Source organism: Gorillibacterium massiliense (assembly GCF_000455485.1).
Taxonomy (GTDB): Bacteria; Bacillota; Bacilli; order Paenibacillales; family NBRC-103111; genus Gorillibacterium; species Gorillibacterium massiliense.
In genome coordinates this window covers 1-57,671 of sequence record NZ_CBQR020000009.1, presented here as the reverse complement: position 1 = coordinate 57,671, position 57,671 = coordinate 1, and the positions used below count along the sequence as shown (strand labels likewise).

The following is a 57,671-nucleotide window of genomic DNA, read 5'->3' as shown; positions in this document are numbered from 1 at the left end:
GGTATCGATGGACGACCCAAGGGATTCCAATTTGAAGCGAGCAACCGATTCGTCCAGCTCATAAGGCATATTTACAACCTTGTTGCCGATGGCTTGGTTTTGCTCGTTCACATATTTAAGCGCCAGTGCTTGAAGAGCAAAGGTCATATCCATGATCTCCGCCGGGTGGCCGTCACCGGCAGCTAAATTGACCAAACGTCCTTCTGCCAGCAAGTAAAGGCTGCGGCCGTCCTTCATCTTGAACTCCTCGATGTTCCGGCGCACCGTGCGTTTGGAGACCGATTGAGCTTCCAACTCCGGCTTGTTGACTTCGACATCAAAGTGCCCAGCATTGGCTAGGATTGCTCCGTTCTTCATCACTTCGTAATGTTCGCCGCGGATCACGTTCCGATTACCGGTTACTGTCACGAAGAAATCGCCGTGCTTGGCCGCTTCAGACATAGGCATAACGGAAAAACCGTCCATGTAAGCTTCAATGGCTTTGATAGCGTCCACTTCCGTTACGATCACCTGGGCTCCCAAGCCTTTCGCTCGCAAGGCAACCCCTCTGCCGCACCAGCCGTAGCCCACGACGACAACGGTTTTGCCTGCAACCACCAAATTGGTGGTGCGATTAATGCCATCCCAAACGGATTGGCCGGTGCCGTAGCGGTTATCGAACAGATACTTGCAATAAGCATCATTAACCGCTACCATCGGAAAACGCAGCACGCCTTCCTTATCCAACGCCTTTAAGCGAAGTACGCCTGTCGTCGTTTCCTCGGCACCTCCACGTACGTTGACCGCGAGATCAGGACGCTCCGAGTGGAGGATCGTCACCAAATCGCCTCCGTCGTCGATGATCAGGTCCGGTTTCGTTTCAAGGGCGCGGATCAGCAGCGCCTTATACTCTTCCGGAGAAGGATTGTATTTGGCAAATACGGTGATCCCATCTTCTACAAGAGCGGCGCAGACGTCATCCTGCGTAGACAGTGGGTTGCTGCCGGTAATGGTCACCTCAGCTCCTCCGGCTTGTACAACCTTCGCCAGATAAGCGGTTTTCGCCTCCAAATGAAGGGAAATCACGACCTTCAAGCCTTGAAAAGGAAGCTCACGAGCAAATTGTTCCTTGATGCGGTTCAGCACCGGCATATGAGCGTCTGCCCATTCAATTTTCAGATGTCCTTCCGGGGCTAAAGCTGGATCGGCAATAATGCTGCGTTCTTTTGCGGTCATGGTTTTCTCCTCCTATAAGTATACGACTCGGTGCGTACCCCAGGCTTCCGGCTTATGATCCGTCAGCTCCAGAAGCCAATCCTTGCCGTATTTATTCAAAAAGGCAACAACGTTATAAACCCTTTCCTGGGGCTTATTCTGCGGATGCAGCGACAGCTTGATACGATCCAACTGCCGAATAGACGCCTCGTACTGGGAGCGGTGAGCATCCGTCGCCCGGGCTTCGAGAAATTCCATCTGTTCCAGAATCTTCAGCAGATTCACATCGCCCAGCTTGCGCATCCCCGGATTGATCTCGGACACTGCATCGATGATCGGATTGTACAATTGGCGGAATTTTTCCTTTGCCTCATCGAAACGAGCTTCTAAACCGATCTCGTCTTGCTCCTTCAGCCAATCTTCCTTACGTGCTTCAAAGCTTTCAAAGACCGCATCGAAGTCCAAATCGTATTTTTGCATATGTTTACGAACGGTGCCCTCCACCAATGTATGCCTGTTCCGCGGCAAAAGAATTGGCATCTCCATGGAAAAGGCGGCAAACCCGCGGCAAAGCAGCCCCCAATAGGAGATCTCTCCAGGCCCTAGTACAGTAGCCAGCACAGGGAACAAGAAGTCTTGCATCAACGGTCGGGTCATCACATTGTTGCTGAAGGACTGCGGAGAGCGGTCCAAAAGCAGCTTCAGTTCCTCACCAGTCATCCGGTGGCCACCCTTGCGGTCGGCATAACCGTTTTCGGTACGGTACAGAAGATAGCGTTCGCCCGTTTCCTCATCAAAAAGAAATAAATTTACGCAGTCCTCATGGATTTCCGCTTGGGGCTCGAAGCCAAGAGCCTCAACCTCAGCCCGATTTTCTTCCAAAGACAAGGAAAAAGCATGTTGCCCATCCAGTAATTTATCAAACATGGGAGCCTCAACAAGGCGCAGCTCCGGGTCATCGGAATCAAGCAGCACAAGTCCCCGTTCTCCAAACAGCCATCCCATCATCCGTGCAAAAAAGTCCGTCAACGTAGCGGAATGATTTGCGAATTCCCGAAGGCGACCGACAAGCTCGGGTTTGAATTCCGTATCCATTAGAGAAGCTTCCAGAGCTTCTAAAACGGGTTCCCAATCGGCAATCTGCGACCGGCTGACAGAGGTACGCGCACCGCCGGGAGCATCGAGCTTGATTCTATCAATCTCCAGCTTGGACGACAGCGTCTGCACATGATTGACCTCGTCGAAATCATGATCCTCACCGGCAATCCAAAATACCGGGACAACCGGCCTGCCGAGCTGATCCTCCGCCTCTTTTGCCGCCTGCAGGATCGTGATCGCTTTATACATGATCATAAGCTCGCCGCTAAATAATCCGGCTTGCTGGCCTCCCACACAACGAGAGTGTGGGAGTCCGCCAATTGTTCGGCTCGAAGCAAGGCTTGGGGAGCATTGCCGATTCTGCGGTTATAATTCAACAGCACCTGCGAGAGCATTTTTCGGTCGGCGCGAAAATGATCATGATCCAAGCGTTCGGCTCTTCGCTCAAAACTCGTCTTCTCCCAAGGATTGTATGCGTACAAATGGCTGACTCTGTCGAAGTGGTTTATGTAATCTTCTGCAAGAGATCGGCCATGAAGAATGCTCAATGGCTCAATTTTCAAAGGTAGTCCTCCAATCAGCAACCAACAAAAGTTCGGTAACTTTCAAAAAATGTCCTCTTCGATTGTACATGGCCTTGTTCATTTAGTCAAAGAAAGACAACCAATGCCGGATACCCCATGAAACAAATCAAAGTGCAGCATCGTCAGAAAAATAAGAGAAAATTTTCATAGGATAAAGGGGGCTTCTCCATGTCAAAAAACAGGCGGTCTCGTGTCATCCAAATCGCACTGGCAGCTTCTCTGCTTTCGGCTGTTCTGGCCGGCTGCGCAAGCAATTCGCTTGATAAAAGCAGCAATGAGACTGCTGCCGGCGCTCCGGCGGCCAAAGGTGCCAAATCCGAGTTCACGTTTGACGCCAACAGCAACAGCACTTCACAGACGATGGCAGTTGAAAAAGGCACAGACGGCACTGGCGCATCCGCTAGTACATCCGGTGCTCTGGCAACCGCAGACAATGCGATGAATCAAAAACTGATCTACAAAGCGAACTATTCTATGCAAGTCAAAAACTTCACCGATACCGAACAGGAAATCCGCAAACAAGTAGCAGCAGCCGGCGGCTATATTTTGAATTTCAACCAAAGCGATAACGGCACCCGCAAGTCCGGACACTTAACCGCGAAAGTACCTGCCAAGGGTTTATCTTCCCTCCTGGACGCGCTGGATAAGCTTCCCGTAATCGATATGGAGCATTCCGTAAACGGAACCGATGTCACAGAAGAATATGTCGATCTTGATTCAAGATTGAAGGCAAAGGAAGTCATGGAAGAACGTCTGCTTACTTTCCTCAGCAGTGCTACCAAAGCCGACGATCTGGTTGCCTTTTCCAACTCCCTCGGCAACGTTCAGGAAGAAATTGAACAAATCAAAGGCCGCATGCGCTATCTCAACGAAAATGTAGCGATGTCCACCATCGATATCGACATCTCCGAAAAGGGCGAGCCGCTTATTTCTGTTAAAAAAGAGGGTCTATGGGGCAGCATGACCTCTGCCTTTACCTCCTCCCTCCATGCTTTGAAAATCACCATTCAAGCGATTCTCATTTTCCTGATGAGCATCTTGCCTTTCCTCATCGTCATCGGAGTGCTTGTCTTTCTTGTACTCTTCGTGCAAAAACGCTTGCCAGCCCGCTTCAAGAAAAAACCGGATCCTGCTAGACCGCCCGTTACCCTTACAGAGTCCGCCATTGACGTTACACCACATGAAGAGAAAGCCAGAAGTTCTGAAGACGATTGATTGTTGGAAGTAAGTTGAACGATTCCTTTAACGATTGTTCCGGATTTCGTCCGCTAAAGGGCGGATATAATCAAGAAATCCACATAGAAAAGGGGCTGTCCAATAGGACGGCCCCTTTTACGATTCAAACGATTAGTATAAGTGGCAAGCCACAAAGTGACCTGGTTCCACTTCTTGCATGTCCGGCATTTTCTGAGAGCAGACTTCCATTGCGTGCGGGCAACGGGTGCGGAACGGACAGCCGCTGGGAGGATTCACCGGGCTGGGCACTTCGCCCTGCAGGACGATGCGTTCGCGTTTTCCGGCTTCCTTTGGATCCGGAACCGGAATAGCGGAAAGCAGGGATTGGGAATAGGGATGAAGCGGCTTGGCATACAGCATATGCGAAGTCGTAACCTCCATCATTTTACCCAAGTACATAACGCCGATACGATCGGAGATGTGCTTCACCATCGCCAAGTCGTGAGCGATAAACAGATACGTCAGGCCGCGCTCTTTTTGCAGCTTGGCAAAAAGGTTAACAACTTGCGCTTGAACCGATACGTCCAATGCGGAGATCGGTTCGTCCGCAACGATGAATTGCGGTTCGATAGCCAAGGCACGGGCAATGCCGATCCGTTGACGCTGACCACCGGAAAATTCGTGAGGAAACCGGCTGGCGTGCTCTTTGTTCAAGCCTACGGCATCGAGCAGCTCGTACACCCGCTCGCGGCGTGCTTTCCCTGAGGCGAGGTTGTGAATATCGAGACCTTCGGCGATAATATTTTCAACGGTCATCCGGGGATTAAGAGACGCGTAAGGATCTTGGAATACCATTTGCATTTTGCGAGTATATTCCTTCGCTTCCTTGCCTTTCAAGCGGTTGACATTTTTGCCGTCAAACAGAATATCACCGTCTGTCGAGTTGTACAGACCGATGATGGTTCTACCTGCCGTCGATTTTCCGCAGCCGGATTCGCCGACGAGACCAAAAGTTTCCCCTTTGTGGATGGCGAAATTGATGCCGTCAACAGCTTTCAGGACGCTGCCGCCGCCCAGATGAAAGTGTTTCTTTAAGTTGCGGACTTCAAGCAAAGTATCAGACATTCTTTACACCTCCTGCGGAAACCGGATTCTCGACCTTAGGAGCGTCCGGGTGAAGCAGCCAGCATGCGGCGCTTTGGGTGGACGAAATGGTGAAATGATCCGGATCTTTTTCCAAGCAAACTTCCATGGCATAAGGACAACGGGCGGCAAACGGACAGCCTACTGGCGGCGCGAATAAATCGGGCGGTGTACCGGGAATCGGTACCAGCTCGTCGCCGTGCTCCGTATCCATCCGCGGAACGGAACGCAAGAGTCCCCAAGTATACGGATGCTGCGGATTGTAGAAGATGTCCTCTACATTCCCTTGCTCCACTACTTCGCCGGCATACATGACGATTACCCGCTGCGCCATTTCGGCGACGACGCCAAGGTCGTGGGTGATCAGGATGATCGCCGCGTTGGTTTTCTCTTGAAGGTTCTTCATCAATTCCATGATCTGTGCCTGGATCGTCACGTCCAGAGCCGTCGTCGGTTCGTCGGCAATCAGCAGCTTCGGTGAACATGCAAGAGCGATGGCGATCATAATCCGCTGCCGCATCCCGCCGGACAATTCATGGGGATATTGGGCGAGCCGGCTCTCCGGGTTGTTGATGCCGACCATTTTCAGCATTTCCAACGCTCGGGTGCGGGCTGCTTTCTTGCTCATATTCTGGTGCTTAATCAAGCCTTCGGCGATTTGATTGCCGATGGTCATCGTAGGATTCAAAGAGGTCATCGGGTCCTGGAAAATCATGCCCATTTCCGAACCGCGAATTTTCTCCATTTGTTTTTCCGATATTTTCGTAATATCCGTCGTGCCGTTGAAGAGAATTTCTCCGTTCTTGATGATTCCGGGAGGAGTGGGAATAAGCCGCATAAGCGTTTGGGCCGTTACGGATTTACCGCAGCCCGATTCGCCTACGATAGCCAGTGCCTCACCCTTGTTCACCGTGAAATTGACTCCGCGAACCGACTTGACTTCTCCGGCATAGGTATGAAATGAAACTTCGAGATCTTTAACTTCTAGCAGGACATCTTTATTAGACAAGATGGCTCCCCTCCTTTACTTGCGCATTTTCGGATCGAGGGCATCCCGCAAGCCGTCACCGAGCAGATTGAATACCAGCATCGTAAGCGCGATAAGAGCTGCGGGGAAGAAAAGCTGATAGGCATGATGGGAAATCAGGCTTCCCAAAGCATCGTTGGCGAGAGTTCCCCAACTTGCCTTTGGAACGGGAATCCCGAGTCCAAGGAAGCTTAGGAACGCCTCAGAAAAAATAGCTGCCGGTATGGTAAACGTGATATTAACGATAATGACGCTGAGCGTATTGGGAACAAGGTGCTTGAACAGCAGACGAGTGCTGCTGGCTCCCAACGTTTTTGCGGCAAGAACGAACTCCTGCTCTTTAAGCTGCATGATCTGGCCGCGGACAAGCCGCGCCATCCCCAACCAACCGAAAACACCCAGGGCCACGATAATGGTAAAGAGGCCGGGTTTCATAACGACCAGCAGCATGATGACTACGAGCAGATAAGGAATACCGTACATGATTTCAACAAATCGCATCATGATGGAATCCGTTTTACCACCCTTGAATCCGGCGATTCCGCCGTAAATGACGCCGACAACCAAGTCGATGGCGGCGGCGCAGAAAGCGATCAAGAGCGAATAGCGGGCGCCGTACCAAACCCGGACGAACAAATCACGGCCCAGACTGTCCGTCCCGAACCAGTGAACGGAATCAGGCGACTTGTTGATATCCATGAAGCTCTGATCGGAGTAAGAAAAGGGGCGAATCATCGGACCGATAACCGCCATGATGATCAAAAAGGCGACGATGCAAAGGGAGGTAATAGCCAGCTTATTCATTTTCAGCCGTCTCCAAGCATCCTGCCAGTAGCTCATACTCGGTCTGACGATTTGCTCAGCGCTAGCGCCTTTGTCAATCGGCTGAAAACGGTTATCCTGCACGTTTGTAGACAATTACTTCTCCCCCTTTCCAGCAAGCTTGATGCGTGGATCTACCATTGTATAGATGACGTCTGTAATAAACAGGATGATGACCAGGAAGGCGCCATAGACGACAACTGAACCCAGAATAAGCGGGTAATCCCGGTTGCTAATACTTTCCACCAGCAGTTTGCCAGCTCCTGGGATGGAAAAAATCTTTTCAATAATAAAGGTACCTGTCAAGAGCGTTGCCGCGATAGGTCCCAATATGGTAATGACCGGCAGGATCGCATTCCGCACGGTATGACGATAGATCGTTTTAAAACGGGTAAGGCCTTTGGCTTTAGCTGTTTTGATATAGTCCTGATTAAGGACGTCGAGCATATTAGAACGCATCATCCGAGTTATTTGCGCCATGGGCGAAAAACTCAATGCGAGTGTTGGCAGAACCGTATATTTCCAGGACACCCATCTGGCTATGGGGAACCATCCCAGCTTAATGGCAAAGAATTGAATAAGCAAAGTAGCGAGAACAAAGCTTGGCACCGCTGTTCCCAATACGGCAAGAACAGAAGAAGCGTTATCCGGCCACTTGTTGTGATACAAAGCAGCGATAACACCGAGAATAAGTCCGCCGATTAAAGCAACGATCAGCGCTTGAAGACCTAATTGAAGAGATACGGGAAGACTGGTGGACAGCATCGAATTGATGGTGCGGTCCTTAGTCATAGAAGGACCTAAATCCCCATGAAACAAATCGCCCAAATAACGGAAATATTGCATAATAATTGACTCGTCCAAATGGTAATGACGGTTGAGGTTTTGAATAATGGATTCGGGTAACTTTTTCTCTCGGGTAAATGGACCACCCGGAACCATGTGCATTAGCGCAAAAGTGAGGGTGATCATAACCCAAAGCGTGATGAGCGCATTTAACCCCCGGCGTGCAATATAGCGAAGCATACGCTTGCCCCTTTCAATTGTAAATCCATGACAGTTGTCCTCATTCAGTAAAGGAGGGTATGCCAGCCGTATACTGGCATACCCTGTTTACTGGATCAGTAAAATTGTGCAGTTTTTTTTACTTCAGAGTAACGTGACGGAAAATCGCGTTGCGGTTAGCAGGTACGAATACACCTTGAACTTCAGGTTTTTGAGCGTCAGCCGTGGTGTAGAAGTAGATCGGCATGATCGGCATTTCGTCCATCAGAATCTTTTCAGCGTCGTGGAAATCTTTTTCGCGCTTGGTTTGGTCGGCTTCAACGCGAGCTGCGTCAACCAACTTGTCGTATTCTTTATTGGACCAACCGGTGTTGTTGTTGCCGCCGCCGGTTACGAACATGTCGATGTAGGTCATCGGATCGAGGTAGTCGCCGATCCAACCGGTACGCATGATTTGGTAATCCAGCTTGCTTTGACGATCCAGCCATACCTTGCCTTCAACGTTCTCAAGGGTTACGTCGATGCCCAGGTTTTTCTTCCACATTTCTTGGATAGCTTCAGCAATTTTCTTGTGGCCTTCACTGGTGTTATAGGTCAAAGTTACTTTCGGCCAAGCGGACATGCCTTCTTCTTTCAGACCGTCGGCAAGCAGTTTCTTAGCTTCATCGATATCTTCTTTGAAGTAGGCAACTGTCGGTGCGTTCAGACGGTAGTCATGTCCGTCTTCACCCATCAGAATACCAGGGCCGGTAAGGGCATAAGCAGGCGTTTGGTTAGCTTTGGTGATGTTGTCGATAATGGCTTGACGATTGATGGACATCGCTAGGGCTTTACGGATCTTCGCGTTGTCAAACGGTTTGGCCGTTACGTTGAAGCGGTAGAAGTAAGTGGCCAGTTGCGGATAGATCTTCAGCTCGCCATTTGCTTTGGCAACGTCGATGCCGTCAGGTACAACGGAGTGGAAGTAGTTCATTTCACCGTTGGTGTACATTTGCCAAGCGGTGTTGTCGTCGGTAATGTTGAACCAGGTGATCTTCGTGGTGGAGATGCTTGCGGCATCATAGTAGGTGTCGCTCTTCTCGGCTACGGCTTCGGTGTCCTTGCCCCATTTGGTGAGTTTGAACGGACCGTTGCTGACGTAGGTGGAAGCGTCCTTAGCCCAATCTTTGTTCGCTTCGGCTACCTTTTGGTCAACCGGATAGTAGGTGTAGAAGGAAGTCAGTTGCGGGAAGTAAGGCGTCGGAGCAACAAGCTTAACTTCCAGTGTCTTATCGTCGAGGGCTTTAACGCCAACCTTGTCGGCAAGTGCCTTCAGGTCGTCTTTAGCCGGATCTGCTGTGTAATATGCTTGACCGCCTTCAATGTAGTCGCCAACGATGTAGGCATATTCAGAAGCGGTGTTCGGATCAAGCGCGTGCTTCCAAGCGTATACGAAGTCGCCTGCAACGACAGGATCGCCGTTGGACCATTTCAGGTTGTCCTTCAAGGTGAAGGTATAGGTCAGTTTGTCATCGCTCAGTTTGTAGCTAGCGGCTTGGCCTTCTTTCAAGCCATTGGTGTCTTGATAGTACAAGCCTTCAAAAACGTGGTCCAGAACCCAGCTGGAAGAGCTATCCTTCGCAAGCTGAGGATCAAGAGATGCAATTTCACCGTTGATATAGGTGGTGATTTCGCCCGGTTTGCCGTCTGCAACCGGAGCAGTGGATCCTGCTGCAGCAGAAGTAGATGGTGCAGGACTGCTGGATGCTTCTGATTTGTCCTTGGTGGTCGAGCAACCGGCAAATACACTGCCTGCCAGTGCTACGATTGTCAAGGGTGCAAGAATACGCTTGATCTTCATTGTTGGCCTCCCCCAAAATAGTGTTCATTTATTTTTGGAAGATCCGGTAAGTGTATATGTTTACCCACTCGGACACTTCTCAAAAACCAAAAAAAATAAGAACCTCTTATGCCGTAAAACTTGTAAATCATTATACAACCAATGGTTAAAAAAAGTAAACGTCTATGTCAGATTGTTTTTTTAAAATTACTAATTAATTTTATTTATCTGTCTAATACATGCCAGCTTTACCATGTCAAAGCGCTGATGGCCGCGCATTTTGCGGCTCCAGCCCTCTTATGATCCGATAAACCGTTGTTGTGACAGGAGTGTGAATTCCACTATTTCCCGCCAATCGAATCAATTCTCCGCTGATCCACTCGATCTCTGTTTTATGGTTTCGTTCAATATCCTGTAGCATAGAAGACTTGTTGTTCGCTGTATTGGCGCATACTTCCAAGATGGTATCCCAATGATGATCCGGTAATACGGCTCCTTCTGAGGCGGCAACCTGTTTACCTTCCTCATACAACCCCTTCATAAGTAACATTCGCTCTGGTTGCTCCGGAAGTTTTCCGTTCGGTATCCGGAAGATCCCCGTCAAAGGATTGATAACGGCGTTGATCAATAGTTTTTCCCAAATCGCATTCTTCATATCCGCATGCAGTTCCACCGTGAACCCTGCTTGTTGCAAATCTTCTTTTAACCTTTGCAAGACGCCGTTTTCCTCATCGACATCCAAGTCTTTTCCATCTGAAAGAGCCTTTCCTACTTTCGTCAATCCCCTGCCGGTGTGCAATACCTGCCGGGGGGAAATGCGTTTTGCTCCTTCTGTCGTCACCGCTGCAAATAACCGCTTCCTGCCGGTTCTTTCCGCAATTCGCTCCAGATGCCCGATCCCATTTTGGAAACAGAGAATGTTCGAGCCTGACTTTGCGTACAAAGCCAACCGTTCTATTATATCCGCTGAAAGATCGGCTTGTTTCAAGGCAACAAACACCCAATCCGGAAAAAAATCGCCAATGTTCCGTACCCAATCTTCTCCACCGAAGAAACGAGATTCAATTGGAAAAATGTGAGCGCCCCCATCCGTATCCTCCAGCAAGAGGCCGTCATCCGCCAGCATCACGCTCTGATAACTTGTCCGTGTAATGAGCACCGGATTCTGTCCGGAATACCTAAGGGCACCGGCAAGCAGCAAACCAAGGGACCCGCCGCCCATAATATGGATGTTCATGTCTACCTCCACGCCTGTTTTGCAATCTAGTTCAAGACTACACCACAGATAGGGCTTGCGCCAATAGTTCCATACGAATGTGCTTACATATGAAAAAGGCGTGTGCTCCCGCACATCGCCTATTCGTTCATTCCTTCTATTCAATCCGTTCCAGATTGCCATTGGCATCCATTTTGAAACGGGATTTGCTATCTTCCTCATCTTCCACTAAAAACGCAAGTTTGCGAGCTCTGTCCATAATTTGCAGCAATGCTTTGTAATCATCGTTCACGACCCGGTAATCGGTCTCCACTTCATTCACTTGCTTGCCTAGCTTCTCATTTTCACCACGGATGCGGGACAATTCGTCCCGGGCCTCTTGCAATTCCCGCTCCAATGTTTTCGCTTGGCGGGTTAAGTCTTGAAAAGCGTTCTTCCATTGTCTGAGAAAACGGATGACCGTATCGACGGATATCGTTTCTTCGCTTATTCCTTCATTGCGAGTGGCCATACCTTCTATATCCAAAACGGAGACGGAGGATAATTGAGGAATGGAGGAAGCGCTTTTTTTCAGTTGGTTGCGTTTTTGCCTTTGGGATTTTGCAATTTGGATGGCGGTTTCATATTTTTTGCGGACAAAACTGTTCCAACGAAAACCGCAAGCCGCCGAAGTGCGGCCGATTTTTTCGCCCACTTCCTCAAAAGCGGTCAATTGGGTGCTTCCTTCCCGGATATGACGAAGCGTAACCTCCGCCAAAATGAGATCGTCTTCTTCGGTCCAGGCATCCTGTCTCACTGCCGACATTCAAATACCTCCTACATGTAAAAGAATAGCTCCGTTTTGGAGCGAACTACATTCCATAGATAAACGGCTGACGCTGGTCCTCTTAAGAAGACGAGCGGCGCTTACCATTGCTGTACGGAACAAGAGCGGGATTATTGCCGGCTCTTATCCTCTCTGATCCTGTGAACGATTCCCACCATGGGCGACTTCTTGCCGTTGCTTTATTTTTATGCCCGTAGTAGAGTTCATAGAATCTATTTGTATTATCCGGTATAACCATTTTTACAAAAACTCATACCTAACCTGCTTGTTTTAAAATAGAAACCCGGTATTTTCCAGATTCCTGCGATTTCCTGTGATATATTTAACAAATTCTCATGAGATTTATTTACATGGATGCATTCAAAGGCTATAATTATTCTAATAATATCCATAATGGATAGTGTAGACCGCACCGGACCCGTGTCGGAAAGGAGGTTGTCTCTAGTGGCGCGCATGTATCGCGTTCTCGGCTTTTTCGCATTCGTCATCGCACTGATGGCAACGGCAGGGCATATGCTTCCCATGGCGTTCATCTTTTATTTCCAAGCGGCGGTATTTATCATTCTTGGTTATTTAAACCTCACCGAGCGAACGTATATCCTCATGTTTTGGGGATACATGATTCTTTCATTTACAGGATTTACATATTGGTCATTCTTCGTTTTGAAGGTATGACCCCAAATGCAAAAAAGGCGAATTCCCTTCATACGGGAGTTCGCCTTATTCATTATTGTTTGTCATTTCGTTAAGGTATGGTCAGTTCCAAAACTTTGAACAACTCGCTCATCGTATCTCCCAATAGTAATTGTCGGATTGCCCGGTTTCGTTTGGCCGCAGGACTGAAAGGGTCTGTCCCGCCATGCTCGGAAAGCAATTCCAGCACCCCTGCCTGCAGCAGAAAATCTCTCTGGGTTTTCAGTGACCAAGCTGCTGCTCCGCCCTCTTGCCCCGCACGTATGCAAGCGGAAAAATCTACATGAGCCGTAATATCCTGCTCGCCGGGATATACGAAGGGATTGTCGTGAGCCAGGTGATTGCGGTAGCACATCAGCGTCCCCTTCATCCGGTGGGCGGAGTGGATTTCCTGGGAAACATCGCCGTAATCGACGGCAACTAAAACGCTGTCCGTGAGGCTGTGGCACGTCTTTTTCAGCCAAGACATGCCTGCCACGTTCACCTCAATCTCCTGATTCTCCCTTAGCTCAATCTCTCCGGCTGACAAATACTCGAGTATATCCGGATTGCTGAAGGGCATTAAGGTTTCGATAAACCCTCCCGATTCATTGCTCCATTCCACTCCGATTTCATAGAGCAACCCTTTTTGCTTTTTCACGCGATAAACGGGAAACGCATCCAACAGTTCATTGGAAAACAAATATACATGGCGGTGAGGTGTCTGACTCATCCATTCTTCTTCCGTCATAAACTCAAGGCGTTCCCGGTGATCCTGCAATGCCGCTTCCAATTCCCGGCGGTGATAGCCGCTTTTCTCTACAATGATATAGCGCATCGATAGATAGAGTTCATGCTGTTTTTCCGCAAGGGTATCCAGGATGGATTTGGCCATCTGGCCGGTTCCCGCTCCCCATTCGGAAAACACCGGCACTTCCCAATTCGCAGCGCGATCGGCAAAATGCTTGGCCACCATCTCGCCCATGATCCCGCCTATGGATGCGCTTGTATAAAAGTCGCCTGATTTCCCGACTTTGGGGCGATCCTGCATGTAATAGCCGTATTCGGGATGATAGAGACAGCTTTCCATATAGTGGTGGAAGGAAATCCTTCCATCAGAAGCCGCGATGTCATCGCAAATCGCCGCGATCAGCGGATTTTTTACTGTATCCTCCAACATTCTGTCAACTCCCGCCATTTTGATTCTATGTTATAATAGCATACGTTATAAACCTTCATTCACTTTCTAAATGCAAAAATATCTATAAGGAGATTAATATGATTCTATCCAAAAGCGGCAAAGCTGCCCTCGCCTGTATGGCGGCTGCTCTGGTCTTCAGCGGTTGCGCCAAGACCCCCCATCATGAAAAGGAGGACGTGACAGCTGCACTGGCCAAGCTTGGAGAAGTCAAGCAATATACCTTTTCCGGAAATGCCGCAATCGACTGGGGAACGGCTCCTGCAGCAAAAGACAGCAGTGAAACGTCCGCCTTGCTAGCCTCGCTCATGGCTCTGTTCAGCAACAGCAATTGGACATGGAACGGCGCTGTCACTACCGAACCTATGCGCTTGGAAGCGGAATATAAAGCTGCACCTGGCGGGGGGCAGCAAACTCTTGATTTTCCCATGATCGTTAACCAGAATGTGCTGTACTTAAGCATACCCTACCTGAACAAATCAGGAGAATATTATTCCTTCGATATGAGCAAATGGACAAGCTCCGATGGAGCAAAAGCACCGCTCTCCCTTGACGGGTTGAAAAACACCGATGCCGCAGTAGCTCAGATCATGTCCCTATTACTCACGGATGCAAAGTCCGGCTGGTTCGCAAAAGCGAAGAACCCAATCGATCTGGCGGATGGAAAGAAAGGCCAGTCCATCACCATGTCCATTACGGATAAAAACCGGGGGGAAGTTTCGGATCAACTGAACAAGGAGCTTCCTGCGATTGCTGACTCGCTGCAGAAAAACGGCATTATGACGGCTGCCCAAGCCGAGAAGCTGAAGAGCGGCGGCAGTCAGATCGCTCTGTCCGGCCCTGGCGAGCTAAGCTTTATAATCGACGATGCCGGCTATCTCCGGCAAATGGGCTTGATACTGGATATGACCACGAAATCTGCCTCCGAAGCTGCAGCAGAAGCTCACCATATCGAGTACAAGCAGGAATATGACGCCATCAACCAACCGCCAACTTTCACGAAAGAGATTCCGACAAACGCAAAGTCTTTTGATGAGGTTTTGAAGCAGCTTCCGCAAAAATAAGAACGACGTATCTACGCCCCTCCGGCATAGCTGGAGGGGTTGTTTTTTGCCCGGCATGTACTATCCCCGAATCCGGACAGGTATATATAGCAAGAGAAGAAACACCGCAGGATAAGAGGGGGACATGTTATGACCAGCATCCGCCGGGTCCTTCTTGCCGCCGCAGCAATCTGCACCCTATTCACCTTACTGATGATTCCGGCTCAAGCTTCAACCGAAGAAGACAATGCAAAAAAAATGCTGCTCCAGGCCGGACTCACTCTCGCCCAGATTGAAGAAGAGATCACCAGGCTCCAGGATCAGCGACAGGCAGTGGAAATGCAGATCGCACGCTCCGAAAAGGAAGAAGCTGCGCAAAGCGAACAGGTGAAGAAACGAAGGGATCGGGCCGGAACCGTTCTCCGGGCGTACTACATGGGACAGCGCAAGTCCATGTGGCTCATGCTGCTAGAGGCAAAGTCCTTCTCTGATCTGTTCGATTTGTACCGGAATATGCGGATTATTTACGAAACCGACCAGCAGGCGCTAACCACCTACCAAGACGAATATAACCGATTGAAAAACGTGCGGAAGTCACTGGAACAAGAAAATAAGGATTTGACCGATCTCCTCGCGACCTATGAATCGGAGCGGACTCGAATGGGTAGCCTTCAACAGCAAATCGACGCCAAGTTAAGTCAACAACCGGGATCCAAAGAAGAATGGCAGAACCAAATCAAGATGATGCAGAACTTGTGGAAACAAACCGGCCAGCCCTTATTCGAAAAATACTTTAACGCCATGGCTGGCGCCATGCAAGAGCTCCCTAACACCCTACTCCAAGGCGGAAACAGCAAGTCATATTTTCACGGCACGGAATTCCGCATTCGCGATAGCGAACTGACCGACTACTTCCACTCTCAATCCGCCGATTTAGCCGGAATCACCATAAGCTTTACGAATGGAACCTTGACCGCTGACGGAAAAGAAAACAATCTCGAGGCGGTTGTGAAAGGGCATTATCAGATCGAACAGAAACCAAACCGACTGCAATTTCATATCGACCAGCTGGAGTTCAATGGCTATCCCTTGGATCAAACGACGGTAAGTGCTTTGGAAAGCGATTATGATCTGAGCTTTTCCCCTGGCGACATCAATCCGATGCTGCAAGCAACCTCCATTACCACTGAGGATGGATGGCTCCGGATCAAATTTACCATCAACCCTTAGCGGTCGGATGAGCTGTCCGATTCCGCAAGCTTCATGGCATAGGCCTTCAAATCGATGGTCCCGGAAGAGAGGCGCATCCCTTCCTCGCGCACCATATCTTCTCGCTTGGCGGCATCAAAGGATAATGGCGGCGTTACGCCTTCCTGCACAAGCCAGGCATAGGAATCATATTGTTCCTCCTGCCGCAGCTGCGGGGATGAATAGCTAGCCAGAAGCGAGGGAAGCTTGCCTGTCAGTTTCCAAGCCTGGGACTGGGCATCGGCAGACGTGACGGATTCGATCCAATTCATAGCGGCGGCGCTATTCGCCGAACGGGAGGATACGGCAAAACTGCGGCCCATAAGCCATGAGCCTGGGGTTTTGCCATTCCCGGAAATCGGCAGGGCGCCTAATTTGATAGCGCTCGAGCCATGCTTGCGGTACTGGGATAGCGTCGTCACGATTGCAGCCATTTTCCCCTTTTCCAGCAGATCCCACGGACTAAACTCGGCTGAGGGTTGGGGATAATTTTTGGCGAATACTGCCCCTTTCCATTCCGTCTCTTGGGGAAGCAGAAAATTTTGCAGCGGCTGCAGAATGCTTTCGTTGGCCGCTTCCTTTAGCGGGTTGCCTTCTTCCGGGATGCTGCCGGAGAAGATCGAGTAGATCGAAAGAAAAGCCATATAATCGTCAGGATCAAAATAAATACCGTACATACCTTGGTCCGGCTTCATCCACTCTTTGTTCCAGGCAAGCATTTCATCCCGATTCGCAGGGGAGTGCTCCCATTTGCCGCTTTTGGCAAGCTGCTCGTTCCATATAATGACATAGGGGTCCACATCCTTCGGTACTCCCCATGTATATCCGTTCCATTTATTTTGATTGATGGCAGAGGTGAGATATCCCGTTTGCTTTTCACCGGAGAAGAATTCGTCCAAAGGATTTAAATACCCCAAGGCAGCAAACTCAGCAATCCAGCTGTTGTCCAAAAGCATAATGTCAGGCGCTTCCCCTAGTGTGCTGAGCCGTTTCAGGGTAGAGTACTGAGTGTCTTGCGGCAGATTCTCCAGGGAGATGTCAATATTTTGCTCATCCACGTACCGGTCCGTCCGTCTCTTTAAATCGGCGAACTCATCTTCCGCAAGAGATACTGACACGCGTAACGAATTGACGCTATAATCCGGCTCGACTTTCCCCGGCTTTGCCGCTTCAGGAGCGGCGCCAGCCGGCTTCGACGGAGTCCGATCCTGCACATTAATCAATTGCAGGATAAGCAGCATAGACAAACACAGGACAGTAAACAGCATCAGAAGGCTTTTCCGCTTATTCAAGAAAAATACTCTCCTTTTTACCCAGCATCACCCTATTATCCTATCATATTATGAAACCCCTTACCTTAAAAATTCCACCGGAAGTCCCAAAGATAAATGATCTTGCCAACACCACCCCCTCAAGTGAAGCCACCCCTGATGAAGCGTAAGCAAGTACTATGCGGGGACCTATGCTAAAACGAGCGACGTTTAATAGTAAACTTATAAATTCTGATGTATAAAAAATGCCGCCTCCCCACCCTATGGTGAAGAAGCGGCATCTCTTTGTTTTCCAAAGTTACAGAAGATCCGCAGCGAGTTGAGCCAAATGGGAGCGTTCGCCCTTTTCCAAAGTGATATGGCCGCTCACCGCTTGGTCCTTAAAACGTTCCACCACGTAGGTTAGCCCATTGCTGGAAGCATCGAGATAAGGATGGTCGATTTGTTCCGGATCGCCCATCAGGACGATTTTGCTTCCTTCTCCTACCCGGGAAACGATGGTTTTCACCTCGTGGCGGGAAAGGTTCTGCGCTTCATCGATGATGATGAATTGGCCCGGAATGGAACGGCCGCGAATATACGTAAGAGCCTCCACTTGGATGCTGCCCAGCCCTGCAAGGATCCGGTCGATGTCGCCGGATTTTTTCGTATCGAACAGAAATTCCAGATTATCATAGATCGGTTGCATCCAAGGCCGCAGCTTTTCTTCCTTTTCACCCGGAAGGTAGCCGATATCCTTGCCCATGGGAACTACGGGACGGGCGATCAACAGCTTTTTATATTTATGTTCATCCTCCGTTTTTAGCAGCCCTGCAGCCAGAGCCAGCAGCGTTTTCCCCGTTCCGGCCTTGCCTGTCAGGGTCACCAGGGGGATATCGTCATTCAAAAGCAGTTCCAGTGCCATGCGCTGCTGGGCGTTGCGGGCGCCGATGCCCCAGACCGGTTCGTTGCTTAAAAACAGCGGCTCCAGCTTTTTTCCCGTTTTATCCACTTTCAACAAGGCTGATTTCGCCGTTCCCATCTCATCTTTCAAAATGACGAATTCGTTGGGAAGCAGCCGCGTTCTCAAATTGAGGCTGTCTATGGAAAGTTTACGGAAGGAGTAAAATTCATCAATCACCCCGGGGTGAGTTAGAATCGTCCGGCACCCGCTATACATTTCAGGAAAGGTAACAAGATGGTCCGACAAGTAGTCTTGAGCAGTGATGCCCAGCACGTCGGCCTTAACCCGTACCAAGGTGTCCTTGCTTACGAGGATGACGGGTCTTGGCAGCGGGTTGTTCTGTTCCTCTTGATGATAATTAAGGGCAACCGCCAGGATCAGGTTGTCATTGTTCATCTCGCTGAACAAATCCTGCAGCTTATTAAAGCTGCGGTGGTTCAGCTCCACTTTGAGCGACCCGCCGTTTCCGAGGGGAACGCCGTCATGCAGCTTCCCTTCGTCGCGGAAACCGTCCAAGATCCTTGATACATGTCTGGCGTTTCGCCCGATTTCGTCAGCGAGCCTCTTTTTGGAGTCGATCTCTTGAAGAACGATGGCGGGAATAATCACCTCGTTGTCTTCAAAGGAAAACAGCGCATTCGGATCATGCAGCAGCACGTTGGTGTCCAAAACGTAGATTTTTTTCAAGATAATCCACTCCTGTCGCATCGGCGTTTTTTCCTTCTATTGTGCAATCATCCCCCGTACATAGGAAGACGAATACTGGAAATACTATGCTGAAATGCCTCAATCAATCCAAGTGGAAGGATGATCATGATGAGCTACAAAAAACGGATTCTGACTGCTTTCTTTGCAGCCCTTGCCCTGTTTACCCTTGTCGGCTGCGCAGCTCGGGCACCGAAAGCCGCTCCGAACACGTCGGCAAACAATATGTCGGTTAGGCAAGCGGCGAATAACGGCCAAGCAACGCCTCATTTAAGCATGAAGCAGCATTCTGAGCATCTGGTGGACATCGCCCTCAGCGTTCCACAGGTGAAAGGCGCTTCCTGTCTGCGGCTGGGCAACCTCGCCCTGGTAGGCATCGATGTGCCGGGTAATTTGGACCGTTCCCGGGTGGATACCATCAAGTATACCGTTGCCGAAGCGCTGAAGAAGGATCCTCAAGGAGCGGGGGCTATCGTCACCGCCGACGTCGATCTGGCCCAGCGGATCCGCGAGATCAGCGACCAGGTCAAGGCCGGCCATCCACTCGCAGGTTTCGCCAACGAGCTTGGAGATATCCTTGGCAGGCTGATTCCCCAACTGCCGCAATCTCCAAACTCCTAGGGGGAGAGCCGATCCGGCCTGAAAGACGACAAAAGCCTAGCTCCGCATAGGAGCTAGGCTTTATTCATGGCCTCAAACACTTGTCCATCCAGTTTATCGGCTGCACGTCTATCGTAGGTCTTCTCATACTCCGGTTCAACGGTAATTCTGGAGCCGTAAAACATGGCATTGCGTACCGACTCAATCTCGATGTCAAGACAGCTGAGTTTGATCGGCACATCATCGAGCTCTTCCGAAACTACTCTTACAGACCCGTAAATGACATTAACACCGCCTCCGCCGAAGAAGGTCGCGGTCACTTTCGGATTTGCCTTGATGTTGCTGATAATGCTGGAGCGATGGTCCACCGCAAAACGCAGCCGCGAGGGCTCTGCCGCATAAATCCAGGAAATGGCGCTTGCATGGGGCGCACCGGACTCGGCGTCCACCGTCCCAAGCAGAACGAACTTCTCCTGTTGGAGCAAGGAAAACTGCTGCTCTGATAAAACGGCCAATGTTTCCGCCATAGGCTGAAGCCTCCTCTAGACGATAGCTCTTACATCTCCAGTATACCACAGGAAGAAGCCATCAAACCATACGGAAGAGCCTATGGCAAGCAGCACTTTATCCGGTCAGCTGTTGAAGCGGGGCTCGGATTCGATATCGTGGAGCAGCTTTTCGGCGTAAGTACGGTCAAACCGTTTTCTCTGTTCTTCACCGTTTAATTCGTAAAAAATGGCGATCAAATCCTCGCTGACCTCCGTCCGGATCGATGTTATGCCGTGATCCTCGCGCAGGATTTGATCGAAAAATGTGGCAGTATCCTGTGCGGACGGGTCATCGGGTCTTCCATCAGCAACGATTTTGATTTGCAGCCAATTGAAAAGCGCGCTTTCCAAATCCATTCCTTACCCCTCCTTGTTTTTCCGTTCAGTTGCCCACATACGTACCCGGACGATGAACATCAACAAGATGGCAACCGCTAGGCAGTAGACGATCGGCAGCTCCAGATCGATCTGAAAGAAGAGGAGGATAACGCCTCCGACTGCGATCAGCAAATAAACGAGAAGATCCTTCAGGAGGGGCAGCTTCCGGGTCCGAAAAACTTTATTGTACACATACACAAGCATGATATAGATGAAAAGAAACGTGATCCACGGGTGATCGGCAAACCAGTGATTCATGGGCTCCCCTCCGCTCCATTTCGCACTTTCCGAATCCAGATCCTTGCTTTAAGTCATTAGCTTGTTAGCTTTATTGCTGTTCCGCCATTTTGCGGTTCTTGTCAGCCCGAGCCCGTTCGTTCTTGTCGAGAATCTTTTTCCGCAAGCGGATTGATTTCGGGGTGATCTCACAGTATTCGTCATCGTCCAAATATTCCAAAGCCTGTTCCATGGAATACATCCGCGGCGTTTTCAGATTGACGGTTACTTCCTTGGTAGCGGAACGAACGTTGGTCACTTGCTTTTCTTTGCAGACGTTGACGATGATATCATTATCCCGGGTATGCTCCCCGACGATCATGCCTTCATAAATTTCTGTCCCCGGAGTAAGGAACAGAATGCCGCGGTCTTCTACGGATAGCATGCCGTAGGTGGTGGAAGAGCCGGTTTCGCTGGCAACCAGTACGCCTTGATGGCGGCCGCCGATATTGCTTCCTTGATACGGACCATAGCTGTCAAAGGCGTGGTTCATGACGCCGTAGCCTTTCGTTTGGGTCAGGAAGTGGGTGCGATAGCCGATGAGTCCCCGAGCTGGAATGAGGAATTCCAGCCGAATTTGTCCCGTGCCGTTATTGATCATGTTGATCATCTCGGCTTTGCGGGTGCCCAAGCTTTCCATAACCGCTCCCATGCTTTCCTCCGGAACATCGATAACGAGGCGTTCGATAGGCTCCATCTTTTGTCCGTCAACTTCCTTGATGATAACTTGCGGCTTTGATACCTGCAGCTCGTAACCTTCCCGGCGCATATTTTCAATCAGAATCCCCAGGTGAAGCTCGCCCCGTCCGGATACGATAAAAGCATCCGGGCTGTCGGTTTCATCTACCCGCAAGCTAACGTCGGTTTCCAGCTCGTTAAACAACCGCTCCCGTATCTTCCGGGAGGTGATCCATTTCCCTTCGCGGCCGGCAAAAGGACTGTTATTGACAACGAAGGTCATTTGCATCGTCGGCTCGTCGATTTTCAGAACCGGCAGCGCTTCGGGATTGGCCGGATCGGCCAAGGTTTCACCGATGTTGATGTCTTTGATGCCGGAAAAAGCGACAATATTGCCTGCGCCTGCTTCATCGATCTCTACCCGTTTCAGGCCTTGGAAGCCCAGCAGCTTATCGATGCGCGCTTGCTTGACGCCGCCTTCCCGGGTCATGACGGCTACGGTTTGGCCTTGGCGAATCACGCCGCGGTTCACCCGGCCGATACCGATGCGACCTTGATATTCGTTGTAATCCATCAGGGTGACGAGAAGCTGCAGCGGTGCTTCAGGGTCTTCCGTCGGAGAAGGAACCTGCTCGACAATCGCTTCGTAGACCGCCTCCATGTTAGCTTCCTGCTTGTGCGGATCGGTGCTGGAGGTACCTTGAATAGCAGACGTATATACGGCATGGAAATCAAGTTGTTCGTCTGTCGCTTCCAACTCAATGAACAAATCCAGCACTTCGTCCAGCACTTCCTCCGGACGGGCATTAGGACGGTCGATTTTATTGACAACTACGACAGGCTTCAGGTTCTGCTCCAGCGCTTTGCGGAGAACGAACTTCGTTTGCGGCATAACGCCTTCAAAAGCATCAACGACGAGCAATACGCCGTCAACCATCTTCATGATCCGTTCTACTTCGCCGCCGAAGTCGGCGTGCCCCGGGGTATCGACAATGTTGATCAAATAATCCTTATAGTGAATCGCTGTGTTCTTGGCCAATATGGTGATGCCGCGTTCCCGTTCTATATCGTTGGAATCCATAGCGCGCTCCTGCACCGCTTCGTTTTCCCGAAAAGTGCCGGATTGCTGCAAAAGCTTATCCACCAAGGTGGTTTTGCCGTGGTCGACGTGTGCGATAATCGCGATGTTGCGGATGTTTTCTCTCCTAAGCATGGTATGATCCTCTCTATTCTAATCTAGGTTTGCCCACAAAAGAAGCGCCGGAAATCCCGACGCTTGACATACCCAATATCTTAACAAATAAACGGCAAAAAGAAAAGAAAAAAAGAATGGTTTCGGGTCTCGAGTCGGTTATGTTCTTCTTTTCCACAGCAGGAAGAATACTCCCACAATCAAAATCAATAGGGCCAAAATATAAATGTTCGTCCTAAAGAGCGCTAAAACAAACAACAAGACGGAAACGATGCCCAATATGAAGGCAGAAGAATAGACGCTTCGCGGGGCAGAACCTTTCCCGTACGTGGCCCATTCGTACAAGCCGACGGCGATCCCGAACAGGAAGCCTGGCCAAAGGACACGCAGCGAACCCCAACCAAAAATATTGCAGTAAAGAAACAATAGGCCGTACACCACCAGCACCCCGCCAGGCACAAGGACAACATCAGGCAGGGTTCTCCGAGTATACAAGAAATGCAAAATCAAACCCACTGCGAGAATTAACACCGGCCAAAACAATTTCGCCAGAAAAGCGAATACCCCTAATTTGCCCAATATAAGGATCAAGGCAACGACGACAAGTACGATTCCGATGGAAACGTTATTTCTCTTCATATTATTCCTCCAACAGGAGCAATTCATTCTAAATCGTCCAAACAGGATGGTAACAACCCTATAATATCTGATGAATGAAAAAAAATCCACCTCCCGGCAGATTTTTAACGTTCCTCGTTCCTTCAATTTACAAATGCCCCTACATCGTGCTTTGTCTGGACCGCAATTTCCATCTCCTGCCAAGGAAACCGGCAAGAACGACGAAGATGGCATAGAGAGCCGGCAGTGCTGTATGCAGCAAATCGGCATTGATCATCGGCGCGATCTGCGTATCGCCAAGAAGCATTTCTCCCGCCGTAAACCCAAGAATTCCGGCTCCCAAATAGACGAGAACGGGAAAACGGTGAAGCAGGCCCATAGCCAACGTGCTGCCCCATACAATGATCGGAATGCTTAACATGATTCCGCAGATAATGACCGGCAGGTTATTACCCGCGGCAGCTGCCACCGCTAGCACATTGTCAAGACTCATGACGAAATCGGCTAGTATAATCGTCCGAATCGCTTTGCCGACAGATGCGGCTTCTCCAACTTTTTTCTCCTCCCCGTCATCAAGCAGCAGTTTTATCGCTATGTATAAGAGAAGAAACGACCCGATCGCTTTGATATATGGAAGAGAGAGCAGTGCCAATGCAGCGATGGTCAGAATAAGCCGCAATCCCACCGCTCCGAAGGCTCCCCACCACATCGCCTGCTTGCGCTGGGCGACAGGGAGGTTTTTACTGGCCAAAGCAATGACGACGGCGTTGTCGCCGCTTAAGACGAAATTGATCAGGATGATTTGCGCGAACAGCAGCAGCCAAGGCCAAAATTCCATGTGCTCAGCCTCCTGTTTCCTGTGATCAAAGCCGAAAAAAACGGGTAAGCATTAGGATATAGCAGATTAGCGACTCTCGAATCTATTCCATTAAGCAAAAAAGGAGCGTGCAGTTCATGACACGTTTAACAGAGGAGCAGATTTCCGTCTCCCTGGGACGAATCCCGGGCTGGAAACAAGAGGATGGCAAGCTATGCAAAACCTTCTCCCTGCCCGGCTTTCGCGATGCTGTGCAGTGGGTCGTCAGGATCGCCGATCTGGCCGAACGGGAGAACCATCACCCCGAACTTCTTATCCGCTACCGCAAAGTCACCATTACCCTCACCACCCACGATAAAGGCGGGATCACGGGCAAAGATTTTTTGCTTGCCGAACAAATCGAGAAGCTTCCCATCCCCAAAGCGCATTAATCAAAAATACTCGTCGAATTCATCTCCGGCATCTCGCTCTATGACAAGACGTTCGGTTCCGGCCACGGCTTCCGCTTCTTTTTCCGCCAGCCAGCCCATCCCACGCTCCGAGCGTTCCACGAAACTCAAATTGGGATTGGTACTGGGCGATTTAGGCACGAACAAGGTACAGCAATCCTCGTAGGGCAGGATGGAGATCGGATACGTACCGATTTTTTTCGAGATGGCGGTAATTTCCATCTTATCCATAGCAATCAGCGGTCTAAGCATCGGGACGGTGATTCCGTGGCCGATCACACTCAGGCTGGACAAGGTTTGGCTCGCCACCTGCCCTAAGCTTTCGCCGGTAACAATGGCGCCTGCACCGCGGATTCCCGCCAGTTTTTCGGTAATACGGAACATCGATCTGCGCATCAGGGTAATCATCAGTTGTTCCTTGGCTTCCTGTTTCAGTCCGGTTTGGATTTCCGTAAATGGAACCAGGTGCAAAACGATGCGGTCGGCGAACATGGCGAGCTGGCGAGTTAGATCCTCCACCTTCTGCCGGGCTTTTTCGCTGGTATACGGATAGCTGTGAAAGTGCACAGCCTCGATCTCCAGTCCTTTGCGCATGGACAACCAGCCTGCTACCGGACTGTCGATGCCGCCTGAAAGCATAAGCACCGCCTTGCCGTTGCTGCCAAGAGGATATCCTCCGGTTCCGGTAATGGATTGGGTAAAAAGGTATGCTTCATTTTGGCGGATATCCACCCGGAGTTCCGCATCCGGCTTATGAACGTCCACCTTCAGCTTGCCGTCCTCATGACTGAGGATATAGCCGCCAACCAGATAGCCCAACTCCTGAGAGTTATGGGGAAATGACTTGTCGGCTCGCTTCGCCGACACTTTGAAGGTAGCAGGGTAAGGGGTAAGCGAACGGATTAGTGCAAGCCCCTTCTCCCGGATCTCCTCAAGATCAGGTGCAACCGCAACCGCCGGACTGTACGAAAAGAGACCGAAAATGCGGTCCAAGCCTTCCGCTATCCTATCATATGGCTCATCATTCAAAACAATGTATACTCGTCCGTATTCTTCGTGAAGTTTTGTTTTTGGAAAAGGCTTGAGCATAAGTGCAATTTGATCTTTGATTTTATTCTCAAACCGATAACGGTTGCGGCCTTTAAGGGTCAGCTCGCCTAACCGCACAATTACGACATCCGGTTTCATAAAAGTCTCTCCTCTAAAAGGTAAGTCATCTGTATGGAGTCCTGGAGTCCAGGATAGCACGCTACATACGAAGGCGCTGAACGGCCTTTTTCAATTCATCAACAAAATGGTCCATATCCTGCGGCGTTTGTTCCGGAGAAAAGCTGACTCGGATACCGCTTACCGCCCTCTCCTCGCTCATGCCCATGGAAAGAAGGACGCGGCTTGGCACGATGGACCCGGAAGAGCATGCGGAGCGGGCGGATACATAAATATCCGCTTCTTCAAGGGCATGTACAAGTACCTCCGAGCGAACGTCGTCCAGCGTAAAGTGAACGATATGCGGTGCCATGAGTGTGGGATCGTCCGCTCCGCTAACGATCAGGCCTGGAATGTCAGCGAGCCCGGCCGCAAGCCGTTTCCTTAACCCGTGCAGCTTATGGAAAGCCGTCGCTTGCTCCTCCACGACGAGTCGGGCGGCCTTTGCCATGCCCACAAGAAGGGGGACGTTCTCTGTCCCGGAACGAAGGCCGAATTCCTGACCTCCTCCAGCGAGAAGCGTTGCAAGCCGCACCCCTTCCCGGCGGTAAAGAAATGCCGTTCCTTTGGGGCCACGGAATTTATGGGCGGATGCGCTCATCAAATCAGCGCCAATCTCCTGGGGCGTAAACGCAAGCTTGCCATAGGACTGGATCGCGTCCACATGGAACAAAGTCCTCGGCCGCTCCAAAAGAAACGCGCCGATCTCTTTTACTGGTTGAATGCGGCCCATTTCATTATTCACATGCATGATGCTGACCAAGATCGTATCTTCTCTTAGGGCAGTCTTTAGGTCGTCCAGCGATACCGCTCCTGTGGAATCGGCAGGAAGATAAGTGACTTCGAAGCCTTCTTGTTCCAACTGCTTGAAGGATTCGTAAACGGAAGCATGCTCGATTTGGGTCGTGATCAAATGCCGACCGCGGCTCCGATTGGCATATGCCGCTCCCTTCACCGCAAGGTTATTGCTCTCTGTCCCGCTGGAGGTGAAAAGGATCTCGGCCGGAAGACAATCCAATCCTTCGGCCACAATTTGCCGGGCTTTCGCAACCAGCTTGTCTGCTTCCACTCCAAAACGGTGTATCGATGATGGGTTTCCGTAATGCTTCGCCATCACGTCCGTAATCGATTTTATTACTTCTTCCCTAACGGGAGTCGTTGCGCAAACATCCAAATAAAGCATAGACCATATCTCCTTTCATGCAGACACAAAAAGAAAAAAGATCAGAATCTGATCTTTTTATTATTTCCTTCCGTCTGAAATTATCATCTTCAAATCAGTCGGCTATTAACTATTATACTTGATATTTCGTTCTCTTTTCCATCACTTTCATGACGTAGTTCTGGGTCTCTGAAGGCAATGACGTGAACCGTATTTTCAAATCCCTGTCATTATGGATGCCAAGCTGTTCTAGTCTGCCAGAACCGGCGTTGTAAGCCGCTAATGCTGTCGCTTCGTTACCGTCGTATTTTTGCAGCAAGTTCGCCAAATAGCGGGTTCCGCCGTTGATGTTCTGTTCCGGATCAAAGGAATCCGTTACCGAAAGCCCTCTGGCCGTTCCGTCCATCAGCTGCATGAGTCCCTTCGCTCCCGCGGAGGATTCTGCATGGGGATTAAAGGAAGACTCCTGGTCGATGACCGCTTTGACCAGCGTCGGGTCGACGCCGTATTTCCCCGCCGCATTGTTGATCAGAATATCATAAGTCGAGGAACCGGTAAGCGCCTGAGGTAAATACCGGCTCAGTCCGAGCATTGCGTTCCCGGTTGTTCCCGTCCCCAAGCTGCTTTGTGTCCCGCCCAATAAGGACAAGAGATTCGATCCGCTCGACGAGCCTCCAGATTGATTGAGATCGCCGTAGGAGTCGTCCGCTACATTGCCCACATTATATCCCGTCGGCATCAACAGCGAGGACAAAGCAAGCATCGAGTTACTATTCGAAAAACTTGAGGATAACCCCGAAACATCCGTACCGCCAGCCAGCAGCGTTTGCAGAATGTTGGAAAACATATCGCTACCACTACTATTAGAATCATCGCCAAGCGGATTTCCGCCGGATATTATCGAGGATGTATTTGCCGTAAATTGCATCTGAAGAAGCTGGCTCAATAATCGAGGATCGATGCTGCTCATGAATGAATCAGGCCTCTTTTCTTCTGGATCAACTATTTTCCATTGTACAAGTTTATCCAGTTGCCAGCCATGATTCTTTTGAACTAGAAAACGAGCCCGGGGATCATCAATCTACACCCGGACCCGTTTTGGTTACATCGTAAGAGGGGCAAATACCCAGTACGCCACCAAAGCGATAACGCCGATCACCATCGCCCAACCGCCGAGGCTGCGGCTGCCGCGGACGAAGGCGTACAAACCGATGAGGACGGCAGCGGAGCCGAATACTCCCGGATAGGCAAAGAGCGAAATCACAGCAAGAGCAAGGGCTACCCAGCCTGTAATTTTTATGCCGGATACTGCCTGCGGCGTATAGGCTCCGCTCACTCGTCCCAATTCCGTCGAGAATTCAGAGTCGTCGTCGAAATCCTCATCCCACTTTGGCCGGTCACGATGCCGATCGCTGGCCGGTTCGGAGGATTTTTCCTTCAATCGCTTCTGGTCATCATCCTCAAACATCTGTCTGCCTCCTTCCCAGCAGCATCAGCCCGTCTTCTTTTTAAAGGTATGGCAGCATGTTTCTTTAGTGGAAGATGCGCGATCCTGATGCTCGCTGTCAAAGCTTTCACCGGCAAATTCCGCACTATAATCCGTTTTCGCGTGGGCATCGATGTCAATCATAATGGCATCGGCGTTGCATTTGTTCCCATCTCCCCAATATGAGCAGTTTGCGACACTGCATTTAACCATTGGACTCATCGTTTATCACCTCCTCACTGCCTTAAGGTTTCCTGAGGAAGGCCGATGGATGCGCGGAAATGCGCGGAAAGGTGATCTCCTTTTTTAACAAATATGAAAAAAAGCCCGTTTCACTGCCGAATGGCTGTAAAAGGGCTTCTTCGAACTATTGCCGACTTTCAAACAACGTTTTTGTCTTAAATCTTTTCACCTTGCAGGCGCTTTTGCGTGATGTAATCCGTCTCGTAATACGCCAAATCTTCCCGCAGTTCTTCGAATATTTTAGACAGCTCGATGGTCAGATTACGCACTTCCCGGTCCGGCTTTTTCCGGAATCGAATGGCATCCTGGCCCGTATACGCATACCGTCCGTCTTCTGAGTAACATTCGTTTTTCGGGTAGAAGAAATTATTGATGCAGTTATGGTAAACATCGTAAAGAACACGCTCGGCGTAATCGTTATTGAACGTCGGCCGACGCAAGCTTACACCCAACCGTTCATAAGCGACTTCACTGAAAACGAGAAGGTGCCGGGTATCCTGCAGGTAAGCCCTGTAAAACTCTTCCATAGCCGCTTCTTCACCGGTATTTAGCTGGCTAAGCGAATGGGTATTGAGAAAGAGCTCCATTTTTGCGATCGCTTCCTTCAGCTTCACCCTGGTAGATTCGCACTGGTTTTTTACGTTGAACATGGCCATTGGTCGGGACCTCCTAAGGTACGGTGCTTCAATCAAGATTATAAAAATATCCTATCATATCTTCCGCATAAAAGGTATTCCGAATTCAGCCGCAACATGTCCTGAACCAACTCCCGAATTAACGGAAACAGGAAAGAGAACGCTGCATAATCAGGAAAAATAACCGCACCCTATTGGTTATATCGGACCAACAGGAGGTCGTCCCGCATGAAAGCATCGAGAAGAATTCAAACATGGATGATCGTCGTCTTCGGCCTAATTTTCGCTGTCACACTAACATCCTGCATGAAACAGAAATCAGAACTTCCGAAAATACAATCCCAGCCATCCGCTTCAGCCGCTCCGCTCTCGCCGTTAAAAGAGCTGGAGATGAAAAAACAAACCATGAATGCGGATATCCAAAAAACCAATGAGCTCTGCCGCTCCCAATGCACCGTTGATTTTCGCACGGAAGCGAGCCGCTTGTCCGTTTTGCCGGATTCGCGGATTCTCGGTCAACTGAATGCCTACCGCCTGAAGCACCCCCATGCGGAAACGATGGTATGGAGCCGCAGTGCCACGAGCGCGAAGGATATTCGCTCAGGGCGGCTGGATTCCGATTTGCAGCAAAAACTGGTCTCCCAACTCGTTCAGGCCAAGAAAAAAGCGTTCGCCAATCAGGAATACCGTTCTCCGTCCATCAACCATAACGGAAAAACGTACTTTGTGCTTGGGGTTCCCCTGCCCAAAAATCAAGGCGCGCTTCTAGGGGTCATTCATCAAGATGTTCTGAAAAATGTGGAATCCCGGGAGACCCGCGACCTGCGGATTGTCCCCTACCCCAATCCCAACCGCAAAGGGATGAAAACCGCTGATGCCGGAGACTTGAAAGAACTTCACCCCGATACCGGCGAAGAAAATGAAGGCCTCAGCCACTACCATAAGAATCAAGTGGTCGTCAAATTCAAAACGCCGCCATCGTCACAGCAGCTCACGCAAATCCGCAGCGACATCAGTGCTACAGCCGTACAAAAACTCGGCTATACCTATGTTTTTACAACGGACAAAATGGATCCGAAGGCGCTGATTAAATACTTCGCTAAACATAACGTCGAGTATGCGGAGCCTCATTACTTTTACATGACCAACGAGGCCCCAATGACTCCCAACGATCAATTATATAGCCGGTATCAGTGGAATTTGCCAAAAATCAACACAGAAAACGGCTGGACGCAATCGAAAGGTTCCTCCGACGTCATCGTCGCTGTCGTTGACACCGGAGTCGATTTAAACCATCCGGATTTGCAGGGAAGGCTTGTCAAGGGCTATAACGTATTTGACCAATCCTCATCGGCTAAGGACGATGTCGGCCACGGCACCCATGTCGCCGGGGTTATCGCAGCAACAGTAAACAACAGTTTGGGCATCGCCGGCATGACCTGGAACAATCCGATCATGCCCGTAAAAGTATTGGATTCCTCAGGTAGCGGAAATACGTACAATGTCGCTCAGGGAATCATTTGGGCTGCCGATCATGGCGCCAAAGTGATCAATCTCAGTCTAGGGAATTACGCCTCCTCCAGTTTCCTGCAGGACGCTATTCGCTATGCTTTTGATAAAGATATCGTGCTCATCGCCGCTGCCGGCAATGACAACACGGATAAACCCGGTTACCCGGCTGCCTATGACGAAGTGTTTGCTGTCGCCGCAACGGATGAAGGAAATAAAAAGGCTTCCTTCTCCAATTACGGAGATTATATCGACGTTGCCGCCCCGGGAGTCAGCATTGCCAGCACCTATCCGGACAACCAGTATGCGGCCTTGTCCGGTACTTCCATGGCCAGCCCCCATGTTTCGGCGCTTGCCGCGCTTATCCGCTCCGCGAATCCAGCGCTAAAAAACACCGAGGTCATGGATATCATGCGGAAATCAGCCAACGATCTGGGTAATCCTGGGAAAGATAATCAGTTCGGCTATGGCGAAATCAATGTCAGCCAAGCATTGAATCTATCCGTGCAAAATATCGCCTCCGCGGCCGAACCGAATGCAGCCGCTCCTTCCACTCTGCCGCCTGCAGCAGGCCGATGGAAAAATCCGTGGAATTACCTCCTCGATCTCTTTCGGTAAAGATTAACTGTATCCCTTGGGCCCTCCCGCTCATATCATGGAAAAAACGCGAAAGGCGTGAATTTCCATGATCGTTGTAGCGGGAGGGCTTTCTTCCGTAGATCGGGACACCTTTACTCCCCTGGAACGGCAAATCTACGACGAGATGAACGAAAGTAATGTGCCGTTATATTATACGAGCTTGACGGATCTGATGTTTGAACTGGGCATGCGCGCCCATATTGTCGAGAGTGCGGAGGCACTCAGCCAAAGCGGCATCCGTTTTTCCGACTTCAGCCGCTCCCAGTGCAATGACGCCTACTGGATCCGTACCCCGAACGGCGGCTTTCGCTTACGGTACGGCATTCCCTCTGCCGATGGAATCCGTGATATTTTTGCAAACGGGAACCTTTACTCAACGGAGTGTGCGACAGCTGTGGTCATCGTCTTGTACCATGGTGTGCTTCAAAGCATCGGCGACAACTCCTTCAACGCCAACTTTGCCGACCTGCTATTGTATGACTGGCAATACGATCAGGACTTAAAGCTGTATACCAAAAAGAAAGCCGACGGCGTATTCCCCGGCGATGTCGTTTACTTCAAAAATCCCGGCTACGACCCGCGCACCCCTTGGTGGATCGGCGAAAACACCATCAAGCTCCTCGGCGACCAATACTACGGCCACGGCGCAGGGATCAAATCCGAGGAAGAGATGATCAGCAACCTCAACGATAGAAGAGCCCCCAACAGCCAGATCTCTGCCTATATGTCCAATGATATCGTCGGCATCGATTATCCGTTCATGATGAAACTGGCAGCCTGGAATGGACCGGCGCTGGCTCCCAATTTACGCATGTTTTACCGACCGTCGATATCCGCTCAACATGGCTTCAATTGATGTCATGTCATTTTGTAGAAGCTATATTCATGCATAAATTTGGGTAGACATCTCCCCTTCCCTTCCTTTAGGATGAAATAACGAAGCCGCTTTCATTTTGCATGCGCGCTTATCGTTTTCGTGAAGAAGGGATCCTAATGGACTGGAATCATTCCGTTCGCGTACGCATCATGCTTGGCCTCGTCCTGGTCATTGCCCCCCTTGTCATCCTTCTTTTTTATAACAATTTCTATGCCATCGACGTCGTGCAGAAGCAGACGTCTCAAAATTATGCGGCTCTCTTGCAGCAGAACACGGAAAACGTGGACAATATGTTAAGCGAGACCAGCACCTTCCTTTACCGATTCGTTGACGACACGGACTTTACGACCCTCTATGCATACGGGACGGACTCCGCCGACTACTATATGACCAAAATCAGGGTGCAAATCAAGCTTTCATCGGGAACCGGCTACTATAAAATCATCAACTCCGTCTTTGCTTATTCACGCGCCTACGATGACCTCACGATGTATAGCAAAGGCAATTATGCAAGTCAATATGACCGCATTCGCGGCAACCTGTCTCAATTTTTCGATTCCCCTGAATATCAATGGAACTTGATTCGAACGGACAACGGTTACAGCATTTACCGGATAGCCTATATTTTCTCTGACTTCATCTCCGGAGTATGGATCGATCTGGATAGCCTCGTCGCTCCTCTCCGGGATTGGAACCTTGGGGAAGGGACCGACTTCTTCCTGGTGGATTCTAAGAACAACCCGTTGACCACCCCTGCGAATGGGCAATTTCACAGCGAGGACCTAACCGCCGATTTGACCAAGATGGAGAAAGCGGGAAAAAGCTACGGAATGTTTAGCGATCCTTCTACGTCCAAGCGTTATTTGATGGTAAAGGCCAGCCTGATGAACACCCCCATTTCCTACGTCATGACGATTCCGGAAACAACCATCGTCAAGAAGCTCCCTTACTTTCAGAAGGCGCTCATCTACATCCCTATTTTGGTCGGCGTCGTGCTCATCGCTATGCTGCTTTTCCTGCAGCGGGAACTGATTCGTCCTCTTTCGGGTCTTATGCGGGGGATGAACAACATCGGCAAGGGGAAGCTGAACATTCGTTTGAACATCGCAAATAAAGGTGAATTCGCTTATATCAACCGGGCGTTCAACGATATGGCCACGCAGATCGCCAACTTAAAAATCAACGTATACGAGGAGCAATTGCGAGTTCAGCAGGCGGAATATCGCCATCTACAAGTCCAGATCAATCCCCACTTCTTCATGAACAGTCTAAACATTCTCTATAATTTGGCCATCTTGAAGGACTTCCGCTCCGTGCAAAAAATGGCTCTGCATTTGGCGGATTTCTTCCGCTTCACCACCCATTCCAACCGGTCGACGGTCACACTTGGCGAGGAATTGAAACATATCGAGAACTATTTGGAGATTCAAGTGCTTCGTTATCCCGATAACCTGAGTTATTCCATAGAACTACCAGAAAAGCTGGACAAGCTGCCGGTTCCGCCTCTTACCGTCCAGCCTTTCGTAGAAAATACAATTATTCACGGTTTTCAAAAACGCAATGAAATCTTCGCGATCGAGATTGTCGTCCGTGAGGACGAAACAGATCCCACTTCGCCAGTGGTGATCACCGTCCGCGATTCCGGCATCGGGTTTTCGGCAGAGGCTCTGGAAGCCTTCAAAATTGCCGATTGGCGGGAAGCTCAAAGCGACCATGTGGGCATATGGAACGTCATGCGCAGACTAATCTTCCTATATGGGAATCACGCGTCCGTCACTTTCCGCAACCTTGACGGCCAGGGGGCCGAAGTTGAGCTGCGACTGCCACTGCATGAAGATATTTTGATTCGGGAGGAATATGCCCATGTACAGTCTTTTGATCGTTGATGATGAGAAATACGCCGTCAAGGGCCTTATCGCCGGATTCGATTGGCCCAGTTTAAACATAACCCGCATCATCGAATCCTTCGACGTAGCCCAAGCTAAGGAGCTCTTACAAAACCAAAGTGTCGATCTGGCGATCCTGGACATCGAAATGCCAGGGGCAAACGGGCTTGAGCTGGCGGATTGGATGCACAGCCAGAACTATCAGACCGAAATCATTTTTCTCACGGGACATGCCAATTTCGCATACGCCCAAAAAGCGATGCAACTCGGGACCTTCCGCTATTTGCTGAAGCCGGTCAATTACGATGAAATGCGCAATGTCATTGCCGAGGCGGTGGAAAAGCTGCGAGTCGACCGGGAGAATTCCGACTTCCGCGAAACCTACAAAAAATACTACGAGCTTTGGGAAACACAAAAGCCGCTGTTAATCGAACGGTTTTGGCAGGACCTGATCAGCGAGCGGGCTTCCCTTTCTCCGGAAAATCTCGAAGCCGGCTTTCGCCGCCTAGACCTTCCGCTCCAAGTTGAAAGCAAACTTCTGCCAGTCCTCATTTCTGTAGAGCAGTGGCGGGAGCCTCTTAGCTCCCGGGATGAGGATATTATGGAATACGCCGTACGCAAGGCGGCGGAAGAATTGGTTGTTGCCTATAACCCCGGCATCACCTTAGCAGAACGCAATGGCAGCGGGTTGATCTTGTTTTATTTGGGGGATGCCGTCATACCGCCCGAAGATCTGGAAGCCCGTTGCAGACAATTCATCTATTCTTGCAATGAATACTTCCACTGTCAGCTTTCCTGCTACATAGGCGAAACGACGCCCCTCCGAAGCATTGCCAAAGCGTACTCTACCTTACTCCAAGCGGAAAAAGAAAACGTCTCCCGAACCAATCAGGTCGTTCTCGCCAATGACGTAATACCATCACCCGCCAAACCGGCCTCATTACCCGATTTCGATGAATGGCTAACCTTAATGGAAGCTGCACAGTTGGACATCCTGGCGAACAAGATCGAGCACTATTTCTCACAATTAGCGGAAGCCGAGCCGCAGGCAGAAACTTTGGAAGCTTTGTATTTCGGATTCGTCCATATCGTCTATCAAGCTGCCAGAAGAAAAGGCTTTTCCGTTCACCAATGGCTGGTAGGCGTCGATGTCCGGAACCAAAACCAGCCGTTTAAATCAGTCCAACAACTGAAAAAATGGACGGAATCTGTAGTGGAACGAGGCGTCTCATTGCTTGGCGCCGGAGGTTACGGCCATTCCAGCGTAATCAAACGGGTTGCCCAATATGTGGAGGAGCATATCCGTGAAGACATTAGCCGTGAGGAAGTAGCGGCAAGCGTCTATCTCAATCCGGCCTACCTGTCTCGTCTCTTCCGCAAGGAAACCGGAGAGTCGTTAAGCGACTATATCATGAAAGAGAAAATCGACCTGGCGAAAAATATGCTGGCCTACTCCAACGAGAAAGTCAGCTCCGTTGCAGAAGCACTGGGCTACAGCCATTTTTCCTATTTCGCCAAAATCTTCCGAAGATCCACCGGCATGTCTCCCCAGGAATACCGTAAAATGTACCGGGAATTCCCGGCGGAATAAGGCAAACCGCCCGATTTCGGGCGGTTTTTCAATTCTTAACGGGATAAAAAGATGTCACAATAGTGTCGGTTAGGTCACGAGTGTAGATAGAAGCGTTTCCATTCCTTCCCTTACAATGATGTCAAGAAATAGAAATAGAAAAAGAGAGGAAGGAATGTGGGATGGCGCAACCCTACACACCAGAGCCACAAGCCGTACCCGCCAGCCGACTGCGGAGAGAATCCAGGTTTGTGCATCACGTAAAAAAGTTTTGGCCCCTTTACATCATGATGTTACCGGCAAGCATCGTGCTCCTGATCAACAACTATCTGCCGATGTTAGGCGTAGTGATCGCCTTCAAACGGCCTGATTATGGCCTTGGAAGATTCTGGTTTATCAAAAGCCCTTGGTCAGGCTTCGAGAACTTTCGTTTCCTTTTCCAGAACAACGTCGCTTGGGAGCTTATCCGCAACACCGTGGCATATAACGCCGTTTTCATTATCATGAATCTAGTCTTTGGGATCATCTTCGCCATCATGTTCAATGAAATGAGGAACAAATTACTGGCAAAGTTCCATCAAAGCGCCATGTTCCTGCCGTATATTTTAAGCTTCGTCGTCGTGGGCTATCTGGTTTATTCCTTTCTCGGACCGGAACACGGCATGCTGAACACCTCCCTTTTTCCCAAACTGGGCTGGAACCCAATAGACTGGTATATGGAGCCAAAAGCCTGGGTGTACATCCTGCCAATCGTCCAGTTATGGAAAAACATCGGCTACAGTACTGTCATTTACTTGGCGGCGATCATCGGCATCGACAACGAGTACTATGAAGCGGCAACCCTGGACGGGGCGACGAAACGCCAACAAATCTTCAACATTACCATTCCCTTGATCCGTCCCGTCATCGTCGTTTTGTTGATCCTGAGCATCGGCCGCATTTTCTACGGCGATTTCGGCTTGTTTTTCCAAGTCACGATGAACTCCGGCATGCTAGCACCCACTACCCGGGTTATCGATACGTACGTGTATAACACATTCCTTGTTATGGGCGATGTAGGCATGTCTTCGGCAGCCGGTATGTTCCAGGCCGTCGTCGGATTCCTGCTCGTACTCGGCTCCAATATGCTCATCCGAAAAATCAGCAGAGAAGACGCTCTGTTTTAGGAGGAAGAACCATGTCAGCTAATCTAAGTGCAAGTGACAAGCAGGCGGCGCGTTCTTCCCGCAAGAAGAAAACTTTCGGCGCTACGGCGATTTCCGCGAAAAGCAACTTTGTCATCAATGTGATTTTCGCTCTCTATTCGTTGGCGTGCTTAGTCCCGCTGCTCCTGGTCATCATCATTTCTTTTACAGATGAAAATACCGTACTCGTTCACGGCTATAGCTTTTTACCGCAAAAGCTCAGTCTGGAAGCTTATCGTTTCATGTTCAAGGACTGGCATCAAATCGTCCAATCCTATGGTGTTTCGATCTTTGTCACGATCGTCGGCACTGCGCTCAGTATCCTGATCATGTCGCTGTTCGCTTATCCGATCTCGCGCAAGGATTTTCCCCACCGGAACAAATTCGCCTTCTTCATGTTCTTCACCATGCTGTTCAACGGCGGGCTCGTTCCCTGGTATCTCGTTTACACCCAAATTTTCCATATGAAAAACATGCTTTGGGCACTGATCATGCCGCTCCTTGTCTCCGCTTTCCTGGTCATGATCATCCGCACATTTTTCAGCAATTCGATTCCCGGCGAGCTGTTGGAATCCGGAAAAATCGATGGAGCCGGCGAATTCCGTATCTTTTTCCAAATCGTTATCCCTTTGTCCTTGCCGGTTCTCGCTACCGTCGGTTTGTTCCAAACCTTAGCCTATTGGAACGACTGGTTCAACAGCATGGTCTTCATCGATGGGGTCGGCAACCATAACGTCAGCTTGCAGTTCCTGATGTACAAGACGATGCTGGATATTCAATTCCTGTCCTCAAATTCGACGGCAGCAGCTGAAATTGCTAAGGGTGGCGGCTACTTGAGCTTCCCGCAGGAAACAGTCCGGATGGCGATGGCGGTTCTCGGGATCGGGCCGATCATTCTCGCTTACCCGTTCTTCCAGCGCTACTTCATTGCAGGCTTGACCGTCGGCGCCGTCAAAGGTTGATGACCCTATTTTGCAAATACGCTTCACGATTCGGCAGTTCTTCAAGCTTGGCTTCTTCCGGGCAACCGGTTTAAGCATATAAAAGTACGGTTCTATTAAAGGGAGGAATCGCAAGAGATGAAACGTTGGAAAAAACCGGCAATCGCAACGCTGACCTTGATGATGTCGGCAGCCATGGTGCTCTCCGGCTGTGGCAAGGACAGCAGCAAAGACAGTAAGGAAACCAAAGCTCCTACCACTGCTCCCACGACCGCAGCCAGTAAGGCTCCGGCGGCAACAACAACACCTGCGGCAACAACAGCTGCTGATCCAAATGCCATTGATGTAAGCAAGCTCGAGCCCGTTGAACTGCGTATGGTGTTCCCAGGCGCTCCTCAAAAAGATCAACAAGCCGTTAACGACGAAATCAACAAGTATCTGAAAGAGAAACTCAACGCTACCATCAAAATCGAGCCGATTCAATGGGGTCAATGGGACCAAAAAGTAAACCTGATGGTCTCCTCCCGTGAAAAAGTGGATATCATGTTCACCGCCGTATGGTCCCAATATGGCGTAAACGTCGGCAAGAAAGCATTCCTGGCACTCAATGACGACAACGGCAAGTATGGCAACCTGCTGCAAAAATACGGCCCGACCATTCAACAAAACATCACCCCTGATATCCTCAAAGGCTCGCAAATCAACGGGTTGAACTACGGCATTCCGACCCTCAAAGAAATGGCTTCTGAAGGCGGTGTCCTCTATCGCAAAGACATCGCGCAAGAACTGGGTATCGAAGATCAACTGAAAGCCGCGAAAACTCTGGATGACCTGACTCCGATTCTGGAAAAAGTCAAAGCCGCCAAGCCGGACATGACTCCTGTCTTCCTGAGAGACGGCGACAACTTCAACTCTCACTACTTCGCAAACTGGGATTTCCTTGGTGACAACAACATTGAAGGCGTTCTCCTGAAGGATGGCGACGACACCACCATTAAAGCCCGCTTTGACTTCGACCGCTACATGGCCACGTTGAAATCCACTCGCAACATGTTCGTCAAAGGCTTGGTCAACAAAGATGCTGCCACCACGCAGCTGAGCGGAACCGACGCTTTCAAAACCGGTAAGATATTCATGATTCCTTCTGCATTGAAACCTGGTAAAGACACCGAAGTCGCCGCTTCCACCGGTTTGACCGACAAGGTTGCGCAATTGACCATGAATGTCAAGACCACCGCCGTGAGCGAAGCCGCCGGCTCGATGCTGGCCATCAGCAGCACCTCGACCAACCCGGAACGCGCCATGATGTTCATCAACCTGCTTCACAGTGACAAATACCTGAACAACCTGCTCAACTTCGGTATCGAAGGCACCCACTATAAGAAAACCGGCGACAATACCGTCGAATCTACCGACAAAACCGCCGATTACAGCTTGGGCGCAGCCTGGATGTTCGGCAGCCAATTCCTGAACTACATCTGGAAGGGCGAACCGGCCGACAAATGGGATCAATTCAAGAGCTTCAACGAAGGCACCCACTACTCCAAGGGCCTTGGCTTTACCTTCGATAACAATGCGAAGATCAGCCCGAAGGTAGCCGCCACCTTGAACATCCGCAAGCAATACGATCCGGCTCTTGACACCGGCTCCATCGATCCGGAGAAGAAAGTTCCGGAATATCAACAAAAGATGAAGGCCGCTGGTCTGGACGACATCGTCAAGGAAAAACAAGCGCAATTCGATGCTTTCCTCAGCAAAAAATAAATAAATAGCAAAAAACCGCAGGGCGTAAACGCCTTGCGGTTTTTTGCGTTAGTCGGAAAGCTTGCCGTAAGCCGGGTTCTGTGCTTCCGGTGGTCGTAACGGGTTGCCCCTCCCACCATTGAAGTAACAATCATCTATCTAGGCTGTACATTGCTGCACGGCTCAAGCGACCAACCCGAACGCGCCTCGGGCAAAGGCTGTGCGGTCAAGCCGCACTTGCGTTCCACTAGGTCTTGCTCCAAATGGGGTTTACCAGGGATTATGTCGCCATAGCCCCTCGTGGTCTCTTACACCACGGTTCCACCCTTGCCTGTGCGCGTCTCCGAAGAGACGGCCATCGGCGGTCCATTTCTGTGGCACTATCCTTCAACTCGCGCTGACTGGACGTTATCCAGCATTCTGCCCTATGGAGCCCGGACTTTCCTCCCGCGGCAGATTCCTCACGCCGCCGGCGATTGTCTGTCAAACTTTCCGATCACAATCAAATAGTATACAGCGTTCCGGCACGTAGCGCAACACGGAAATTGTGGAAACTCTTAAGCGGATATATGTGAAATGAAACTGTCGTGACGTGGGAACTACTGACCATTTGAACTTCCGGCCACTGTTGTTTTCGGATTTCCTGAATATAGCCGCTATTATAGCGGAAGAAATCCGTTAGTAATGGCGGGCGCTAACGCTCCTTCAGTCCAAATGTCCTCCGTTCCTATGAATAAGGGAAAGAGGGGATAGGGTATTGAGCGAAGAGTTTCCGTGCAGTCTTTGAAATCGTTGTCCTTACCACCATTATTAAGTTCAATCAGAGGACACGATTTCAAGATCTGCCGAAGCCAATACCCCTCACCGGCTTCCCAGCTTTCATCTACGATTTTTTCTCAACGCTACACCAGCCGGAACACTTCGGTGTCGATTTGCGAGGCGACAGCTTCGGTTTCTGATTTCAGCGCTTGGAGCTCTTGATTCAGGTAGTCGCGGACCTTCGCCTTGACGATCTTCTCTGCGTTATGGCCGGGATCGATCAACGCAATCCCTGCTGCCAGGGCGTCCTGAGCGGTGTGATAATCAATATCGCCGGTGATGAGCACATCGGCACCGGCAAACTGGGTGTGACGCACGTATTTAGCCCCTGAGCCGCCGAGGACGGCTACCTTGCGGATTACTTGCTGCCCGTCCCCAACGACACGGGTAAATGGCACATCAAAAGCAAGCTTTACTTTTTCCGCCAGTTGATCAAGGGTGCAGTCCGCCGGTAAGCGGCCCACACGGCCGAGCCCAAAGCTTTTGCCCAGCAGATCCAAGGGATAGATGTCATAAGCGACTTCTTCATAGGGGTGAGCTCTGAGCATTGCCTGGATCACCTTGCGTTCTATACTATGGGGGACAATCGTCTCTAACCGGATTTCCTCTGCATGTTCCATATTCCCCTGTTCGCCGATAAAAGGCTTTGTTCCCTCTTGAGGCATGAAGGTTCCGGTTCCCGCTATGTTAAAGCTGCAATGACTATATCCGCCGATCCAGCCGGCTCCCGCACGAAAAATCGCGTCCTGTACCTTCTCATGGTGACTCACGGGCACAAAAACCACCAGCTTTTTCAGCCGATCGGTATGAACCTCCTCCAGTGGGCAGGTATCAGTTAGATCTAGGGCATCTGCCATCAAATCATTCATCCCGCCCTCCGCTACATCCAAATTGGTATGAGCGATATATACGGCAATGTCGTTCTTGATCAGTTTCTCGTACAGCCGACCAGCAGGGGTATCGGTTTGCAGGCTTTTCAGCGATCGGAAAATAACCGCATGATGAGCGATAATAAGCTCCGCTCCGATGCTTATCGCCTCTTCCACGACAGCCTCTGTCACATCCAACGCGATAAGCGCTTTTTGCACCGGCTTAGACAGTGTTCCCACCTGCAGTCCGATCCGATCATCTTCCACTGCATATTGCTTGGGAGCGAACCGCTCCATTAGCTGAATGACGGTTTGTCCTTTTGCGTACATGCAAGCAGCACCTCCTTCAAGGTTTGAATCTCTCGGTCCAGTTCTTGTTTCTTGGCCTTGGACGCCGCAAGCTCCGATTCATCAAGCTGCTCGGAAATGCGCTCCAGCTTGGCGATTTCACCGTGCCATTTTTGTACGAAAACAGGCGAAGCCTCCTGCAAAAGAAACGGACCCATTTTCAGCAGCATGGACGGGTTCGCATCATATAGCCGTTCGTTTTTCCTTTGGACGTCATTGTTCCGTTCAGCTACAAGAATCTCATATATCTTGCCATCTTCCTCTAGTATCGCTTCTTCTGTGAGAAGCCATTCCTTCTCTACCAGGTAGCGGCGAACAAACTCTTCGCCTACATTGGGCTGCAAAACAAGCCGCTTCACCACACCAAGTTTATCCTCGCCTGCGCTTAAGATCTTCACGATCAGACTGCCGCCCATGCCGGCGATGGTAATCGTTTCTACTTCGTCCGGCTGAAGCACGGATAAACCGTCTCCCCGGCGAACCTGGATGGCGGCTGTTAGCCCCGCATCCCGCACCTGCTGCATGGCAGCAGCGTAAGGACCGGGATTGACTTCACCGGCTATCGCAGCCGGAATCGCCCCGCTTTGCACAAGATAAACCGGCAATAACGCATGATCGGAGCCGATATCGGCCAGCTTGCTGCCAGCCGGTACCCGCTCCGCAATTTGCTTCAAACGATTTGACAATATCACCATGTTAGACAACCCACTCGATCCATTTATTTCTTGAAGCAAACAGAACCGTTGCTGCCGCCACCAGCTTTGCAAACAAGATCATTTGCAATATCCAAGGTGAAAGCTCGGTCAAAAACAGTCCGTGCAGCTCCGGAGCAATCCATAGAACGGCTCCAGCCGCCATAAGTGCTCCTCCTGTTTGCTTGCTCTTGTGATGCATAAGCCAACCAAACCAGGCCAGCAGTACGCTTGCTGGAAGCCAGCTGATCTGCAAACCCGCCCAACCGGGTTCTGGGATATTATCGCTCAGTATCCAGCCATAGATAAACCCCATCGCGATCCACCCGGCAAAATGAAACACCGGAAAGCGTGAAGTCAGGCCGGTAACCATCCAAAACAAGGCGCTTCCCGCTACAACCAAGGCGATGGTCCATTTGGCGGCATCATTCTCGACAAGTAAATAGCTGCCGCCAACCGGAGCAATTAAAGCCCCAAGAGAAAGATTTAACAGCGATAGGGATGGCTTCTTATATCTTATCCTGACGCCGAACCAAAAAAAAGCAAGAGTGGCTAAGGCGAGAATAGCAATTTGCATCGGAAAGGGAAAAGAAGTAAAATAATAAAAAATATAGAAAAAGAGACCAATGAGTCCGAACAGAAGAAGCCAAGTAGTCGGCTTACCATTGCGAATTTTCGAAACCGACAAGCCCAAAATTTGTTTAGCCCCGTCTTCTTCCTCTTCATCCTTATATAAATTATCCAAGAAATCGCAGTATTGCTCCGGCAGCAGACGGTTTCTGCGCCAGCCTTCAATCTCTTTGACAATTATTTTCCGTCTCTCCTCTTCCATATGCACACCGTCCTTCAGGATCACAATAGGCACCAATAACTTGCGCAGTCCTTTTTTAAGGAAAAAGATGACCCTCCCAGAAGCAAAAGGTCATCGATTGGATTCTATTCAAGAAAATCTTTCAGTCGCTTGCTGCGGCTTGGATGACGAAGCTTGCGCAAGGCTTTGGCTTCAATTTGCCGAATCCGTTCCCGGGTAACGCCAAATACTTTCCCGACTTCTTCAAGCGTCCGGGTGCGGCCGTCGTCAAGACCGAAGCGAAGTCTCAACACATTCTCTTCTCGTTCCGTTAAAGTGTCCAGAACATCCTCAAGCTGCTCTTTCAACAGCTCGTAGGCTGCGGCGTCGGCCGGGGCAAGCGCCTCCTGATCCTCAATGAAATCGCCGAGATGAGAATCGTCTTCTTCACCGATAGGGGTTTCTAAAGATACCGGCTCTTGGGCGATTTTCATAATCTCCCGCACTTTTTCGGTGCTCAGTTCCATCTCCTTGGCGATTTCCTCCGGCGTGGGTTCGCGGCCCAGCTCCTGCAAAAGTTGACGGGACACGCGGATCAGCTTGTTGATGGTTTCCACCATATGCACCGGAATCCGAATCGTCCTTGCTTGGTCAGCAATGGCGCGGGTAATGGCCTGGCGAATCCACCATGTCGCATAAGTGCTGAATTTAAAGCCTTTTTTATGGTCGAATTTCTCTACAGCCTTAATCAGACCCATGTTTCCTTCCTGAATCAGATCAAGGAAGAGCATCCCCCTGCCCACATAACGCTTTGCGATGCTGACAACAAGGCGCAGGTTTGCCTCAGCCAGCCGGCGCTTCGCTTCTTCGTCGCCGTTATTGATGCGCATGGCCAGCTCAATTTCTTCCTCAGCGGAAAGAAGCGGAACTCTGCCAATTTCCTTCAGATACATCCGCACCGGATCATTGATCTTAATGCCCGGAGGCAAAGTCAGATCATCCTCGAAGCTGAATTCATCTCCGTCATGATCCTCCCGATTCCGGCTCATGGGCATATCGTCTTCTTCGTCATTTTCGTTGCCGATCTCAATTCCGAGTTCTCCCAATTGCTCAAAGAAGTCATCGATTTGATCGGGATCCTGATCGAAAGGAGCGAGCCGCTCCATAATTTCCTTATAGGTCAAAGAGGAGCGCTTTTTCCCAATCTGTATGAGCTGTTCCTTTACTTGTTCAACCGTCAATTCCGTATCCACTTGAGTATGTTGGTCGTTCGCCATAAATCTACTCCCTCCTCCCCGGATTCGCATGCGTCCTCGTCATTTTGCATGGTTCAACTGCTGTTCCAGGGCTATGATTTCACTACCGATCTGTGCTGCCTTCATGATGTCACCTGAAAGTACCGCCTGGGCCTGCTCTTCTTTCTTTATCTTTATAGCGGCTTGCTGCGGTATTTTCCGAATTTCCCGGATATAATCGTCAATAACTTGCGAGTTGACCCCTTGAATGTCCGTCATTAAGATGGCTCCCGCAGCGCTTTCAAGCTTGTCGTCATGTAGAGTGGCAAGATAGCGGCTTATGTCGGGAGGATTTCCTTGAGCATAATAAGCATATAAATAAGCGGCAAGGGCTGCGTGGGTATCCAAATTGAACTGGTCGCCGATCCGCTGCTTGACATACTCCGCAACGTCGGAATCATGCATCATGACAGCGAGCAAACGGACTTCCGCCTGCAAATACGCCCGCTTCAACATTGCAGGCTGCTTCGCACCGGCCCCATCATTCATTACATTATTCCACGTTTTTACATTATTATCCCTTTTTTCTTTATTATGCAAAAGCTCTTGTCTCGCAAGATGGAGTTCCTGTTTAAAAGCCGATGGATCTGCCGCAAGCTCGGTCGTAAGCTCTTTGGCATAATGATCTCGCTCCAAAGGAGAGTTCAGTTCTGCAATGAGTTTAGCAGCAGTCTCCAGATAACGCAGCCGCCCGTCCTCATTGCGGAGATTGAAATTTTTCCTAACATATTGTAGCTTATAGCGAACCGTAGTAACGGCCCCCTCGATAATTTCCCGACGGAACCGCTCCGCCCCGTATGCGGATATAAATTCATCAGGATCTTTGCCTTCCGGTAGAACAGCCACCTTAGCCGCAATCCCCGCTTTGTCAAACAAAGCAAGAGCTTTGTAGGCCGCATTTTGACCCGCCGCGTCCCCGTCATAACACACGATTACCTCTTGCGCATTTCTGCGCAAAATCGCCACATGATCTTCCGTGAGCGCGGTGCCCATCGTCGCGACTCCGTTCTCCACTCCCGCCTCCCAGGCTCGAATCACATCCATAAAGCCTTCAAAAAGAACGACTTGTCCGGTCTTGCGAATTTGCGGTCTGGCTCGATGAAAGTTGAACAGATTGCGGCTTTTATTAAATAACGGCGTTTCAGGGCTATTCAAGTATTTGGGTTGAACATCCCCTATGGCTCTTCCCGCAAAAGCAATCACCTTCCCTTTAAAATCATGAATGGGAAACAACACGCGGTCGCGAAATTTATCCACATACCCGCTGCCATCGGACTTGGCTGAGACAAGACCGCCCTTCTCGCATAGCGGAAGGGAGTAGCTTCTCTTTTCCAACTGCTTCGCCAGAAGGTCCCAGGTCGCCGGAGCGCTGCCGATTTGAAAAAAATCGATCCACTTCTGGGATATTCCCCGTTTGCGGAGATAGTCCAAGGCAGGCCGACCTTGCTCATAATTGGTCAAAACCAGTTGATACAGCTTGGTTGCGAACTCATGAGCACTATAAAGCGCGTCCCGGTCCTTCTGCTCCTCCGACTTTTCCTGATTAATGCCGTTACCTTCCCAATCAAAAGGGATATCGGCTTCCTCTGCCAATTGCTTGACGGCTTCGGGAAAGGAGAAGCCTTCGATCTCCATCACAAAATGAATGAGATTACCGCCAGCCTGGCATCCGAAGCAATGATAAAACTGCTTCTCCGGATTGACCGAGAAAGATGGGGTTTTCTCCGAATGAAAAGGACACAGCCCTTTCAAGTAGTGCCCTTGCTTCGTTAAATGAACATATTTTCCAATGACATCGACGATATCGTGCCGCTTCAATACGGCCTCGATTACGTCATCGGGAATACGGCTTCCTGTCAATTCAATCACCTACATCTCGTCGACACGTATTACTATTCGCCTAGGTGACGAAATTTCCTGCTGTACCAGACAAAACTTTTGTCAATGTATGTAGAAAAAAATGACGATCATCCTTGGTCATCGCCCGCGGACCCTTGGTGCGCCCGCCTCCGCGCCTGATTCGCGCTTGCTCATTGCGTCTTTCCAGCAGAAAACCGATTGTTTTATCCGTATAGATTTGACCCCGATTGGATAACACGACGGCACCCTTGGAGATACCGATAGCCGCGAGTCCAAAGTCTTGCGTAATCAGAATATCGCCGGCTGATAACCGGTTGGCGATATAAAGATCGACGGATTGGTCCGATCGGTCTACTTGAAAGTTTTGAACGCCTTCTCGTGGAGGTAAATAATGATCATAAGAAGCGACCATCCACACGTCGGCTCCATATTCCGCAGCGGCTGCAACGATCTCATCCTTGACAGGACACGCATCGGCGTCTACAACGATCTTCAGCCGTTTTGTCATTTTGCCGTCCTCCGAATGTCCGATTTACAGTCAAATCCGAATATAAAGGACCAGATATCTATATATACGCCTGTCCGCAGATAAATTCCTGCTTTTTGGCGAGCAAAACCTAAAGACCCGACCTGAACATTTCCTGAATGAAACCAGCGGTTTCTTCTACCGCCCGGTTGGATACATCGATGACCTGGCACCCTAATCGAGTCATGATTTCTTCGGAATAACGCAGTTCCTGCTCGATGCGCTCCAGCCTTGCGTAGCTCGCATCCCCATGAAGGCCAAGTGCCTTCAGTCTTTCTTTGCGGATGGCGTTCAGCTTTTCGGTGCTTATTTTTAATCCGACAATTTTATGTTGGGGAATGGTGAACAGTTCTTTAAAGGGCTTCAGCTCCGGTACAAGCGGAACGTTGGCAACCTTATATTTTTTGTTGGCCAAATACATGGCGAGCGGCGTTTTCGAAGTTCGGGAAACGCCTACCAACACGATATCCGCTTTTAACACGCCTGCCGGATCACGCCCGTCGTCGTATTTGACGGCAAATTCGATGGCTTCCACTCGCTTGAAATAATCATCATCCAGCTCATGGATCATCCCAGGCTCATGCCGGGATTTCCGGTTCAGGATATTTTCCAAATTGTAAATAATCGGGCTGAGCAAATCCATGCAGACGATTTTATATAGCACGGATCTCTCCAGCAAATAGTCCCGGAGTTCCGGCACCACAAGCGTAAAGACGATCATTCCGCCGGTTTTCCGGGCGGCCTCAATCACTTGATCGATCCCTTCGCGGTTTTGGATGAAAGTGGCTCTGCGAATGTCTACGGCAGCCGGCGAGAACTGGATGGCAGCGGCCCGTACAACTGATTCCGCCGTTTCCCCAGCCGAGTCGGATACCACATAAACCGTTGGGGTCATCTCTCTCTCGGAATCCATAACCATAATGATTCACGCCTGTCCTGTTAAAATATACCGTCCGGGCAAAGTCAAACTCCGACCAAAAAGGCGGAGTCTGGTTCGATAAACGGTATTCATTCCTGTACGTCCTATATCGGCAAGTTAAAAGATATAATGAATAGTTCAAACGGTCAACCGGTTTCATTTCTCTCAAATTCCGTACTTTTTCATTTGATCAAGAAAATCCCTCGATTTCCATTTTGTGCCGAGATGCATGTCCATAAAAGCCCGCATCGTTGCTTTAATCTCCACGATGGTTTCCGGTTTCACTTGCACAGCTCCCAACCGGCGCAAATCCATCCGTTGGAACAGCCGCAGGAGTCGGAGCCCGGCAGGAGTAACATGAAGTGCGGCAGGGTCCCTGCCGTAGCAGCGGGGACATAGAATCCCGCCCTGTGCTATGCTCACCCGCATCTCTCCTTGGTCGCTGCCGCAAGAAACGCATTCGGTAAGCTGCGGCAAATACCCTGCCAATGCCAGCATCTTCATCTCCATAATCGCGATGACGATCTCCGCATCTTTGCCCTCATCAATAGCGGCTAGCGCCGCATTCAATTGATGGAAAAGCATGCTATTCGGTTCGTTTTCCGGAAGAAGGCGATCCGCCATCTCCGCGATATAAGCGGAATAGGCAGTTTTATGCAAGTCTTCCCGCAACATCCGCCGGGAGTCCAACGTCTCTCCCTGATTCAAGGTCCCCATTCCTCCACCGCCGCGGTAAATCACATAATCCCCATATGTAAAGGGCTGTGCGCAAGCGGCAAGCCGGCTATTCGCTTTTTTGGCACCCCGGGCCATGACGCTGACTTTACCCAGTTGTTCGGTTAGCAGCGATAAAATGATGTGTCCTTCCCCATAGTCCAGACAGCGGATAACGATCCCTTCCGTTCGATGAAGCATGTGACCTGTCCCCAATCCTGCTCATTACTGCAGCGTTTCCCGATCTCCCGTCTCCAGCTCCTGAACCGTCATTTCCGCCAGTTCCACCGGTTCAATTCCGCTTTGCTCCGATTCCTTATACAATAAATACGCGTCAAGGTTTCCACATCTTGAGAAATACTGCCAGAAAAACTCTTTCATCATTCCATCCTCCCCAATGTCAGACTGATGATTGAAATTAGGATGACTCAGAGTATGCCGGGTTATCCATGCAAGATGATCTGTTTATTGCTTTCGGATCGTAATCATGCGGCCTGAACGGTGTTATTCATCCCGAAAGCCAAGATCCTGCAGCACTTGCTGCCGGTTTCTCCAATCTTTCTTAACCTTAACCCATAGCTCCAGAAACGTTTTGGAACCAAGAAGGGCTTCAATATCCGCACGCGCCTGCTTGCCGATTTCCTTCAAAAGCGCTCCGCTTTTGCCGATAACGATGCCTTTCTGGGAGTCCCGCTCCACGTAAATGACGGCACCAATCCGCACCAAGCCATTCTTCTCCACCTTCATATCCTCGATTCCAACCGCAACGGAATGGGGGATTTCTTCCCGAGTGAGATGCAAGATCTTCTCCCGGATCAATTCGGCGACGACAAACTGTTCCGGATGATCCGTCACCTGATCCGCCGGATAATACTGCGGGCCTTCAGGCAAGTAAGTGCCCAGTTTTTGCATAAGGGTCTCGACATTATTGCCGTGAAGAGCGGAAATAGGCACAATTTCGGCAAAAGGATGCAAGTCCTTATATTTCACGATAATATGCAGCAGATCATCGGGAGTAACTTGGTCGATCTTGTTCATGACCAAAAAAACCGGCGTTTTGACTTTAGCTAACTGTTCGATGATATACCGGTCTCCTCCGCCAAGTTCTTCGGCAACGTTGACCAGGAAAAGGATGGCATCCACTTCGTGAAGGGTGCTTTCCGCCGTTTTGACCATATAATCGCCCAGCTTGGAATGGGGTTTGTGAATCCCGGGAGTGTCCAAAAACACAATCTGCATCCCATCAGTTGTATACACACCGTGGATCTTATTTCGCGTCGTTTGAGGCTTATCCGACATGATGGCGACCTTTTGCCCGATCAGATGGTTCATCAGGGTCGACTTTCCGACGTTCGGCCTGCCGATAATGGCGACAAATCCGGATTTATAACCTTTTTGCATGCTCCTACCTCCGTAAAAACTCTCCGTTATAGAAAAAAGTATCTTGATTCATGGCGCTCACTGGTCCATCGCACGTTCGATGTTTACAGTTTGCCCGTTTCCTTCGGTTCCTCGACGTCCGGCATATGAAAAGCACCGGGCAATAACTCCGCTACCGTAGTCTCCGCTGAGTCCCCTTTTACATTAAATAAAAACACCGGCATATCCGGCAGACAAAGCTCGGACATCACTTGCCGGCAAATGCCGCAAGGTGAGATTGGCCCGGGAGTATCGCCGATAACAGCCAAAGCCCGGAAGGAACGAGGTGCATGCCCGTCGGAAATGGCCCGAAACAGCGCGGTACGTTCGGCGCAGTTGGTCGGTCCGTAGGCGGCGTTTTCCACGTTGCAGCCATGGAGAATTTGTCCATCCTCCGTAATCAAGGCGGCTCCTACTTTAAATTGCGAATAAGGGACATATGCGCGGCTCATGGCGGCGGCAGCTTGCTTCTTCAGTTCGTCTTTCGATGGCATATCCATCACTTTCACCTCGATGTACGGAACGTTTCGCGTTCCTATTCTTTTTACCACAAGCTAAACCAATCAACATGAATGGATAAGCGGTGCAAGCTGAAGATAAGCAGGGTGATTGCGGTTCCCAATATAGCGCCAAACAAAAGGGAGATCAATCGGCGGCTGCGCCGGTGATACAGAACAAGCAAGGTGAGAACCGCCAAGGCATAAGACAAAAAGACAGGCAACCCACGATCCACCATTAGCGAAATCAAGGTTGAGAGAGAAAAAGCAACGGCGGAAAGCAGGCTCGGCGCAAGTTTACTCCTTTTGGAAAAACGGGTTTCCGCAACGATGACGGTCAACAGAACAAAGATCAGATAGATCCAGACCGATGCGGCCGTAATGGGATCAGGTGTAAGCCGAGATGCCTGCAGCCATAATTCCACTGGCCGATAGAAAATAATAAGGCCGACAGCGACGGCAAAAGCCGCCGTAACGAGAACGGCGGCAGCGGCGGTATCCTTAGCAATCTTGGCTAGAGGATGCCTGTCCGGCATTGCGAGATCGACTGTTTTTTCAATGGCGGTATTGATCAGTTCCGTAACGATAACGAGGGTAATCGCCAAAAGCAGAAACAAAATATCGTTCCGGCTCAAGCCGAATAATACGGCGGCAGCCAATACCAAAAAGGAAACGAAGAAGTGAATCTTCATGTTCGGCTGGGTCGTCAGCGCGTACTTAATGCCTTCGTAAGCGTACCGCATGCTGCGCAGGAACCGGATCCCTTGTTTCACCGCGTGAGACCTGCCTCCTGGAGAATGCTTTCCTGCTTGGCAAACATCTCCCGCTCTTCATCATCGCTTTCATGATCATAGCCGATCAAGTGAAGGAACCCGTGAATAAAGAGAAAGCCCAGTTCCCTTTCCACAGAATGCCCGTACTCTTCGCTTTGGGCAACGGCTCTCGGAATCGAGATGACAATATCGCCAAGGGGTTCTTCCTCCGTAAAATCATCCGGAGCGGTTCCGTCCTCGTTCTCCACTTCCTCCAGATCATCATAGTTGATTCTAGGCTCGTCCTCATCTTTCTCGAACATCGGAAAAGATAAAACATCCGTCGGCCGGTCGATATTGCGAAATTCATTGTTCAGGCGGTGGATTTCCTCATCATCAACAAAGGTTAGGGCGACTTCCCCGTGTTCAACGCCTTCCTGGGCGCCGGCGATTTGCAGCAGCTTTTCCAACAGGCCAGTTAAAGCCTCGGTAATCTCCATCTCATCTTGTTCATTGTTGCATACCAAATTCAGAGCCATAATCAGGCTCCTCCTTTCCATTCTTTGTCTGGTTTCCCATGGCTGCTTTGCCCCGTAAAATCCACCTTTTTCAAAGTAGGTGGAGAAGATTCCTGGGGAGCCGTCTGCGAAGGTCGGGCTGGAGGCAAATCGCTGGGATATTCAATTCGGGAGTGAAAGATGCCGAGGAGCGTTTCCTTCAGCGTCTTCCCTACCGTATCTAACTCGCGAAGAGTGAGATCGCACTCGTCAAACTGGCCGTCATCCAGTCTGTCTTTAATAATTTTCCGCACCATTTGGTCGATCTGTTCGATATTGGGATGCCGCAGCGAGCGAACCGCCGCTTCTACGCTGTCCGCGATGCCCACCACCGCCGCTTCCTTGCTTTGGGCTTTCGGACCGGGATAACGGTAATCCGACTCCTGCACCGGCTTTTGCGGATTATCCCCTTGCTGCTTAACCGCTTTGTAGTAGAAGGATTTTAACAGGGTCGTACCGTGGTGCTGCTCGGCGATATCGCGGATACCCTTCGGAATCTTATGCTCCAACAGCATCTCGACGCCGTCTCTGGCGTGAGCTGTGATAATGGAGGTGCTGAGCCCCGGATCGATGCTGTCGTGAGGATTCTCCATGTTCAATTGATTCTCGATAAAATAGGACGGCCGCTTCGTCTTCCCAATGTCGTGATAATACGATCCGACCCGGCAGAGCAGCCCGTCGGCGCCGATGGCTTCCGCCGCCGCTTCCGCCAAGTTGCCCACCATAACGCTGTGGTGGTAGGTCCCCGGAGCTTCAGTCAAAAGCTTGCGCAAGAGCGGATGGTTCGGATTGGACAATTCCGACAACTTAAGCGGCGAAAGAATTCCGAATACCGCCTCGAAGAAAGGAATTAATCCGATGGCCAGAACAGCCGTAATCACACCGCTTGCCAGCGCGTAACCTAGAGCATAGGCAACTCCCGAAAAACTGTTCGATATCAGAATGATCGCCGTCACCGCGGCCGTGGAAAATAGCGATACGGCAAGCCCCGCTTTTAGAACGGAGAAACGCTGGCTTACCCGATGCAGCGAGAAAATGGCGGCATATCCGCTGGCCAACGCTGCAAAGCCAAACCGAAAATCAAAGAGCCGGTCCGGCTCCGCGTTGAATACGGCGGATGAAACGATGGCAAAGAGAATAGTCAGCGCAACCGCAAGGGGGGTGTCCAGCAAAAGAAAACAGAGTGTTACTCCTAATGCGACAGGAGCCAAATAGCCGACAAAGGGATACTCCAGGTTTTGGCCCAAGGCCACAATCCTTATCCCCACGATATTGATCAGAATAATAACGAGCAGCATCAACAGCTGTGCATTATTCTGGGCGATGGAATGGGTGCTTCTTCTCACTTGCATAAAGAGGGCAGTGACGGCCAGAACGGTGAATAGAGCAAGGCCTAGAGCCGGCTTGTAATTCTTCTCGCTGTTAAGGAGTCCGGCCGCATTCAGCCTGTCGTAGACATCCTGCGTAATATAATCGCCTTTGCGAATTAAGACATCGTTCTTGTCGATATAAACCGGCTTAGTCGCTCCTCTCGCCTCATCCTTTGCCTTCTCCGTGCCCGTTGCATCATAGAAACGGTCAGGCAATAAGCAAAGCTTGGAGATCTCCTGAACAATTTCCCGCTGAGTGCTCTTGGCGAGAGAGGAGGAGTTGACTAATTGAGTGACCTTGCCACGGACAGCACGTACATCTGTCAGCGGATCACTGCTCAACTTCGCGACGATTTCCCGCGTGACGTTCTCCATATCGCCCAAGTCGTCAACCGTTAACCTAGGCATCTTATAGTAGGCTTCTTCGGTAATTTTATATTCCTGATCCGCGTACTGTTTTTTCATTTCATCCGTCAGCTTTGTATTGCCGGGAACAGCAGTCCCGGCGATCCGCACCGACTCATCTGTAAACTCTTCCAGCACCCGGGGAAATACCGATCGGTAGTAGCTCACCCGCTCTTCAAATTGCATTTCGGTATCGGTGAGAGACAGTTCCAATTTATCGTACAAGGTCGAAATCAGCACGGTGCTGCGAGGATTGACGGAATAATAGACATCGCCTACTTGCTGAGCGGCGGCCTCTTGGGCTTTTGCCGTGGCGATATCATCCTTGATCTGGCGAGGAGCCAGCACCGTTGTCTCGCTTTCCGTATTCGGTTGAATATCATAGGTCTTTGGAATAAGTCGGTCGGCCAACGAAAAATAAAGAATGACCCCGATCAGAAGAAATAAAAAAAAGCGGATGAAGGCGCTGTACTTCCAACCATTCATCCATGTAAACGACTTTGCCGTTGTTTTACCGGTTGATCGCACAGCCGGAGAGCTAATCTTACGCTTCATTGGAACTTGAGCCTTCTTTCTATCTGAACTAACCTTCATGAGGAAAAGATCAAATTTCAGGCGGCTGTGCCGATTTTCCACACATTCGCTGGCTCTGCGCCAGCGATATGTGTCTATCCGTGCCTTTCCTGGTCCAGATTATAAGCGGTGATGATTTTCTGCACGAGAGTATGACGGACAACGTCTTGTTCCGAAAACGTGATAAACCCGATATCTTCAATGCCCTGGAGGATGCGTGCTGCTTCCACTAAGCCTGATTTCTTACCCCGGGGCAAATCGATTTGCGTGATATCCCCGGTGATCACCATCTTGGATCCGAAGCCCAGACGGGTAAGAAACATCTTCATTTGCTCCGCTGTCGTATTCTGCGCTTCGTCCAAAATAATGAACGAATCATCCAGCGTCCGCCCTCTCATATAAGCCAAAGGGGCGATTTCGATGAGGCCGCGTTCCAGCGATTTCGCTACTTGTTCAGGCCCCAGAACGTCGTTAAGAGCATCATACAACGGCCTCAAATAGGGGTCAACCTTTTCCTGCAGGTCTCCCGGCAGGAAGCCCAAGCTCTCTCCGGCTTCAACTGCAGGCCGCGTGAGCACGATACGTTTCACTTTCGCTTCCTTCAGCGCGGCTACCGCAAGTACGACAGCGACATAGGTTTTACCGGTGCCGGCGGGTCCAATTCCGAAGACGATATCCTTCTGACGGATTTCATTGACATATTGTTTCTGTCCAATGGTTTTTATTCGAATAGGCTTTCCCCGGTACGTGGTGGCGATTTCGCCCTTGAACAGCTCTAAGAGCTGATCCGCCTTCATCTGCTTGGACAATTCCAAAGCATAGGTGACGTCCCGTTCGGAAAGCACATAGTGATTGCGTATCAATTCCAGCAGCACTTCGAAAAGCTGCTTCAGGGATTCCACTTCCCTGGTATCTCCTTGAATGACGATTTCTTCTTCCCGTGAAAACAGCTTGGCGCTGGTCCCCTCTTCAATCATCTGCAGAAAACGATCCTGCGGACCGAAAAGGGCGAGGCCCTCGGCAATGTTCTTCAACGGAATTTTGACGGATTCATTTACATTCAACAGGCTTCATTCTCCTCGCATTCACGTTGGATATAGTATATGTCCAAGTGTATATGATATGTAGCCGCGTATGCAAGGCCGACACTCTCCCGGCGTTACTCGCCCGGAGGAGCCGATGGTGCGGGAGGCAATTCCACTACAGGCAGCTCTTCCGAAATATCTTCCTCGATTTCAATAAGAGCGGTTATGATCTGTTTGCCATTTTCCACTTTGCTTTTGATCACTTTAGCTTCAGACAATCGTGAGCCTTCTCCCGCAGCCTGCAGCAACTTGTCCGCAGCTCGTTTTACACCAAGGCTCTCGGCGGAGCGAGAATCCAGAATAGCCTTCTCGTCATTCACCTCATAAATTCTCTCGTTCAGCCAACCGATCGGCATCGTCCATTTGCGAAATGACAGTGTTTTACGGTTTGCGACAGCGGCCGAATGCGGATAAGCTTCTTTACCGTAGCCCCAAAGCTGAAGGGCACGGCTACCGAAGACCAAATATTTTTTCTCATAGGAATTTCCGGTATAGGTACGATGCAACTGCTCTAAGGGAACCTCAATATGGGATTCATACCAAACGAGACCAAATACTTTTCCTGTCGCCGGAACCATGGAACTGCTGGTCTCATCTCCCAGCCTGCCGGAGACAAGCACCGCCCCTTTGTGGACATACTGCTGGGGCTGCACTAGAACTTGTCCCTTTTCCGCCAGCACTTTGGTGACAACAGCGTTTTCTTGGCAACCAAATGACGCGGACTCACCAGTACCCGATCGCCGGGCTTGACCGACTCGACAATTTTGATCAGAACATGAGTACCTTTCCGCTCCACGCCTACCCAAGCGATTCCGGGAAGCTTGCCCTGCAGCTCGCGGGACAGGGTATCGCTGTCTTTTAGCCGGAAGGTCCATTGAAACTCTCGGACTCCCAGCGATTCAGCCGCCGCCAGAATATCTTCCTTCTTCAGTTTGACGTTGCCTTCCACTTGTATCGACCATACCAGCGAGGTAAGCATGATCAACCCGGCCACAAAAGCGGCAGCGCCAATTGCAAAGGCTTTGCGTTTGCCCAGCCTGTCCAGCATGAAAGGAAAACCAAAACGGCCTGTCACATGAAAACGGCAGCCTGTCTGGCGCAGCAGCGGCTTTATGCGAAAAAAATCCGGAAGCGCCAGCTTTAGTTCCACAATGTCCGGACTCTTCCGGCGAATCTCCCATATCCGTATGCCCGCCGTAACCGCTTCATTTACGAAAACTTCCGCAGGCCCCCGCAGGTCCAGCGCGACATAGCCGGTCAGTTTGCGCAACAGCCCCGTTATCACAGACTTTTCCTCCTCATCCCGTCACATATTTGATATCCCCGATGGTCCCCTCGACGAATACCTCTTCCGGCAATATCGCCCGAAGTACCAAGTCACTACCGTGAATTTCCAAATGTCCCTTTGCCAATGCCAAGCGCAGTAAATCCGAGGAAAAATGCAGGACACCATGATGATTCTCTATGTAAAGCTGCATATTACCGATCATTGTAAGTCGCGGCACATCTAGGATGACATCCCGCGGAACATCCAGCAGATCTGCGGTAAACATCCGAATTTTTTTCAGGCGGCGCATGCCCTCACCCTTCCCGTTCTGCCACCGGCGGTTCGATTAACAATATGCCGGGAGAATGAAAATTATCCCATTGTTGTAGCAAGCACGAATAATACATTGCATAATTAAGTATGCTGCATTAAAATACTATATGTACTAAGGTAGGCGCATTCTAAAACAAAGGAGCATCCGTCAGTGGAAATCGAAAAGGAAATGCTCAAGGGCTACATTGACATCATCATCCTAGCCCTCCTATACGGAGAGGATTTGTACGGGTATGAACTGGGAAAAAGAGTGAAAGAAGAGACGAAAAACTCCTTCGAACTGAAGGAAGGAACGCTCTATCTCGCCTTCAAGCGTCTGGAACAAAGCGGGTATGTCGAGTCTTATTGGGGAGACGAAAGCGTAGGCGGAAGAAGGAAATATTACCGGCTGTTGCCGGAAGGGCGCAGGCATCTATTGCGGAGAAAGCAAGAGTGGGAGCATTTTAAACAAATCATCGACTTATTTTTGAAAGGTGTGGATAATCGTGGCTGATCAAACCTTATCCCGAGAAGCACTGCAAAAAATCGATAAACTGGTGGAACGTGTCGCCCGGAAAGCCGGCTACACCGGAAACGGAGAGTTGACTTATAAAGAACACCTCCAGATGAAGCTGGAGCAAAACCGCGACAAACTGACCAAAGGCTATAACAAGTACAAACACAAGCTGAGCTTGAAGCCGAGCCAAAAGGATCTCAGTGAGGAAATCAAAACCTATCTTCGGGACGGGCTCGCCGATTTGATGAAAGAAGGATATACAGAGAAAGAAGCGCTGCAGATCACCATGGACAAATTCGATGAAGCCGAGCTTCGTAAGGACTTCGGCGAGTTCATGGAAGCCTTCGACGGATTCGGCATCGAAGCGGCAACAGAGCAATGGTACATGCAGCACGGCGAGGTTATCGGCCTGTTTTATGCCGGTTTCCTCTTTCTCGGTCTCACCATCGGTGGTTTCT

Annotated in this window: 54 protein-coding genes, 1 other RNA gene and 2 pseudogenes (1 of these 57 running past the window's edge); 15 read left to right on the top strand and 42 right to left on the bottom strand. The window is 50.2% G+C overall.

What is annotated here, in order from left to right:
• Positions 1–1,215: the 5' portion of an adenosylhomocysteinase gene (locus TJ79_RS01030; RefSeq protein ID WP_040948418.1), read on the bottom strand. It extends 48 nt beyond the left edge of the window; 1,215 of the gene's 1,263 nt are visible here — the first part of the coding sequence; it begins with the start codon at positions 1,213–1,215; the stop codon falls past the left edge of the window.
• 12 nt (positions 1,216–1,227) lie between these two features.
• Positions 1,228–2,840, bottom strand: a pseudogene (bshC, locus tag TJ79_RS01025) (bacillithiol biosynthesis cysteine-adding enzyme BshC).
• A gap of 204 nt (positions 2,841–3,044) precedes the next feature.
• On the opposite strand from bshC, the gene TJ79_RS25580 reads away from it, so the two are divergent.
• Positions 3,045–4,091 carry a DUF4349 domain-containing protein gene (locus TJ79_RS25580; protein WP_052339152.1) on the top strand — a complete coding sequence of 349 codons (1,047 nt, stop codon included), beginning with the start codon at positions 3,045–3,047 and terminating at the stop codon, positions 4,089–4,091.
• 132 nt (positions 4,092–4,223) lie between these two features.
• Here TJ79_RS25580 and TJ79_RS01015 read toward each other — a convergent pair whose 3' ends face one another.
• From TJ79_RS01015 to TJ79_RS00985, 7 genes are all read right to left on the bottom strand, one after another.
• A complete protein-coding gene (locus TJ79_RS01015; protein WP_040948417.1) occupies positions 4,224–5,177 on the bottom strand; it encodes an ABC transporter ATP-binding protein in 954 nt (317 codons plus the stop codon).
• Complete coding sequence (locus TJ79_RS01010) at positions 5,170–6,207, bottom strand: ABC transporter ATP-binding protein (RefSeq protein ID WP_081756630.1); 1,038 nt, start codon at positions 6,205–6,207, stop codon at positions 5,170–5,172. The genes TJ79_RS01015 and TJ79_RS01010 overlap by 8 nt, the downstream gene beginning before the upstream one ends.
• A 12-nt stretch (positions 6,208–6,219) precedes the next feature.
• On the bottom strand, positions 6,220–7,140 hold the full coding sequence (locus TJ79_RS01005) for an ABC transporter permease (protein WP_052339151.1): 921 nt from the start codon (positions 7,138–7,140) through the stop codon (positions 6,220–6,222).
• Entirely contained in the window at positions 7,141–8,070 is a 930-nt protein-coding gene (locus tag TJ79_RS01000) for an ABC transporter permease (protein WP_040948415.1), read from the bottom strand.
• A 118-nt stretch (positions 8,071–8,188) separates the two neighbouring features.
• Positions 8,189–9,889, bottom strand: coding sequence for a peptide ABC transporter substrate-binding protein (locus TJ79_RS00995; RefSeq protein WP_052339150.1), 1,701 nt, complete (start codon positions 9,887–9,889; stop codon positions 8,189–8,191).
• Between the two features lie 235 nt (positions 9,890–10,124).
• A complete protein-coding gene (locus tag TJ79_RS00990) occupies positions 10,125–11,105 on the bottom strand; it encodes a ketopantoate reductase family protein (RefSeq protein ID WP_040948414.1) in 981 nt (326 codons plus the stop codon).
• Positions 11,106–11,241: 136 nt separating this feature from the next.
• A complete protein-coding gene (locus TJ79_RS00985; RefSeq protein ID WP_040948413.1) occupies positions 11,242–11,889 on the bottom strand; it encodes an RsfA family transcriptional regulator in 648 nt (215 codons plus the stop codon).
• Between the two features lie 465 nt (positions 11,890–12,354).
• Between TJ79_RS00985 and TJ79_RS00980 the strand changes: the two genes are divergently transcribed.
• Complete coding sequence (locus TJ79_RS00980) at positions 12,355–12,585, top strand: DUF2626 family protein (RefSeq protein ID WP_040948412.1); 231 nt, start codon at positions 12,355–12,357, stop codon at positions 12,583–12,585.
• A gap of 70 nt (positions 12,586–12,655) precedes the next feature.
• On the opposite strand, the gene TJ79_RS00975 is transcribed toward TJ79_RS00980, so the two are convergent.
• Complete coding sequence (locus TJ79_RS00975) at positions 12,656–13,762, bottom strand: class I SAM-dependent methyltransferase (protein WP_052339149.1); 1,107 nt, start codon at positions 13,760–13,762, stop codon at positions 12,656–12,658.
• A gap of 98 nt (positions 13,763–13,860) precedes the next feature.
• Between TJ79_RS00975 and TJ79_RS00970 the strand changes: the two genes are divergently transcribed.
• Both TJ79_RS00970 and TJ79_RS00965 read left to right on the top strand, forming a co-directional pair.
• On the top strand, positions 13,861–14,844 hold the full coding sequence (locus tag TJ79_RS00970; protein ID WP_040948411.1) for a hypothetical protein: 984 nt from the start codon (positions 13,861–13,863) through the stop codon (positions 14,842–14,844).
• A gap of 129 nt (positions 14,845–14,973) precedes the next feature.
• On the top strand, positions 14,974–16,053 hold the full coding sequence (locus tag TJ79_RS00965; protein WP_040948410.1) for a murein hydrolase activator EnvC family protein: 1,080 nt from the start codon (positions 14,974–14,976) through the stop codon (positions 16,051–16,053).
• On the opposite strand, the gene TJ79_RS00960 is transcribed toward TJ79_RS00965, so the two are convergent.
• Together TJ79_RS00960 and TJ79_RS00955 are read right to left on the bottom strand one after the other, a co-directional pair.
• A complete protein-coding gene (locus TJ79_RS00960; RefSeq protein ID WP_040948409.1) occupies positions 16,050–17,363 on the bottom strand; it encodes an extracellular solute-binding protein in 1,314 nt (437 codons plus the stop codon). The genes TJ79_RS00965 and TJ79_RS00960 overlap by 4 nt on opposite strands.
• A 277-nt stretch (positions 17,364–17,640) precedes the next feature.
• The gene (locus TJ79_RS00955) at positions 17,641–18,972 is read right to left on the bottom strand and encodes a PhoH family protein (protein ID WP_040948438.1); all 1,332 of its coding nucleotides are present in this window, start codon (positions 18,970–18,972) and stop codon (positions 17,641–17,643) included.
• Between the two features lie 129 nt (positions 18,973–19,101).
• Between TJ79_RS00955 and TJ79_RS00950 the strand changes: the two genes are divergently transcribed.
• Entirely contained in the window at positions 19,102–19,611 is a 510-nt protein-coding gene (locus TJ79_RS00950) for a YhcN/YlaJ family sporulation lipoprotein (RefSeq protein ID WP_081756627.1), read from the top strand.
• Between the two features lie 53 nt (positions 19,612–19,664).
• On the opposite strand, the gene TJ79_RS00945 is transcribed toward TJ79_RS00950, so the two are convergent.
• The 6 genes from TJ79_RS00945 to TJ79_RS00920 all read right to left on the bottom strand — a co-directional run bounded on the left by TJ79_RS00945 (position 19,665) and on the right by TJ79_RS00920 (position 24,118).
• Complete coding sequence (locus tag TJ79_RS00945) at positions 19,665–20,117, bottom strand: pyridoxamine 5'-phosphate oxidase family protein (RefSeq protein ID WP_040948408.1); 453 nt, start codon at positions 20,115–20,117, stop codon at positions 19,665–19,667.
• A gap of 105 nt (positions 20,118–20,222) precedes the next feature.
• The gene (locus tag TJ79_RS00940; RefSeq protein WP_040948407.1) at positions 20,223–20,495 is read right to left on the bottom strand and encodes a hypothetical protein; all 273 of its coding nucleotides are present in this window, start codon (positions 20,493–20,495) and stop codon (positions 20,223–20,225) included.
• A 3-nt stretch (positions 20,496–20,498) separates the two neighbouring features.
• Positions 20,499–20,774 (bottom strand): YlaH-like family protein, encoded by a 276-nt coding sequence (locus TJ79_RS00935; RefSeq protein WP_040948406.1) that lies wholly within the window; start codon positions 20,772–20,774, stop codon positions 20,499–20,501.
• A gap of 70 nt (positions 20,775–20,844) precedes the next feature.
• Positions 20,845–22,683 carry a translational GTPase TypA gene (typA, locus tag TJ79_RS00930; protein ID WP_040948405.1) on the bottom strand — a complete coding sequence of 613 codons (1,839 nt, stop codon included), beginning with the start codon at positions 22,681–22,683 and terminating at the stop codon, positions 20,845–20,847.
• Positions 22,684–22,821: 138 nt separating this feature from the next.
• Entirely contained in the window at positions 22,822–23,301 is a 480-nt protein-coding gene (locus tag TJ79_RS00925) for a hypothetical protein (RefSeq protein WP_040948404.1), read from the bottom strand.
• 139 nt (positions 23,302–23,440) lie between these two features.
• Positions 23,441–24,118 carry a TerC family protein gene (locus TJ79_RS00920; RefSeq protein WP_040948403.1) on the bottom strand — a complete coding sequence of 226 codons (678 nt, stop codon included), beginning with the start codon at positions 24,116–24,118 and terminating at the stop codon, positions 23,441–23,443.
• A 116-nt stretch (positions 24,119–24,234) separates the two neighbouring features.
• On the opposite strand from TJ79_RS00920, the gene TJ79_RS00915 reads away from it, so the two are divergent.
• On the top strand, positions 24,235–24,528 hold the full coding sequence (locus tag TJ79_RS00915; protein ID WP_040948402.1) for a 4a-hydroxytetrahydrobiopterin dehydratase: 294 nt from the start codon (positions 24,235–24,237) through the stop codon (positions 24,526–24,528).
• Here TJ79_RS00915 and thiI read toward each other — a convergent pair whose 3' ends face one another.
• The 6 genes from thiI to TJ79_RS00885 form a co-directional block, all read right to left on the bottom strand.
• Complete coding sequence (gene thiI, locus TJ79_RS00910) at positions 24,529–25,734, bottom strand: tRNA uracil 4-sulfurtransferase ThiI (RefSeq protein WP_040948401.1); 1,206 nt, start codon at positions 25,732–25,734, stop codon at positions 24,529–24,531.
• 61 nt (positions 25,735–25,795) lie between these two features.
• On the bottom strand, positions 25,796–26,935 hold the full coding sequence (locus TJ79_RS00905) for a cysteine desulfurase family protein (protein WP_040948400.1): 1,140 nt from the start codon (positions 26,933–26,935) through the stop codon (positions 25,796–25,798).
• 112 nt (positions 26,936–27,047) lie between these two features.
• Positions 27,048–27,884, bottom strand: a complete 837-nt coding sequence (locus tag TJ79_RS28395) for a lytic transglycosylase domain-containing protein (protein ID WP_040948399.1) — start codon at positions 27,882–27,884, stop codon at positions 27,048–27,050.
• A gap of 132 nt (positions 27,885–28,016) precedes the next feature.
• Complete coding sequence (locus tag TJ79_RS25575) at positions 28,017–28,382, bottom strand: hypothetical protein (protein ID WP_052339148.1); 366 nt, start codon at positions 28,380–28,382, stop codon at positions 28,017–28,019.
• Between the two features lie 24 nt (positions 28,383–28,406).
• Positions 28,407–28,622, bottom strand: a complete 216-nt coding sequence (locus TJ79_RS00890; protein ID WP_040948398.1) for a DUF1540 domain-containing protein — start codon at positions 28,620–28,622, stop codon at positions 28,407–28,409.
• 176 nt (positions 28,623–28,798) lie between these two features.
• Entirely contained in the window at positions 28,799–29,299 is a 501-nt protein-coding gene (locus tag TJ79_RS00885; protein WP_040948397.1) for a YpuI family protein, read from the bottom strand.
• 207 nt (positions 29,300–29,506) lie between these two features.
• Here TJ79_RS00885 and TJ79_RS00880 point away from each other — a divergent pair, with 207 nt between their 5' ends.
• The 7 genes from TJ79_RS00880 (at position 29,507) to TJ79_RS00850 (ending at position 39,648) form a co-directional block, all read left to right on the top strand.
• On the top strand, positions 29,507–31,405 hold the full coding sequence (locus TJ79_RS00880; protein WP_052339147.1) for a S8 family peptidase: 1,899 nt from the start codon (positions 29,507–29,509) through the stop codon (positions 31,403–31,405).
• 67 nt (positions 31,406–31,472) lie between these two features.
• Positions 31,473–32,282, top strand: a complete 810-nt coding sequence (locus TJ79_RS00875; protein WP_052339146.1) for a protein-glutamine gamma-glutamyltransferase — start codon at positions 31,473–31,475, stop codon at positions 32,280–32,282.
• A 137-nt stretch (positions 32,283–32,419) separates the two neighbouring features.
• The gene (locus TJ79_RS00870) at positions 32,420–34,189 is read left to right on the top strand and encodes a sensor histidine kinase (RefSeq protein WP_040948396.1); all 1,770 of its coding nucleotides are present in this window, start codon (positions 32,420–32,422) and stop codon (positions 34,187–34,189) included.
• Positions 34,167–35,780: a response regulator transcription factor gene (locus TJ79_RS00865; protein ID WP_040948395.1), complete on the top strand. Its 1,614-nt coding sequence runs from the start codon at positions 34,167–34,169 to the stop codon at positions 35,778–35,780. The genes TJ79_RS00870 and TJ79_RS00865 overlap by 23 nt, the downstream gene beginning before the upstream one ends.
• A 266-nt stretch (positions 35,781–36,046) precedes the next feature.
• On the top strand, positions 36,047–36,925 hold the full coding sequence (locus tag TJ79_RS00860) for an ABC transporter permease (protein WP_052339153.1): 879 nt from the start codon (positions 36,047–36,049) through the stop codon (positions 36,923–36,925).
• An 11-nt stretch (positions 36,926–36,936) separates the two neighbouring features.
• Positions 36,937–37,905, top strand: a complete 969-nt coding sequence (locus TJ79_RS00855; RefSeq protein WP_081756623.1) for a carbohydrate ABC transporter permease — start codon at positions 36,937–36,939, stop codon at positions 37,903–37,905.
• A gap of 117 nt (positions 37,906–38,022) precedes the next feature.
• A complete protein-coding gene (locus TJ79_RS00850; protein ID WP_040948393.1) occupies positions 38,023–39,648 on the top strand; it encodes an ABC transporter substrate-binding protein in 1,626 nt (541 codons plus the stop codon).
• Positions 39,649–39,700: 52 nt separating this feature from the next.
• On the opposite strand, the gene rnpB is transcribed toward TJ79_RS00850, so the two are convergent.
• The 18 genes and pseudogenes from rnpB to yqfC all read right to left on the bottom strand — a co-directional run bounded on the left by rnpB (position 39,701) and on the right by yqfC (position 56,694).
• An RNA gene (gene rnpB / locus TJ79_RS25585) (RNase P RNA component class A) lies at positions 39,701–40,119 on the bottom strand.
• A 410-nt stretch (positions 40,120–40,529) separates the two neighbouring features.
• The gene (locus TJ79_RS00845) at positions 40,530–41,645 is read right to left on the bottom strand and encodes a Nif3-like dinuclear metal center hexameric protein (RefSeq protein ID WP_040948392.1); all 1,116 of its coding nucleotides are present in this window, start codon (positions 41,643–41,645) and stop codon (positions 40,530–40,532) included.
• The gene (locus TJ79_RS00840; protein WP_040948391.1) at positions 41,612–42,358 is read right to left on the bottom strand and encodes a tRNA (adenine(22)-N(1))-methyltransferase; all 747 of its coding nucleotides are present in this window, start codon (positions 42,356–42,358) and stop codon (positions 41,612–41,614) included. Before TJ79_RS00840 ends, TJ79_RS00845 begins: the two co-directional genes overlap by 34 nt.
• A gap of 1 nt (position 42,359) precedes the next feature.
• On the bottom strand, positions 42,360–43,220 hold the full coding sequence (locus TJ79_RS00835) for a hypothetical protein (RefSeq protein ID WP_155987729.1): 861 nt from the start codon (positions 43,218–43,220) through the stop codon (positions 42,360–42,362).
• A gap of 71 nt (positions 43,221–43,291) precedes the next feature.
• Positions 43,292–44,422, bottom strand: a complete 1,131-nt coding sequence (gene rpoD, locus TJ79_RS00830; protein ID WP_040948389.1) for an RNA polymerase sigma factor RpoD — start codon at positions 44,420–44,422, stop codon at positions 43,292–43,294.
• 39 nt (positions 44,423–44,461) lie between these two features.
• A complete protein-coding gene (gene dnaG / locus TJ79_RS00825; RefSeq protein ID WP_040948388.1) occupies positions 44,462–46,300 on the bottom strand; it encodes a DNA primase in 1,839 nt (612 codons plus the stop codon).
• 40 nt (positions 46,301–46,340) lie between these two features.
• Positions 46,341–46,808 carry a YaiI/YqxD family protein gene (locus TJ79_RS00820; RefSeq protein ID WP_040948387.1) on the bottom strand — a complete coding sequence of 156 codons (468 nt, stop codon included), beginning with the start codon at positions 46,806–46,808 and terminating at the stop codon, positions 46,341–46,343.
• A 109-nt stretch (positions 46,809–46,917) separates the two neighbouring features.
• Positions 46,918–47,745: a pyruvate, water dikinase regulatory protein gene (locus TJ79_RS00815; protein WP_155987728.1), complete on the bottom strand. Its 828-nt coding sequence runs from the start codon at positions 47,743–47,745 to the stop codon at positions 46,918–46,920.
• Between the two features lie 165 nt (positions 47,746–47,910).
• A complete protein-coding gene (recO, locus tag TJ79_RS00810) occupies positions 47,911–48,660 on the bottom strand; it encodes a DNA repair protein RecO (RefSeq protein ID WP_040948386.1) in 750 nt (249 codons plus the stop codon).
• A gap of 24 nt (positions 48,661–48,684) precedes the next feature.
• Entirely contained in the window at positions 48,685–48,840 is a 156-nt protein-coding gene (locus tag TJ79_RS26455) for a YqzL family protein (RefSeq protein WP_155987731.1), read from the bottom strand.
• A 123-nt stretch (positions 48,841–48,963) separates the two neighbouring features.
• Complete coding sequence (era, locus tag TJ79_RS00805) at positions 48,964–49,860, bottom strand: GTPase Era (protein WP_040948385.1); 897 nt, start codon at positions 49,858–49,860, stop codon at positions 48,964–48,966.
• Positions 49,861–49,943: 83 nt separating this feature from the next.
• Positions 49,944–50,372, bottom strand: a complete 429-nt coding sequence (locus tag TJ79_RS00800) for a cytidine deaminase (protein WP_040948431.1) — start codon at positions 50,370–50,372, stop codon at positions 49,944–49,946.
• 50 nt (positions 50,373–50,422) lie between these two features.
• Complete coding sequence (locus tag TJ79_RS00795) at positions 50,423–51,148, bottom strand: diacylglycerol kinase (protein ID WP_040948384.1); 726 nt, start codon at positions 51,146–51,148, stop codon at positions 50,423–50,425.
• Entirely contained in the window at positions 51,145–51,666 is a 522-nt protein-coding gene (gene ybeY, locus TJ79_RS00790; protein WP_040948383.1) for an rRNA maturation RNase YbeY, read from the bottom strand. Before ybeY ends, TJ79_RS00795 begins: the two co-directional genes overlap by 4 nt.
• Before the next feature lie 2 nt (positions 51,667–51,668).
• The gene (locus TJ79_RS00785) at positions 51,669–54,014 is read right to left on the bottom strand and encodes an HD family phosphohydrolase (protein ID WP_081756621.1); all 2,346 of its coding nucleotides are present in this window, start codon (positions 54,012–54,014) and stop codon (positions 51,669–51,671) included.
• A gap of 113 nt (positions 54,015–54,127) precedes the next feature.
• Entirely contained in the window at positions 54,128–55,099 is a 972-nt protein-coding gene (locus TJ79_RS00780; protein WP_420319363.1) for a PhoH family protein, read from the bottom strand.
• A 92-nt stretch (positions 55,100–55,191) separates the two neighbouring features.
• Positions 55,192–56,402: pseudogene (gene yqfD, locus TJ79_RS27860) on the bottom strand (sporulation protein YqfD).
• A gap of 13 nt (positions 56,403–56,415) precedes the next feature.
• A complete protein-coding gene (gene yqfC / locus TJ79_RS00770; RefSeq protein WP_040948381.1) occupies positions 56,416–56,694 on the bottom strand; it encodes a sporulation protein YqfC in 279 nt (92 codons plus the stop codon).
• Between the two features lie 174 nt (positions 56,695–56,868).
• Here yqfC and TJ79_RS00765 point away from each other — a divergent pair, with 174 nt between their 5' ends.
• Entirely contained in the window at positions 56,869–57,210 is a 342-nt protein-coding gene (locus tag TJ79_RS00765; protein WP_040948380.1) for a PadR family transcriptional regulator, read from the top strand.
• The coding region (locus TJ79_RS00760) for a hypothetical protein (RefSeq protein WP_040948379.1) at positions 57,203–57,671 on the top strand (469 nt) is incomplete at its 3' end. The genes TJ79_RS00765 and TJ79_RS00760, both read left to right, overlap by 8 nt.

What these genes read in the sequence shown, in the direction of transcription:
- TJ79_RS00940 (WP_040948407.1), bottom strand. Translation starts at nt 20,495, where the DNA reads ATGGATTTGGAAAGCGCGCTTTTCAATTGGCTGCAAATCAAAATCGTT.
- TJ79_RS01015 (WP_040948417.1), bottom strand. Translation starts at nt 5,177, where the DNA reads ATGTCTGATACTTTGCTTGAAGTCCGCAACTTAAAGAAACACTTTCAT.
- TJ79_RS00880 (WP_052339147.1), top strand. Translation starts at nt 29,507, where the DNA reads ATGAAAGCATCGAGAAGAATTCAAACATGGATGATCGTCGTCTTCGGC.
- TJ79_RS00985 (WP_040948413.1), bottom strand. Translation starts at nt 11,889, where the DNA reads ATGTCGGCAGTGAGACAGGATGCCTGGACCGAAGAAGACGATCTCATT.
- typA (WP_040948405.1), bottom strand. Translation starts at nt 22,683, where the DNA reads ATGCTTAGGAGAGAAAACATCCGCAACATCGCGATTATCGCACACGTC.
- TJ79_RS00860 (WP_052339153.1), top strand. Translation starts at nt 36,047, where the DNA reads ATGATGTTACCGGCAAGCATCGTGCTCCTGATCAACAACTATCTGCCG.
- TJ79_RS00995 (WP_052339150.1), bottom strand. Translation starts at nt 9,889, where the DNA reads ATGAAGATCAAGCGTATTCTTGCACCCTTGACAATCGTAGCACTGGCA.
- TJ79_RS00950 (WP_081756627.1), top strand. Translation starts at nt 19,102, where the DNA reads ATGAGCTACAAAAAACGGATTCTGACTGCTTTCTTTGCAGCCCTTGCC.
- TJ79_RS00925 (WP_040948404.1), bottom strand. Translation starts at nt 23,301, where the DNA reads ATGAAGAGAAATAACGTTTCCATCGGAATCGTACTTGTCGTCGTTGCC.
- TJ79_RS00935 (WP_040948406.1), bottom strand. Translation starts at nt 20,774, where the DNA reads ATGAATCACTGGTTTGCCGATCACCCGTGGATCACGTTTCTTTTCATC.
- TJ79_RS00875 (WP_052339146.1), top strand. Translation starts at nt 31,473, where the DNA reads ATGATCGTTGTAGCGGGAGGGCTTTCTTCCGTAGATCGGGACACCTTT.
- TJ79_RS00870 (WP_040948396.1), top strand. Translation starts at nt 32,420, where the DNA reads ATGGACTGGAATCATTCCGTTCGCGTACGCATCATGCTTGGCCTCGTC.
- TJ79_RS01000 (WP_040948415.1), bottom strand. Translation starts at nt 8,070, where the DNA reads ATGCTTCGCTATATTGCACGCCGGGGGTTAAATGCGCTCATCACGCTT.
- TJ79_RS28395 (WP_040948399.1), bottom strand. Translation starts at nt 27,884, where the DNA reads ATGAGCAGCATCGATCCTCGATTATTGAGCCAGCTTCTTCAGATGCAA.
- TJ79_RS00920 (WP_040948403.1), bottom strand. Translation starts at nt 24,118, where the DNA reads ATGGAATTTTGGCCTTGGCTGCTGCTGTTCGCGCAAATCATCCTGATC.
- TJ79_RS00820 (WP_040948387.1), bottom strand. Translation starts at nt 46,808, where the DNA reads ATGACAAAACGGCTGAAGATCGTTGTAGACGCCGATGCGTGTCCTGTC.
- TJ79_RS00990 (WP_040948414.1), bottom strand. Translation starts at nt 11,105, where the DNA reads ATGAACATCCATATTATGGGCGGCGGGTCCCTTGGTTTGCTGCTTGCC.
- TJ79_RS00785 (WP_081756621.1), bottom strand. Translation starts at nt 54,014, where the DNA reads ATGAAGCGTAAGATTAGCTCTCCGGCTGTGCGATCAACCGGTAAAACA.
- TJ79_RS00845 (WP_040948392.1), bottom strand. Translation starts at nt 41,645, where the DNA reads ATGTACGCAAAAGGACAAACCGTCATTCAGCTAATGGAGCGGTTCGCT.
- TJ79_RS00840 (WP_040948391.1), bottom strand. Translation starts at nt 42,358, where the DNA reads ATGGTGATATTGTCAAATCGTTTGAAGCAAATTGCGGAGCGGGTACCG.
- ybeY (WP_040948383.1), bottom strand. Translation starts at nt 51,666, where the DNA reads ATGGCTCTGAATTTGGTATGCAACAATGAACAAGATGAGATGGAGATT.
- era (WP_040948385.1), bottom strand. Translation starts at nt 49,860, where the DNA reads ATGCAAAAAGGTTATAAATCCGGATTTGTCGCCATTATCGGCAGGCCG.
- TJ79_RS00945 (WP_040948408.1), bottom strand. Translation starts at nt 20,117, where the DNA reads ATGGCGGAAACATTGGCCGTTTTATCAGAGCAGCAGTTTTCCTTGCTC.
- TJ79_RS25580 (WP_052339152.1), top strand. Translation starts at nt 3,045, where the DNA reads ATGTCAAAAAACAGGCGGTCTCGTGTCATCCAAATCGCACTGGCAGCT.
- TJ79_RS00800 (WP_040948431.1), bottom strand. Translation starts at nt 50,372, where the DNA reads ATGCCATCGAAAGACGAACTGAAGAAGCAAGCTGCCGCCGCCATGAGC.
- TJ79_RS00965 (WP_040948410.1), top strand. Translation starts at nt 14,974, where the DNA reads ATGACCAGCATCCGCCGGGTCCTTCTTGCCGCCGCAGCAATCTGCACC.
- thiI (WP_040948401.1), bottom strand. Translation starts at nt 25,734, where the DNA reads ATGAAACCGGATGTCGTAATTGTGCGGTTAGGCGAGCTGACCCTTAAA.
- TJ79_RS00890 (WP_040948398.1), bottom strand. Translation starts at nt 28,622, where the DNA reads ATGAGTCCAATGGTTAAATGCAGTGTCGCAAACTGCTCATATTGGGGA.
- recO (WP_040948386.1), bottom strand. Translation starts at nt 48,660, where the DNA reads ATGCTTCATCGAACGGAAGGGATCGTTATCCGCTGTCTGGACTATGGG.
- TJ79_RS00970 (WP_040948411.1), top strand. Translation starts at nt 13,861, where the DNA reads ATGATTCTATCCAAAAGCGGCAAAGCTGCCCTCGCCTGTATGGCGGCT.
- TJ79_RS00850 (WP_040948393.1), top strand. Translation starts at nt 38,023, where the DNA reads ATGAAACGTTGGAAAAAACCGGCAATCGCAACGCTGACCTTGATGATG.
- TJ79_RS00885 (WP_040948397.1), bottom strand. Translation starts at nt 29,299, where the DNA reads ATGGCCATGTTCAACGTAAAAAACCAGTGCGAATCTACCAGGGTGAAG.
- TJ79_RS00855 (WP_081756623.1), top strand. Translation starts at nt 36,937, where the DNA reads ATGTCAGCTAATCTAAGTGCAAGTGACAAGCAGGCGGCGCGTTCTTCC.
- TJ79_RS00815 (WP_155987728.1), bottom strand. Translation starts at nt 47,745, where the DNA reads ATGGTTATGGATTCCGAGAGAGAGATGACCCCAACGGTTTATGTGGTA.
- rpoD (WP_040948389.1), bottom strand. Translation starts at nt 44,422, where the DNA reads ATGGCGAACGACCAACATACTCAAGTGGATACGGAATTGACGGTTGAA.
- TJ79_RS00975 (WP_052339149.1), bottom strand. Translation starts at nt 13,762, where the DNA reads ATGTTGGAGGATACAGTAAAAAATCCGCTGATCGCGGCGATTTGCGAT.
- TJ79_RS00915 (WP_040948402.1), top strand. Translation starts at nt 24,235, where the DNA reads ATGACACGTTTAACAGAGGAGCAGATTTCCGTCTCCCTGGGACGAATC.
- TJ79_RS00905 (WP_040948400.1), bottom strand. Translation starts at nt 26,935, where the DNA reads ATGCTTTATTTGGATGTTTGCGCAACGACTCCCGTTAGGGAAGAAGTA.
- TJ79_RS00865 (WP_040948395.1), top strand. Translation starts at nt 34,167, where the DNA reads ATGTACAGTCTTTTGATCGTTGATGATGAGAAATACGCCGTCAAGGGC.
- TJ79_RS26455 (WP_155987731.1), bottom strand. Translation starts at nt 48,840, where the DNA reads ATGAAAGAGTTTTTCTGGCAGTATTTCTCAAGATGTGGAAACCTTGAC.
- TJ79_RS25575 (WP_052339148.1), bottom strand. Translation starts at nt 28,382, where the DNA reads ATGTTTGAGGATGATGACCAGAAGCGATTGAAGGAAAAATCCTCCGAA.
- yqfC (WP_040948381.1), bottom strand. Translation starts at nt 56,694, where the DNA reads ATGCGCCGCCTGAAAAAAATTCGGATGTTTACCGCAGATCTGCTGGAT.